This window comes from Curtobacterium sp. VKM Ac-2852 (genome assembly GCF_013205045.1).
Taxonomy (GTDB): domain Bacteria; phylum Actinomycetota; class Actinomycetes; order Actinomycetales; family Microbacteriaceae; genus Curtobacterium; species Curtobacterium flaccumfaciens.
The window spans coordinates 82,638-137,937 of sequence record NZ_JABMLI010000001.1; the positions used below are offsets into that span (position 1 = coordinate 82,638).

Sequence of the window (55,300 nt, forward strand, 5' to 3'; positions counted from 1 at the left end):
GTGCCGGTGTGCGCGCTGTGCCGGTGTGCGCGCTGTGCCGGTGTGCGCGCTGTGCCGGTGTGCGCGCTGTGCCGGTGTGCGCGCTGTGCCGGTGAGCCACTTCGGGGGACGCCGCTGCTGCGTGTCGTGACGGGGGTGCGGCGTACCGTCGCGGACATGAGTGACGCAGACCGCGACCAGCAGCAGACCCCGGACGCACCGATCCAGGGCGAGACCCTCGGCGGCCCCCGACCCGACCCCTCCACCGACGCGAGCAAGGACCCCGAGCAGTGGGTCACCGGCGACGAGCCCATGACCGGACCGCAGCGCAGCTACCTCGACACCCTGGCCCGTGAAGCCGGCGAGGAACTCCCCGCCGACCTCACCAAGGCGCAGGCGTCGGAGCACATCGACCGCCTCCAGCAGCAGACCGGCCGCGGCGCCGATTCCTGAGAAGCAGTCCGCCCTTCGGCGGACCGCTGTCTGGGCATGCTCTGGGCATGTTCTGGCGAAGCGCGGTCAGTCCCCTGTTCGAGGACGATCGATGACGCGTCACCGGCTACCTTCGTGGCCATGCGAACGACATCGACCTCCATCGGCCTGACCGCGCTCCGCATCGTCCTCGGGGTGGTGTTCATCGCCCACGGCGCCCAGAAGTTCGCCCAGGGCATCCCCAACGTGGTGCAGGGCTTCTCGGGCATGGGCGTCCCCCTCGCCGAGGTCGCAGCACCCCTCGTCGCCGGCCTCGAGCTCGTCGGCGGCGTCCTGCTCGTGCTCGGCGTCGCGACCCGCGTCGTCGGCGTGCTGCTGGCCGTCGACATGGTCGTCGCCGGGTTCCTGGCCCACGGCACCGCCGGCTTCTACTCGCAGGACGGCGGGTTCGAGTACGTGCTCGTCCTCGCGGTGGCGTCGCTCGCCGTGGCGCTGACCGGGCCCGGACGGTTCTCGCTCGATGCCCTGGTGCTCAAGTCGTCGCGCCGTCGTCGTGGCGTCGAGGAGTCCCTGCCCGCCTGAGCCGCGCGCTTCGGCTCGTCCGGTGCGAGGTTCCGTCGCCCGTGCGAGCTCACGAGGCCCGCACCGGGAACGGAACCTCGCACCGTTCACGCGGCCCCTCGCACCGTGCGAGGGGCCGCGCGGCCGTTCAGCCCGCCAGCGCGTCCATGACCTGGCGGGCGATGCGCCGTCCGGCCCGGTTCGCACCGATCGTCGATGCCTGGGGGCCGTAGCCGGCCAGGAACAACCGCGGCTCCTCGGCTGACCGGCCGTCCTCGACCACCACCCCGCCCGCCGTGGTCCGCAGGTGCAGCGGCGCGAGGTGCCGCAGGTCGGCGCGGAACCCCGTCGCCCAGATCACCGCGTCGGCGTGTACGTGGGTGCCGTCTGCCGTCACCACTCCGGTCTCGTCCATCCGCGTGAACATCGGCTCGTCACGCAGCACGCCGCGGTCGATGCCGGCGCGGATCCGTCGCGACACCGGGACCCCGGTGCCGCTGACGATGCTCGGCAGGACCTCGCCGGCGCGGGCGGCCCGGTCCTGTTCGTCGACGGCGGCCACCGCGGACTCGACGTCGAGCGACGCGGTCCCGGCCCACACCATCGCGCGGCGGGTGAACCACCGCGTCGAACGGGCGACGCCGTCGAGTTCGAGCAGGAACCCGATCGCGCTCGTCCCACCACCCACCACCACGACGTCCTGGCGGGTGAACTCGGTGGCGCTGCGGTACTCGGTCGTGTCGACCTGCCGCCCGCGGAACACGTCGCGCCCCGGGTACCACGGCACGAACGGGGTGCCCCACGTGCCGGACGCGTTCACCACGACCTCGGCACGGATGCGCGTGACGGTGCCGTCGGCGCTCCGGGTCGTGACGCACAGGCCGCCGTCCGCCGGAGCGTCGCCCGCCACGCCGTCGTCGCCGTCGATGCGCGAGACGGAGGTCACCGAGACCGGGCGCCGGACCCGCAGGTCGTAGTGCTGTTCGAACCGCCGGTAGTACTCCCCGACGACGTCCCGCGCGGGTCGTGACCGGTCGGCGTCGTCGAACTCCAGGCCCATCGCGCGCATGCCGGGCAGGTCGTGCACACGGTGCGCCGCCCCGAGCCGCAGCGCCTCCCACCGGAACTGCCACGCCCCACCGGTGCTCGGCGCGCGGTCGAGGATCACCAGGTCGCTGCCGGGAACGAGTCCGAGGCGACGCAGGTGGTATCCCACCGAGAGCCCCGCCTGCCCCGCACCGATCACCACCACGCGGGCGTGCTGGTCGACCGGGGTCTCGAGGGGTTCCGTCATCACTTCGATTCTGCTGTGCGGGCCAGCCGTCGCGCGACGTCCAGATCGAGGTACATGGTAGAGTGATCGGCAGATTTCAAACCACGAACCGTCTGGTTCCCCGAGTGATCCTCCGTCATTCGCCAGGACCGGACCAGAGCCGAACGAGGGGGTCACGCATGGGGCGCGGCCGTCAGAAGGCGAAGCACACCAAGGTCGCCCGTGAGCTGAAGTACTTCAGCCCGCAGACGAACTACGGTGCGCTCGAGCAGGAGCTCTCCGCCGGACAACACTCCGACGAGAACTACGTCGACCGTTGGGCGGACCAGTACGGTCCGGAACCAGCGGAAGACGAAGACGAGTTCGAGACCCAGGCAGACCAGAACAAGTCCGCCTGACCTCTCTCGCAGTCACGCCGCGCAGCCCTCGGGCAGCGCGGCGTTTCCGCGTGCCCGGACAGCGGGCGCGCCCAGGCACCGAGTGCGGCCAGACACCCTCGGCGCGCCCGGGGCCCCGGCCTCGAGTGGTCACGACTCACCGCGTGCATGACGCCGAGTGGTCAAGAACCGTCGGTTGCAGGCCCGCCAAACGACGGTTCGTGACCACTCACGCACGCACCACGGCGAGTCCCGGCACACCCACGCCGGCGGCAGGGGCCACCCCGCACTCGCCACACTCCCGGTGCCACGCCCGTTGCCGCGCCGGAGTCCCGGCCTCGAGTGGTCACGACTCACCGCGTGCATGACGCCGAGTGGTCACCACGGCGGGTCCCGGGACACCCCACGCCGGAGGCAGGGGCCACCCCGCACTCGCCACACTCCCGGTGCCACACTCCCGGTGCCACGCCCCGTTGCCGCGCCCGAGTCCCGGCCTCGAGTGGTCACGACCCACCGCGTGCATGACGCCGAGTGGTCAAGAACCGTCGGTTGCAGGCCCGCCAAACGACGGTTCGTGACCACTCACCGCACGCACCACGGCACGGCACGGCACCGAGCGGGTCAGCCCGCGTAGCTCCCGACGAGCCGGACCGCGCCGCCGTCGACGCCCTTGGCACCCTGCTCGAACCCGGTCAGGTCCCGCGCGGACGTGGCGATCGTGCCGACGGGCCACGTGGGCATGCCGGCGGCACCGAGCGAGGCGATGACCTCGGCAGCGGCCCCGGCCGAGACGACGGCGAACATGCCGATGCCCAGGTTCCAGGTGCCCTCGGTGTCCTCGATCGGGGTGCCGGCCATGTCGGCCAGGACCCGGAAGACCGGGAGCGGCTGCCAGGTGGAACGGTCGACCTCGACCCAGGAGCCGACGGGCAGCACACGCGCCAGGTTCGCGGCGATGCCACCACCGGTCACGTGCGAGAGCGAGTGCACCGAGCCCGGGTGCTCCTCGAGCAGCGCCAGGAGCGGTGCGGTGTACAGGCGGGTCGGCTCGAGCAGGGCTTCGCCGACGGAGACCGCGCCGCCGAACCCGACGCCGCTCAGCTCGGGCAGCTGGTCCGTGAAGCCGACGCCCCGCGACGCCAGGATGTGCCGCACGAGCGAGTAGCCGTTCGAGTGCAGGCCCGACGACTCGATCGCCAGGACCACGTCGCCGTCCTGCACCAGGTGCGCTCCGAGCTGTGCGTCGGCCTCGACGACACCCGTCGCCGCACCGGCCACGTCGTAGTCGTCCGGGCCGAGCAGCCCCGGGTGCTCGGCGGTCTCGCCGCCGACCAGGGCGGTGCCGGTCTCCGAGCAGCCGCGGGCGATGCCGGCGACGATGTCGGCGATCCGGCCGGGCACGACGCGACCGCAGGCGATGTAGTCGGTCATGAACAGCGGCTTCGCGCCGACCACGACGATGTCGTCGACGACCATGCCGACCAGGTCCTGCCCGATGGTGTCGTGCTTGTCGATGGCCTGCGCGATGGCGACCTTGGTGCCGACGCCGTCGGTCGAGGTCGCGAGCAACGGGTGTGAGAAGTCCTTCAGGAACGAGACGTCGTAGAGCCCGGCGAACCCGCCGACGCCACCGAGGACCGAGGCGTTGTGGGTGGCCGCGACCGCGGACTTCATCAGTTCGACGGCCAGGTCACCGGCAGCGGTGTCCACTCCGGCTTCGGCGTACGGGTTGGGCATGCGGAGTCCTTCGCGGTGACATGGCAGACTTGTTCGGTACCCCCCGATTCTACGGTCTGGAGCACACCCGCGAATGTGCGGCATCGTCGGCCTTGTTGCGCAGGGCCCCGCCAACCAATCCATCTACGACGCACTGCTCCTCCTGCAGCACCGCGGGCAGGACTCGACGGGCATCGCCACGGTCGAGGGTCACGTGCACCACATGCACAAGACCCGCGGCCACGTGCGTGAGGCGTTCCGGACCCGCGACATGCGTGCCCTCCTCGGCACCATGGGGCTCGGACACGTCCGCTACGCCACCAAGGGCGCCGCGACGAACGAGGAAGAGGCCCAGCCGTTCTACGTGAACGCGCCGTACGGCATCGTCCTCGTCCACAACGGCAACCTCACCAACACGCGGGAACTCACGCGTGAACTGTTCGACATCGACCGTCGCCACCTGAACACGACGAGCGACACCGAGCTCCTGGTGAACGTGCTGGCGCACGAGCTGCAGGGCCAGGTCCGCGGCGCGAACCTCGACCCGGGTCAGGTCTTCGACGCCGTCGAGCGCGTGCACGAGCGTGTCGAGGGCTCCTACGCCACGATCGCGACCATCGCCGGGCACGGGCTGCTGGCCTTCCGCGACCCGTTCGGCATCCGCCCGCTGATCCTCGGCCACAAGTTCGACGAGGCCGGGCAGCCGGAGTGGGTCGTCGCGAGCGAGTCGCTCGTGCTCGAGTCCGGCGGGTACGAGATCGTCCGCGACATCGCTCCGGGCGAGGCCGTCTTCATCGAGATGAACGGCCAGATGCACGCCCGCCAGTGCGCGAAGAACCCGCGCCTGGTGCCGTGCTCGTTCGAGTACGTCTACCTGGCACGTCCCGACTCGGTGATGAACGGCATCTCGGTCTACGACGCGCGTCTGCGCCTCGGCAACCGTCTCGCCGACACCATCGAGCAGTACGCGCCGACCGGTGACATCGACGTGGTCATGCCGATCCCGGACTCGAGCCGTCCGGCGGCCATGCAGGTCGCCCGGAAGCTCGGCATCGAGTACCGCGAGGGCTTCTACAAGAACCGCTACGTCGGCCGCACCTTCATCATGCCGGGGCAGGCGGAGCGCAAGCGTTCGGTACGCCAGAAGCTCAACGCGATGTCGTCCGAGTTCAAGGGCAAGAACATCCTGATCGTCGACGACTCGATTGTCCGTGGCACCACGAGCCGCGAGATCGTCGAGATGGCCCGGGCCGCCGGCGCGAACGAGGTCACGTTCACGAGCGCCGCTCCTCCTGTCCGGTTCCCGCACGTCTACGGCATCAACATGCCGACGCGCGCGGAGCTCATCGCGCACGACCGGAAGATCCCGGAGATCAACCGCGTGCTCGGCAGCGACCACCTGATCTACCAGGAGGTCGGGGACATGCGCGACGCCATCATCGAGGGCTCCGACGTGACCGACCTCGAGATGAGCTGCTTCACGGGCGAGTACGTCACGGGCACCGTGAGCCCGGAGTACCTGTCCTGGGTCGAGGCCAACCAGCTCAGCTAGGTCGCGTCCGAGACGCGACCAGACGACGGACTGGAGGCCCGGTGCCAGCTGGCACCGGGCCTCCAGTCCGTTGATCGGGAGCGGCTACGGCCGCTGGTCACCGTGGTCGTCGAGCTCGCCGTCGACCGTCTCGGGCGGCAGTTCGACCTCGACGCGCTCCGCCGTCAGGCGGGCCGACCGCCGGGCGTAGACCCGGTCGAACACGACGGCGACGACCGCACCGATGAAGGCGCCGATCGTGACGCCCCACAGGCTGAAGTAGCCGACCAGGCTGCCGAAGCTGGTCTGGTCCCGCTGACCACCGAGGTTCATGGTGAGGGCGACCACGACGAGGGTCGCGAGGAATCCGAGCACGGCACCGCCGACGATGAACACGCCGAACTTCGGTGCACGGCGGATGGTGACCTCGTCGGGGCTGGCGACCGCGCTGGGAGCCGGCGCCGGCGTGGGGAGCGGCTGCTCGTCGGGTTGATCGGTGTTGCTCACCCGTCCATTGTCCCCCACTGTGGGACGTCCCGCGGCCTGTGCGCGGCGACCGATCCGGGAGAGGATGGTCGCTACTGGTCGGTATCCCAAGCGGAGGAGGTGTGTCAGATGCGTGAACGAACCGCACCCGCCCGCCGACGCCGACCGACCACCCCCGCCCGCGTGGCCTGGCCCGTCGCACAGCGCGTCGAGGAGGACCGCGCCGTCGCCGTCGTCGCCGAGCACCGGTGGAGCGTGGCGCTCGTCGGTGCCCCCGGCATCGGCAAGAGCACCGCCGCGGCGCGGGTCACCGACCGCGTCGCCGGTCGCGACGGCACCGGCCGCACCGTCGTCGTGCCGATCACGGCGGTCGCCGCGAGCCGGTCGATGCCCTTCGGCGCCGTCGCCGAGCGCTTCGGCGAGCTGCCGGCGTCCATCTCGGAACTGTCCGACGACACCGGTGCCGAACAGCGCCTCCGGGCGATCGAGGACCTCGTCGACCGCGACGTCCTGCTCCGCGTCGACGACGCCGACCACCTCGACGCGATCTCCGCGCGGTACGTCGCCTGGCTGGTCCGCCGGCAGGGAGCCAGGCTCGTCCTGACCTGCCGCGACTTCACGGCACTCCCCGAGCCGCTCCGCGCGCTGTGGCAGGACGACCTGCTCGAGCGCATCGACCTGCAGCCCCTGGCCCTGCACGAGACCGCGGCGCTCGTCGCCGAGGCACTGGGCTCGCCGCTCGAGAACGCCTCGGCCGAGCGCGTCCACCGCGCCACCGCCGGCAACCCGCTGTACCTGCGCGAGGTGGTCCGCGCGGCACGGGTCTCCGGCGCCCTCGACCACACCGCGACCGGGTGGTACTGGCGCGGGCGGGTGACCGCGTCGGACAGCCTCGCCGACATGTACCGCACGGAGCTCGGGTCGCTGCCGGAGGACCTGCGCGACGTCGTCGACATCGTCGCCCTCGCCGACCCGATCCCGCTCGCGCGCCTGCTCGGCCTGGTCAGCGGCGGGGACGTCGACCGCGTCGTCGCGCTCGGCCTGGTCCGCATCGACTCGCTCGAGGACGGCGCCGCGGTCGTCCGGCCGTCACACCCGCTCGTCGGCGAGGTCATCCGGACCCTGGTGCCGGTGGCCCGGCGCACGGCACTCTTCGCGCGCGCCAACGCGTTCCGCACCGACCGGCCCGAGGGTGCACCGCCCGCCGCACGGCTGCGTGCCGCGCTGTGGTCGCTCGAGTGCGGGGTCCTGCCGTCGGTCGACCAGCTGCTCGACGCGGCGCAGGTCGCCGTGCGGCTGCAGGAGCACGAGAGCGGGATCGCCCTGGCCTCGGCAGCGCTCCGCACGACGCTCACCCCCACCGAACAGGTCGCGGCGCACTGTCTCCGCTCGCTGGCGTACTCGTACTCGGACGGCCGTGAAGCCGGCCGCGCCGACGCCGAAGCCGCCTGGGGCGCGGCGAAGCGGCACGTCGGCGACGTCACCGACGAGGCCGTCATCGAAGCGTGCGAGACCCTGGCGAACATCCGCCAGTTCCACGACGACGACGTCACGGCGGCGGTCGCCCTGACCGATGCCGCCGCGCGCCTGGTGGTGTCCGACGAGGCGGTCGAACGGCTGCGGCTGCTCCGGATGGCGCACCAGGGCTGGGGCGGGGACTTCGCCGAGGTCCGGGCCGAGATCGAGCGCAGCGGCATCGTGGACGCCCCGACGATGCCGATGTCGTTCCTCGCCGTCGCACCCTGCGCCGTGATGGCGTTGGCGACCGCCGGCCGACTGGACGACGCGTCCGCGCTCGGCCACCGCGCCCTGGCCACCGCCGTGGCGCACGTCGAGGCGGCGCCCTGGAGCGTCGGCGAGAACTCCTCCGTCCTGCACCAGGTGCAGATGTGGCGCGGCGACCTGGACGACCTGATCATCGAGGTGCCGGCGGGCCGGTCCAGCCCCTACCTGAAGTACGACTTCACGCTCGAGCTCATCGGCCAGGGCAACCTGGCGATCGCGCAGCGCCGCTGGGACGACGCCGTCGCAGCGTTCTCGGCGGCGTGCGAACGGTACGACATCGCCGACCACGGCGGGTTCGCGGCCTACCCCTGGGCACGTCTGGCCCTGGCGCACGCCTACGCAGGACGCCCGGAAGCAGCCTCGGGTGCACTCGAACGGGCCCGGACCACCCCGCAGCGGGCGATGCGGATCACCGGCGAGCAGGTCGCCGTGTCGATCGCCTGGACCGAGGCCGTGCTCGGCAACCCGGCCGGGCTGCAGCACGCCGACGAGATCATCGAACGCAGCACGGCGAACGGCTCGTGGACGCACGTGATGTACGGGTACGCCCTGCACCACGCGGTCGGCATGTCGCAGGGGCGCGACTCGACCGGCTCGCTCGAGCGGATGCGCGACGCCGCCACCCGCGTCGACGGACCACTCGCCGCCGCCGTGATCGAGTACGCCGACGCCGTTCGTGCCGACGACCGCACGCGGGTGATCGCGGCGCAGGGCGTGCTCGCGGCGCACGGGGTCTCGGTGGCCGCCGGGCGCTCGAAGCCGCCGCTGACGAAGCGCGAGTACGAGGTCGCCGAGCTCGCCGCGCAGGGGCTGAGCAACCGGCGGATCGCGGAGTCCCTCGGGCTCTCGACGCGGACGATCGACGCGCACTTGTCCCGTGTCTTCGCGAAGTGGGACCTGCACGCGCGGTCGGAGCTCAGCGAGCTGCTCTGAGCTGCTCAGCGTTCGGCATCGGCTGTCGCACACGCAAGAACGTTGCGGATTGCAGCACGACGCGCCGCCACGATTGACACGTTGTGTGGAACATCGCGTACCTTGGTGCCTGTCGCCGGGTTCGGACCCGTTCGGGTCGGGTCCGAATCCCGGCGACTTCAAGCTTAGGAACCGGGTCGATGCGGGCGCATCGGTAGGCACTACCTAATTCGCGCGGGACTTCTCCGCCGGCGCCTTCGGCGTGGGTGGGTCTGGTTCCGGTGGGTCTGGTGCCGGCGGGTCTGGTGCCCGGGGGTCAGGCGCCGGGGGCGGGCAGCCGGACTGGCAGGAACGCCGTCAGGTCCGCACGCGATCCCGAGGCGCTGACGCGCGACTGCGCGACCGCCTCGGCCCAGGTCAGCTCGCCCGACGCGAGCGCCAGCCACGTGGTCGCGTCGGTCTCGACCACGTTCGGCGGCGTGCCGCGGGTGTGCCGCGGTCCGGGCACGGCCTGGACGGCGGCGAACGGTGGCACCCGCACCTCGACGCTGTTGCCCGGCACCTCGTCCGCCAGGCACTGCAACGTCCACCGCACCGCGGTCGCGACGGCCGGTCGGGCCGTCTCCCCACGACGTACCGCGGCGAGTGCCGCGCGTCCGTCGGCGTCCTCGATCCTCCTGGGTGGCATCTCCACAGGCTAGCCCTCGCATCGCGGGCGGCGAGTCGGGCTGGGTAGGGTGATCGGGTGCGAATCCTCGTCCTCGGTTCCGGTGCCCGCGAGCACGCGATCATCACGGCCCTCCTCGCTGAGCATGCGGGCCACGTCATCACGGCAGCGCCCGGCAACGCCGGCATCGCCGCTGACGTCGAGACCGTCTCCCTCGACCCCACCAACGGTGCGCTCGTCGCCGATTACGCGATCGAGAACGACGTCGAACTCGTCGTCGTGGGCCCCGAGGCCCCGCTCATCGCCGGCGTGGCCGACCCGGTGCGCACCCGCGGCATCCCGGTGTTCGGGCCGGGCAAGGCCGCCGCGCAGCTCGAGGGCTCGAAGGCGTTCGCCAAGCGGATCATGGGCGAGGCCGGTGTGCCCACCGGGCGTCCGGTCTACGCCGGCACGGCGGACGAAGCCGTCGCCGCGATCGACGAGCTCGGCGCCCCGTACGTGGTCAAGGCCGACGGGCTCGCCGCCGGCAAGGGCGTGCTCGTGACCGACGACCGCCAGGCTGCGATCGACCACGCCACCTACTGGCTCCAGCACGGACACGTCGTGGTCGAGGAGTTCCTCGACGGCGAAGAGGTCTCGTTGTTCTTCCTGAGCGACGGGCACGACGTCCGCGCGCTCAGCCCCGCGCAGGACTACAAGCGCCTGGCCGACGGCGACCTCGGACCGAACACGGGCGGCATGGGCGCGTACTCGCCGCTGCCGTGGCTCGCCGAGCGCTGGCCGTCCGAGCAGGCCTTCGTCGACGAGGTCACCGAGCTCGTCGCGCTGCCGACCGTCCGCCGCCTCGAGCACGAGGGCACGCCGTTCGTCGGGCTCCTGTACTGCGGCCTCATCGTCACCGAGCAGGGCGTCCGCGTGATCGAGTTCAACGCGCGCTTCGGCGACCCGGAGACGCAGGTCGTGCTCCCCCGCCTCGCCACGCCGCTCAGCGAACTCCTGCTGGCCGCCGCCACCGGGCAGCTCGGTGCCGTCCCCGCACCCGTGTTCCGCGACGAGGTCGCCGTCACCGTCGTCCTGGCGAGCGAGGGTTACCCGGAGAACCCGCAGACCGGTCGACCGATCACCGGCATCGACGACGCGAACGCCCGCGACGGCGTATCGGTCGCGCACGCCGCCACCGGCGTCCTCGACGACACGCTCGTGGCCACCGGTGGCCGGGTGCTCAGCGTCGTGGCAACCGGATCGGACTTCACCCAGGCCCGTGAGCGCGCCTACGCCGGACTCGGCGACATCACGCTCGACGGCGCGCAGTTCCGCACCGACATCGCCGCGAAGGTCGCGAAGTGACCGCCCCCGCGCCGATCGCCGGCTGGCGGCACGTCTCGTCCGGCAAGGTGCGCGAGCTCTACGTGCCCGAGGGCACCGCGGACCTGGCGAGCGCCTCCGAGCTGCTGCTCGTCGCCTCGGACCGGGTCAGCGCGTACGACTTCGCGCTCGAGCCACCGATCCCGGGCAAGGGCGAGCTGCTGACCCGCCTGTCGCGGTTCTGGTTCACCCAGCTGAGTGACGTCCCGAACCACATCATCGGCCCGTCCTCCGGTGGCACCCCGGTGCCCGCCGAGGTCGAGGCACGGTCGATGCACGTCATGCCGCTCACGATGTTCCCCGTCGAGTGCGTCGTGCGCGGGTACCTGGTCGGCAGCGGCTGGGCCGAGTACCGGGAGACCGGCAGCGTGTGCGGCGTCGCGCTCCCCGCCGGGCTGTCCAACGGTGACCGCCTGCCGGAACCGATCTACACGCCGGCGTACAAGGCGGCCCAGGGCGAGCACGACGAGAACATCTCGTACGAGCAGACCGTCGACCTGGTCGGTGCCGAGACCGCCGCCACCCTGCGCGAGCTCTCGCTGCACGTCTACACCGAGGCCGCGGCCATCGCCCTCGAGCGGGACGTCGTCATCGCGGACACCAAGTTCGAGTTCGGGCAGGACGCCACCGGCCGGATCCGCATCGCCGACGAGGTCCTGACGAGCGACTCCAGCCGCTACTGGGACGCCCGCTCCGCCGACCGCACCGACTCGTTCGACAAGCAGATCGTGCGGGACTGGCTCAGCGCGCACTGGGACCGCCAGGGCACGCCGCCGGTGCTCCCGGACGAGATCGTCGAGCGCACGGCTGCGCGCTACGCCGAGCTGATCGAGCGCCTCGGCGCCTGACGCCGCGCCCGGTCCGACGCGTAGCGCGGCTTGGCGTGGCGCGGCTTGGCGTGGCCCGAACGGTCACGACACCCCGCTCAGCTCCGTCGGGCGGTCACGAACCGTCGGCTGAGGCCCCGCCAACCGACGGTTCGCGACCACTCCGCGGCCCACGCACGACACGTCACGACCACCCGCCGCGCCAGTACCCGGGGCCACCCAAACGGTCACGACACCCCGCTCAGCTCCGTCGAACGGTCACGAACCGTCGGCCAAGGCCCCGCCAACCGACAGTTCGCGACCACCCGGCGGCCCACGCACGACACGTCACGACCGCCCGCCGCGCCAGTACCCGGTGCCACCCAAACGGTCACGACACCCCGCTCACGTCCGTCGAGCGGTCACGAACCGTCGGCCCAGCCCCCGCCAACCGACAGTTCGCGACCACCCGGCGGCCCACCCACGACACGTCACGACCACTCGACCGGCGACGACCGGCCACTCAACCGCCGACGAGCCGACGAGCCGGCGACAGCTCTCGACCGGTCAGGCCCCGAGCGCCCCGTGCGCCCCGTGCGCCTCGCGCGCCACCACGACGACGGTCAGGTCGTCGCCCGGGTCGTGCTCGGCGACGCGTGCGCGCACCCGCTGCAGGAACGTCTCGACGTCCGGGGACTCCCGGTAGAGCGACCCGAGCTCGGAAAGCGACGCGAGCGTGGAGTCCCAGAGCTCGAGCGCGCCGTCGGTCACGACGATGAGCACGTCACCGGGCCGGAGCACGAGCGACCCGGCGGCGCGGGGCATCCCGGCGGGGTGCAGCCCGATCGGCAGGTCCGACGACCGTAGGATCCGCTCGGCACCGTCGTCACGGAGCTGCAGCACGAGCCCGTGGCCGGCGTCGGCGAAGTCGAGGCGCCCGGTCGACGGGGTCAGCCGGCCGTGGAACATCGTCGCGAAGGACTCGGCGCGGCTGAGCTCCGGGGCGACCTGCGCCTCGAGCTCGGCAACGGCGGTGCCCGGGTCCTGGTCGCCGCGGGCGAGCAGGCCTCCGCGGATGTTCGCGGCGAGGAGCCCGGCGGACATCCCCTTGCCCATGACGTCCGACACGGTCAGGTGGATCGAGTCCTCGCCGGAGCGGTGCCAGTCGTGGAAGTCGCCGGAGACGAGCCCGTGCGGGATCGACATCCCCGTGATCCGGTACCCGGGCACCTGCACCGCGGCCGGCTGCAGGCCGTTGAGCACGGTGCGCAGTCGGTCCTCGTCGGCTCCGGCCAGGAGCTCGCGCTCCGCCCAGATGCCGAGTTCCTGCAGCAGTTCGAGCTCGTCGGGGTCAAGGGTGCGGGGCTCGGGATCGATCAGGCAGAGGGTGCCGATCTTCAGGTCGTCGTCGCCGGCCCGGAGCCCGACACCGGCGTAGAACCGGACGTTCGGGTCACCGAGCACCATCGGCAGGTCCGCGTACCGGGCGTCCTCGCGGGCATCGGGGACCACCACGGGGCCCTGCTCGCCCAGGGTGCGTCCGCAGAACGTGTCCTGCAGCGGGATGACCGGGCCGAAGGCGGCGTCGCTCTGCTGCGACTTGATCGTCAGCGTGGTCTCGCCAGCCAGGTTGAGGAACGAGCCGGAGACCCCGAGGGCCTCGCGTGCGATCCGGGTGATCCGTTCGAACCGTTCCTCGACGCCGCCGTCGACCACGTCGAGTGCCGCGATCAGGGCCGCTCGCCGGACGGCATCGGCCCCGGTCGGCGCGGGCACGGACATCGCGGTTTCCGGCTGCATGCTCCCACGGTAACGCGCTGAACGGACAGGGCCTGTCCCCAGTCCGGAGGGCGCAGGTGGTCGGGCGAGTCGGCGTACCCTGGTCGTCGTGCTCCGAGTCGTCCCCGCGACCGTCCTCGGCGTGGCCGCGCTCCTGGCCCTCGCCGGCTGTGGCGCCCACGACTCCACCGGCCAGGTGTCGGTCACGGTGTCGTCGAACGCCGCCGACCACCCCTACGAGGTCAAGGTGTTCGCCTCGACCGGCAAGCTCTCCGAGCACCAGCGGGTGTTCCCGGGCGGAACGGCCGACTTCGCGGGTGTTCCCCTCGGCCAGGTCACGGTCCGCGCCGGCGACCTCTGCCCGCAGACGACCAAGGTGTCCAACGGCACGGTCGCGACGGTCACCCTGACCACGACCGGCTGCTGACGCCGCCCGCCACCACGACCGGCTGCTGACGCCGCCCGCCACCACGACGGACCGCTGACCCAGCCCGTCGCCCCGACGGACCGCTGACCCAGCCCGTCACCCCGGCCGGCCGCTGACCCCGCCCGTCACCCCGACGACGGACCGCCGACCCCCTCCGCGACCAGGTGCTCGACCCGTGGCTCGCCCGCGACCTCGCGCACCGACTGCAGGGTCCGCGCGTCGTCCCCGGTCTGCCGGACCTCGTGCTGGTCGACGTGCTCCTGCCACGACCCCACCCGGAACGCCTCGACCCAGGCGTCCGGCCCGGACGCCTGGTCCCGGTACAGGTTCCAGTCACGGGCACCGGTCCGCCGACGGCTCCGCCCGAGCCGTTCGGCGCGCGCCCGGAACTCGTCGACCGCGTCCGCCGGGACCGTCCAGTGCAGCAGCACGAGGGTCTCCCCCGTCGCCGCACCGTGGTCGTCCGGAACGAACACCTCGTCGCCGAACGGCATCGGCGTCACTGCGCGCTGCCGGTCGGTGAGCACCGGGAACCCGGACACGAGCAGCAGCGCGGCGCTGAGCGCGGTGACGACACCCGCTCCGGCGAGCACCCCCGTCACCCCGAGCGGCGTGGCGACGGCACCGGCGAGCGCCGCACCGATCGCGGTGCAGCCGAAGAGCACGAGCTGGTAGGCGGCGAGTCCGCGGGTCCGGACCCAGGCGGGCAGGAACGCCTGCACGGTGCCGTTCAGCGTCGTCACCACGGCGATCCAGGCCACCCCGCCGACCAGCAGCGCGACGAGCACGACCGGCAGCACGGGGACGAGCGCGACGACCGCGGTGCAGACGCCGAACACCACCGAGGCGACCCCGACCGTGCGGCCGATGCCGAGCCGCGCACGGACCGCCGGCATCAGGAACGCCCCGCCGACCGACCCGGTGCCGACGGCGGCGAGCAGCAGTCCGTACCCACCGGAGGACAGGCCGAGCGGGCCGTCGGCGACGAGCGGCAGGAGTGCCCACAGCGCGTTCGCGGGCACCATGAAGACGGCGAGCTGCACGAGCAGCCGGCGGACGACCGCCGCGTGCAGGACGTACCGCAGCCCGGCGCGGGTGGCGTCGATGAACGGCTCGGCCCGCGTCTCGGGGCGCTGGTACCCGCGCCAGGCGACGAGCACCACCAGGAAGAGCGCGAACGACAGCGCGTTGGCGGCGAACACGAACGGCACGCCGAGCTGCGCGATCACCACCCCGGCGAGCGCCGGTCCGATCGCCCGGGCGACGTTGACGCCGACGGAGCTGAGCGCCGCGGCGTCGGTGATCGCGGCGCGCGGCACGATCTCGGGCACGAGCGCCTGGTACGCGGGCAGCTGGAGCGCCGAGGCGGTACCGAGCAGGAACGTGACCGTGAGCAGGAGCGCCGGGGTCATGTCACCGGTCGCGGTGAGCACGGTCATCACGACGCCGACGACCACCTGGAACGCCTGCACGCCGATGAGCAGCCGCCGCCGGTCGACGAACTCGCCGATCACCCCGGCGGGGATCCCGACGAGCAGCACCGGCAGGCTCGACGCGGTCTGCACGAGGGCGATGACGACGGGTGCGGCGTGCTCGTCGACGAGCAGCCACTGCGCGCCGACGGTCTGCATCCAGCTACCGATGTTGCTCACGAGCACCGCGATCCACAGGGCGCGGAAGACCGGGATCGCGAGCGGCGCCAGGGCGCCGCCGCGGGGTGCGGGGGTGGTGCGTTCCGTGGTCATGTCGCCTCCTGGGGTGGAACGGGGACATCCTGGAGGCGCGGTGCGCTTCGGGCGCACGCCGCGCCTCCAGGGGGGGGGTGCGTCAGGCGGCGGCGTCGGTCGCGCTGGTGGCGGCGACGGCGCGCTCGATGACGTCGGCGACGTCCTTCGGGTGGGTCTGCATGACGAGGTGCGGGGCGGCGAGCTCGGTCACGTCGGTGATGCCGGCGCGGGAGTAGCCGAAGCGCTCGACCTCGGGGTTGATGGTGTGGTCGTCGGACGAGACGATCGCCCACGCGGGGGTGGTCTTCCAGGCGGCGGCGGAGGCCGGTTCGCCGAAGGCGGCGCCCGACAGCGGGCGCTGCGAGACCGCCAGGACCTCGGCGACGCGCGGGTCCACCCCGGCGGCGAAGACCTGCGGGAACGCATCGATCGCGACGGAGACGTCGGTGCCGTCCTCGGCGCCGGCGACCGGGTACGGCGTGTACACCAGGTTCGCGGCGAGGTCGGAGTCGGGGAACCCGCCCTGCAGCTGCCCGAGGCTCTCGCCGACCTCGAGCACGTAGCCGGAGACGTAGACGAGTCCGACCACGTTCTCGGCCTCGCCGGCGACGGTGATCACGGCGCCGCCGTACGAGTGCCCGGCGATGACGACCGGCCCGTCGACGTGCTCGGCGACGGCGCGGATCGAGGCGGCGTCCTCGGCGAGGCTGCGGTTGTAGACCGGCGGGACGAGGACCGTGTGGCCGCGGTCGAGCAGCTCCCGGGTGACGGGCGCCCAGCTGGCGGAGTCGGCGAACGCGCCGTGGACGAGGACGATGGTGGGTGCAGCCATTGCGGGTCTCCTTCGTGACGCACGTCTGGGGTGGTGCGGGGACCGGGTGTCCCGGCGTCGTCACGCTAGGGCTGCGGGCGCTGCTCCGTCGTGTCCCTGTCGTTGCCCGTCACCCCCGACGACAGCGCGCGTCGGCGGCCCCGGGAGCGACGCGGGGTGCCCTCGGACGGCCGGACCCGCCGTGCCGGGGTCCCCCTGCGGGGCGGAGGCACGGCGACGGGGGCCCCGCCGGGGCCCCCTTCTCCACTGCCCGGCCGGTTAGCGTGATCGCATGGAACACGAGGACGGCACGACGACGACGTCGGCCCAGGACTTCGTGGACGCGCTCGCCGAACCGATCGTGGTCTTCGACCGGCACCTGGACGTGGTGGCGGCGAACCGGCTCGCCGGGGCCCTGTCCGCATCGCTCACGGTGGGCACGAACCTGGCGCGGTTCACCTTCCTGAACCCCTGGGTCGAGGACTCGGTCGACGGCTGGGAGGCCGAGGCGCACCGCACCGCCGCGATGCTCCGAGACTCGCTGGACGAGCACGAGGCCGACGACCGGTTCCAGGAGCTGCTGGGCGAGCTGATGGCCAGGAGCACGACGTTCGCGACCGAGTGGGCCGGCGGCGCGGTGCGGCCGGCCCGACGCGGGGAGTCGACGTTCGAGAACCCGCTGGTGGGCAGGATCGACCTGCGGTGGGAGCAGCTGCGTCGGCTGGAGGACCCCGAGCACGTGCTCGTGGTGTGGACGGCAGCGGACGAGGAGTCCGCCGCGCGGCTCACGACGCTCCGGGGACTGCTCGACGAGGACGCGTCGACCGCCTGACCGCGAGCGCAGCGACCGCTGCGACCGCTTCGCTACCCCACAGCGGTCTCGCCCGCGACCGGCTGCCGGCGGGCGGTGCCCTGCTGCACCTGCGCGGCGAGGTACGCGACGGCCGCTGCGGCGGGGGTGCCGGGGTCGGCCCAGAACGTCACGAGCACGTGCGAGCTGCCCGGGATCGCGAGGTTCTGCCAGCGGAACTCGACCCACCCGATCGGGTCGATCCAGTGCCGCGAGACCCCGGTGCGCTGCACGGCGACGTCGTGCCGCGCCCAGATGCGGGCGAAGTCCGGGTCCTGCAGGGTCAGGGTGCCGACGATCTCCTGCAGCCGGGGGTCCTCGGGTTCGGCGTGCAGCCTGAGCGCGGCGACGACCCGGTGCGCCGTGGGGTCCCAGTCGGCCGCGTGCTGCCGGGACGCCTCGGAGAACATCTGCAGGACGAGGTTCGCGCCCGGCTCCATGTACCCGGGGCCGAGGGCGCTCGCCAGGGCATTGGACAGGATGATGTCCTGGTTGCGGTCCATCACGAACGCCGGGGTGTGCGACCACTGCGCCAGCAGCGACCGGACCGAGTCGTCGAGCCCCGGCGGCACGACCCCCTCGGGGCGGCGGCGTTCGGCGTGTGCGAGGCGGCGCAGGTAGTCGACGGCCTCGTGGTCGAGCCGCAGTGCGCGGCCGAGCGCCACGAGCACCTGGTCGGACGGCTGGTGGTCACGGCCGCGTTCGAGCCGCAGGTAGTACTCGGGGCTGATGCCCGCGAGCCGTGCGACCTCTTCACGGCGCAGGCCGTCCACTCGTCGTCCGGGCTCGCGGGTGAGGCCGACGTCCTCGGGCTGGACGAGTGCCCGACGGGCGCGGAGGTACTGCCCCAGTTCGGACCGTCGCGCATCCACGCGAGCAGGATAGCCGGAATCCGCAAAGAACGCGAGAACTACCGTTCTCCGGGTGTGCCGACCCGCGCGATGGTCTGGTGCGGCTGCTCCCCGAACCGTTCCCGGTAGTGCGCCGCGAACCGCCCCAGGTGGGTGAACCGCCACCGCCGTGCGACCTGGCTGACGAGCAGCGCGCGGGAACCGGGCCGCCCCAGCTCCAGGTGCACCCGGTCGAGCCGGACCTCGCGCAGGTACTGCATGGGGGTGACGCCGAGACGTCGGCGGAACAGGTCCTGCAGCCCGCGCTCGCTCAGGTCACAGGCCGCTGCGACGTCCGCCACCGTCAGCGTCCGGTCGGCGTGGTCGTGCACGAAGCCGATCGCCCGTCGCATCCGGTCCGCGACGTCCGATCGCGACCGGGCGAAGGTCGACAGGACGACGGTCGCGATCCGCCGGTTCAGGGCCGCACGGTCGTCGGCGGACAGGCCGGGGTCGAGGATGCGCCCGGAGGCCTCGCGCAGCAGTGCCCGCAGCGGTTCGAGTGCGGGATCGGCCGCGTCCGGCTGCCCGAACACCGAGGACTCCCCCGTGTCGCCGAGCAGCGACGGCGACAGGTGCAGCAGCGTCGTGGCGGTCGCGTCGGTCTCGAACCCGTACGCGACGGACGCCGACAGCATCATCGGCCGCTCGGCGCCGACCTCCCAGTGCTCGCCGTCGTCGGCGGTCAGGCTGGCCCGGCCGTCGGCGAGCCAGAACACGACGTGGTCGGGCCGCGGACCGATCGTCCCCGACCGCTTGCCCGGTGTCGCGATCCGGTGGATCGACAGGTCGTCGTCCCCGCCGGTCTCGTAGCCGAAACCCTCGTCGTCCGCGGTCACGGCGTCGGGACCCGGTCCCACTCGTCGCCGTACCGGGACAGCACCGACCACCGCGAGACGGGCCAGGTGGTCACGAAGGCGCGTCCCACGACGTCGTCGACCGGCACGGTGCCGTGCACGCGCGAGTCGGCGGAGTCGTAGCGGTTGTCGCCCATCACCCAGATGCGCCCCTTCGGCACGGTGATCTCGAAGTCCTTCCCGGCGACACGGTCCGACCCGCGTTCGAGCACGACGTAGGGCTCGTCCACCGCGTGCCCGTTCACCGACAGGCGGCCCTGGGCGTCGCAGCACGACACCGTGTCACCCGGCAGGCCGATGACCCGCTTGATCAGGTCGTCGCCCTGGCCCATGCCGAGCCAGCCGCCCGGGTCCTGGAACACCACGACGTCACCGCGCTGCAGCGGCACCACCCCGGGCACGAGCTCGTTGACGAGCACCCGGTCCCCGACGAGCAGCGTGTTCTGCATCGAGGCCGAGGGGATGTAGAAGGAACGGACCAGGTACGCCTTCACCAGGAAGGACGCCAACAGCGCCACGACGACGATGATGACGAGGTCGCGCAGGAACCGCAGACCGCCGCGCTTCGGCTCGCTCTCGGGCGCGGGTTCGGCGTGGGGTCCGGCGTCGGCGTGCGTGTCGCTCAATGCGTCAGCACCACCTTGACGAGGCCGATCACGAAGGCCACCGCGGCCAGCACGATGCCGCCCCACAACCCGAGGAACGTGGGCTGCTTCCCGCTGAACCGCTGCATGAACACGCCCACCAGCCCAATGCGCACGACCAGGATCACCGTCGCCGCGATCTGTGCCCACTCCGCCGGCAGCCACCCGATCCAGGCAGCCGCGTAGAGGACCGCCGGGATCATGCCCGAGGTCGCGATCGGGTTGGCATTCCGGACGATCGTCGCGACCGAGTCGCGGCGGGCAGCGCGGTCCGCAGCGGACTCCTCGCCGTCGTCGCCGAGCCCGTGCGCGACCAGGTGCGCGAGCACGTGGGCCAGGTAGGTCAGCACCGCGGTCGCCAGGACGGTCGCCACCGCGGCTCCGTGGTGGATCTGCTCCGGGTTCACCGCGATCGCGACGGCGAGCACCGTGATGTTGCCGTAGATGTACGACGACATCCGGTCGCGGACGTGCTCGAGCGGCAGGTCGCGGGGGTCCGGGCGACCGCCGCGGGGTCCCCGCCCCGGTCGGGAGGGCCGTCGTGTGCGTGGCATCCGTCCATCTTGGCCCCCGTGGTCGGCCGTCCGCCGACAGGACACCGGATGCGATGGTCACACGGGTGGCCGATTCCGGCAGACTGGGTGCCGATCGGCGCGACGGAGCGCCGGACAGGAGGCACGCATGACGTCCGCACGACCACTCGCCCTGGTGACCGGGGTGGGCCGCAGAGCCGGCATCGGCGCAGCGCTCGCCACCCGCCTGGCGACCGACGGCTGGGACCTCGCCATCTCGTGGTGGGGACCCTACGACGACCGCGTGAGCGGCGGGGCGGACCCGGACGGGGTCGAGTCGGTGGTGCAGGAGTGCGAGGCGGCGGGAGCACGGGTGACGCGCCTCCCGGTCGATCTGGAGGACCCGGAGCAGGCGGCCGCGCTCGTGGGCCGCGCCGAGACGGAAGCCGGCGCCCCCGTCACCGCCCTCGTCATGTCGCACTGCGAGTCCGTCGACTCCGACTTCCGCACCACCACGGTCGAGTCGTGGGACCGCCACTTCGCCGTGAACGCCCGCGCACCGTTCCTGCTCGTGCAGGCCTACGCGGTCGGGCTCGAGCGCGCCGGGGACGCCGCTCCGCGCGACCGACGTCGGATCGTCGCGCTGACGAGCGACCACATCGCGTACAACCTGCCGTACGGGGCGTCGAAGGGCGCGCTCGACCGGATCGTGTTCGGCGCCGCGAAGGAGCTCGGCAGCCTCGGCGTCAGCGCCAATGTGGTTAACCCAGGCCCGAACGACACCGGCTGGATGTCCGACGAGGTCAAGGGGTGGGCTGTCGAGGGCACCCCGCTCGGCCGGCTCGGACGCCCGTCGGACACCGCGGCGCTCGTCGGGTTCCTCTGCTCGGAGCAGGGTGCGTGGGTGAACGGCCAGCTGCTGAAGTCGGACGGCGGGATCTCGAACAGCGCCTGACGCGGGCGGCCGGGCAGCCGGCGCCGAGTCTCGGAGTCAGCGACACTTCTCGTGACTGCGGGCGCGAGAAGTGTCGCTCAGCCCGAGTCTCGGCCGCCCCGCGGCGGACCGCGTCAGGCGCGACCGGGCGCAGTCACCTCGATGCGGTTCGCCCACGGGTCCTCGAACGCGACCGTCCGGCCGTCGTCGGCGGTCTGCACCCCGGTGTCGTGCATGCGTGCGACGAGGGCACCGAGGTCGTCCGACCCGGGCACCTCGATCCGCACGAGTCCCAGCCCGAGCGCGAGCTGGCGGCGCCCGGCGCCACGTGAGTTCCAGGTGTTCATCGCCATGTGGTGGTGGTAGCCGCCGGCGCTGACGAACAGGGCGTCGCCGAAGCCGGCGGTGGTCTCGAAGCCGAGCTTGTCGACGTAGAAGTCCTTCGCGCTGGCGACGTCGCCGACCGACAGGTGCACGTGGCCGACCCGACCCGGTGCGTTCGGCGCGGACTCCACCGCCTCGGCCGTCAGGTGCTCTTGCAGGAACGCGTTCGGGTCGACGTACTTCGTGTCCATGTCGACCATGCCGTGCGTCCACGACCACTCCGTGCGGTCACGGTCCCAGTACAGCTCGACGCCGTTGCCCTCGGGATCGGTGAAGTAGAACGCGTTGCTCACCAGGTGGTCGGCGCTGCCGGTGAAGGCCTGCGGGAACTTCGTCGCGACCGAGTACAGCGCGGCGGCCAGGTCGGCCCTCGTGTCGAACAGGATCGCGGTGTGGAACAGGCCGGCGTCGTGCGGGCCGGCGTGCTGCATGGACGGCGCGTGCTCGAGGATCACGATCGGCACCGCCAGGCCACCGGCGCCCGGTCGCCCGAGGACGGCGACGCCGCCCTCGTTCGAGAGCAGCGAGAGCTGGACGCCGTCGCGGTAGTAGCCGATCATCCGGTCGAGGTTCGCGACGCGGAGGGTGACGGCACCCATCCCGGTGTCGGCGGCGAGGAGGTCCTGCGTGTGCATGGCACCAGTGTGCGCCCATTTAGTTGACGCGTCAACCAAATGGGTGTCGGTCGCCTGCGCCAGAGCGACAGATCCACGCCGTCCCGGTGCGAGGTACCCGCCAAAGCGACAGATCGCTGCGAACAGTTCGCGGCGATCTGTCGCTTTGGCGCACGGGGGCGCGCAGCAGACGGGGCGCGCAGGCGACGGGAGGCCCGGTGCGCGTCCGCCCCGCCGGCCGCGGTCAGCGGGAGCGGAAGTAGCGGTGCAGCGCGCGCTCGCGGATCGCGGCCGCGGCGAGCGCCCCACCGAGCAGCGCGCCCACGAGCCCGAGGGACGCGATCGCGATCGCCTCGCGCACGATCGGCAGCGCATCGTCGACGTCGAGGCCACGCACCGACACCACCGCGACGCTCGTCGCGACCACCGCCCCGACCGATGCCCAGACCAGGTGCTGCAGGACGACGCCGAGGACCTGCGCGCTCCGCGGTACCCCGACGTGCTGATCGGAGGCCAGGACGAGCCGACGCCGTGCGACCGCTGCCCCGCCGATCGTCAGCCCCACGAGGACCGCTGCGCCGAACGGGACGAGTTCTGGCTGCTGCGCCGCGGGCGTGAAGACCGCGCCCAGCGTCGGGTTGAGCTGCCCGGCGGTCGGTCGGTCTTCACCCTCGGCCCCGCTCGCCGGCAGGACGGTGCGCCGGAGCATCGAGACCGTGTCGTCGCGCTGCGGCCACACCGTCGCCCAGCAGGCGTCGAACGGCGACCCGTCGTCCACCGTCGGCGCGAGGACCGCGTACTCCAGGTCGGGGTCCCGGCCGTCGTCGGGGTAGTCGTACACACCGTCGACTCCGGTGCCCGCACCGCCCGCCGTCACGAGGCGATCGCCGGCAGCAAGACCCAGGGTCTCGTGCACCGTGGGCGAGACGATCACTCCCGCGGTGCCGTCGGCATCGGAGCCGCCGAGCAGACCACGCACCCCGGCGGTCACCTCGTAGGTCGGGATCGCCGAGCCCGGCAGTGCGGCGGGGACGACCCCGACGTCGAGGCGCCGGAACGCACCAGACGCGATGACCCCTTCGGTGCCCACGAGCGCATCGCACACGCGGCCGTCGATCCGGCCCTCGGCCCGCTGGACGGTCGTCGCCGCACCGCTCGCGACGAACACCGCAGCCGCTCGGACGTCATCGGCGACCGCAGCTGCGCGCAGGCCCACGACACCGCTGAGCAGCACCGCGAGGACGACAGCGGACGTCGCTGCCCACGAGGCTCCGGAAGCGATGTCGCGCCACGCCTCCCGCCAGACCTCGGTCACCTGCATCCGGCGAGGGCTCATCGGTACCGCCCGAGGTCGAGCACTCCGTCGCAGGCGTCACGGGTGGCGTCGTCGTGCGTGGCGACGACGACGACCGTCCCCGACGCGGCGAGCGCACCGATCCCGCGGTTCACCTCGATCGCGGTCGCCCGGTCGAGTTGCGCCGTCGGCTCGTCGACCAGCATCAGACCCGGCCCGCTGGCGATGGCGCGCGCGAGCATCAGGCGTTGCGCCTCACCACCGGACAGTTCGGCGAACCGCGCGTGCGCCCGCGAACCGAGCCCGAAGCGCTCGAGGACCTCGAGCGCCCGGACGTCTGCGGTCCGACGATCCGCGCCCTGGGCGACGAACGGCAACGCGACGTGATCGAGCACGCGGCGGCGGGCCACCCCGTACGGGTTCTGGAAGACCCAGAGCGGCCGACAGCCCGGCGGACGGACGGCGGCACCGCGCGTCGGACAGAGCATCCCGGCGAGGATCGCGAGCAGCGTCGACTTGCCGGAACCGCTCGGCCCGACGACCGCGGTCACGGTCCCTTCGGCGAAGGTGCGGTCGACGCGGTCGAACAGCACGGTGCCGTTCGACCAGACGTGCCCGACGCCCTCGAGCGTCACCGACACGAGCTGGACCGGTCCGGCGCGGCACTGATCCGGTCGAGCGTTCGTCCGCCGGGCACCCGGACGAACGACTGCCCGAGTTCCGATCCGAGCACCTCGACCCGGAGTGACCGCCCCGTCGTCGGTTGCACGCATGCCTGCGCGCCCACGAGGTCCCAGAGGGCCGTCGGTGGCACCACCTGGACGGTTCGTGGGCGACTGAGCGTCCAGGTCGCGGCCACCGTCGGTGCGCCGTCCGCCGAAGCGACCGTCGCCGCGTACTCCGGCAGGGCGGTGAGAGCAGCGAGGTCCGTCGGCGCGGAGACCACCCCGGCGGTGTCGATCGGGACGTCGGCATTCCCGATCCGCAGCACGCGCTCCCCCGGCGCCGGATCGACCGGGAGCGCCTCGATGCGCGCACCGCGGAGTTCGGCCGGGAGTTCGACGAGGACACCATCGGCGCCGACCGCTGCCCCGACGACGGCCACGCACGCCAGGACCGAGTTCTCCGCGGCTGGCACCCATGCGAACGGGTCCCGCAGCACGACGTCGTCGGGCAGGTCGTCGCGGTCGACACCTCGGTCGACCAGGAACTGCTGCGCAGCGCGGAGCGTGCCCGGGCCGAGGACGCCGTCGATGCTCAATCCGGCACCGAGGCGCGCGAGTTCCCGCTGCAACCCCGTGACGTCAGCCCCGCGGTCGCCGAGCTCGAGGTCGCGCCACAGCGGCTCGTCACTGGCGAGCGCGATCACCGGCCGCCCGTCGACCTGCGCGAAGACGTCTCCGCTCCGCACGGGTGCCCCGGTCGAGCACGTCGACGTCGTCACCGTGCCGGTCCGCGACGTCACGACCGCCCGTGGGGCACCGATGTCAAGTGCGAGCTGCACCTGTCGTTCGTCGGCATCGGTGCGCTCGGTCACCCGGACGGTGCTCGCGGGGGCCGCCGTCCGGAGTGCCGCCGGGACCTCGGCCGGCACAACGACCACGATGGCGGCGGCCGTCGCCGCCGCGACCACCATCGCCCCGAGCGCCAGGAGCGCGGCAGACGGGAAGCGCATCACTGCCGCCAGAGGCCGAGGGGGTCCAGCCGACACTGTACGGCTGCGGGATCCCACGGCGAGAAGGAGAAGTTCCCGTCGTCGTTCTGATCACGCCAGTCACGTTCGGTGTACGTGTCGTCGACGAGTTTCGCAGCACGGAGGCACGCGACGGTGATCGTTGCCTCGTCCTGCTTCTCCGGGTTCCGCCGGACCTCGTTGAACAGGTAGGTCACGTCGCTGTCGAAGTCCTTCGCGCACTTCGACTTCGAATCGTTCACGGCCGTGGCGTCTTCAGCCTTCCGCCCGGGGAGCGGCGACGCTTCGGACGTGCCGTCCTCCGCTGTCCTGTAGTCGTAGCCGAGATCTCGCATGCATGCGCTCATGCGGGCCTGCGCATCTGCGACCTCCCGCGCCGAGATCGTTCCGTCCGAGAGGATCTGCCGCTGGTACGGGCTGGTGTCGGCGGCTGATTCCGCGAACTCATCCGCCCACGGCCCAGCGTCGGAGAAGCCTGACGGATCGACGACCCGGGGGGCAGCATCTGCGGAGGCGCAGCCAGCGAGTGCCGTGGCGGCGATCACCCCGACGACCGTTGCTCCCCGAAGCCTGCTCCGGATCACCGCGTCAGGCCCGGGTCATGCCGTACTGGGCGATGTTGGTCCAGCAGGCAGCCTGGTAGGACCACTTGTTGCCACCGACCACGTTCCCCCACTTCATCGTCCCGCTCCGCATACGGTTGAAGTGCTGAGCGCGACCACACCCCGACTCGTTGAAGCCCGTGCTCTGCGTCACCTTCCGCCAGCACGTCGCAGCACTCGCCTCCGGCGCCGTCACGGTGTCGACCGCGATCCCGCCGCCCACGACACTCCCCAGCACGACCGCACCCAGTACGACGTTCTTGATCGACATCGATCTCCCCTTCGTTGCGACATCACCTTGATTTCACCGTTAACGTATTACCGGTCAGTGAGAGAACGCAACGACCGTCACCACATCCGTGCAGGATGGACCCGTGAGTGATGACATCCGGTGGGAGGTGGTCGAGGAGAGCACGCTGTCGCTCCCCGACCACGAAGCGATCGCGGCGCTGCTCGGGCAGGCCTTCCCCGACTGGTCGCACTGGTACGTGGGCGGCCGGAGCTGGTCCGGCATGCAGCCGGAACGCCGGGTGCTCGCGCACGACGCCGACGGGGTCGTCCTGGCCCACGTCGGCATCCGCCGCATGTACATCTCCGTCGGAGGCGAAGACGTGCTGGTCGGCGACACCGGCCTGGTCGCCGTCGCACCCCGCCTGCAGGGCACCGGCGTCGGCCGCGAGCTGATGACCCGCACCGCGGCGGTCCTCGAGAAACTCCGCGTCCCCTTCGGGTTCCTCGGCGCGGGCGAAGACCGCATCCCCTTCTACGCGAAGCTCGGCTGGCACGAGTTCCCCGAGGCCGTCGGCACCTTCTCGGCGTTCACCGCCGAGGGCGCGGGCGTCAGCAACACCGAGCAGGGCGGCTGGATGGCGCTGCCGGTGGCGGCGCAGCTCGAGGACTGGCCCGCTGGCCCGATCTGGCTGAACGGCCAGCAGGTCTAGACGCAACGACCGACGGACAGGAGGCCCGGTACCAGCTGGTACCGGGCCTCCTGTCCGTCAGGTCGTCCAGCGGGGCTTACGCCTCGACCGCGACCTTCTCCGGGTCCTCGTTGGAGCCCGGCGCGCTCGGCGCGACCGCGGCGCGCACGCGCGCGCCCAGGTCGGCGTCGACGTTCGTCCAGTAGGCGAACACGCGCTCGCGCAGGTCGTCGCGCGTCACCTTCGAGACGTGGCCGGCGATGTTGCCGACCAGGCGCTCACGGGCGGCGTCGTCAAGGACCTCGCGGACGAGCGTGCCGGCCTGGCCGAAGTCGTCGTCTTCCGGGTGCAGGGTCGCGGCGGAACGCTGCAGCGCACCGTCGGACTCCCAGCCCGGGGCGTCGTCGGTCGCGTTCGGGTCGGCGTGCGCACCACCGAGCGAGTTCGGCGCGTACACCGGCACCTCGGACTTCTGGAAGTCGAAGCGCATGCCGCCGTCCTTCGAGTACGAGTGGACCTCGTTCTTCGGGGCGTTCACCGGCAGCTGCGCGTGGTTCGTGCCGACGCGGTAGCGGTGTGCGTCCGCGTAGCTGAAGATGCGCGCCAGGAGCATCTTGTCCGGGCTCGCCGCGATGCCGGGCACGAAGTTCGAGGGGGCGAAGGTCGCCTGCTCGATCTGCGCGAAGTAGTTCTCCGGGTTGCGGTTGAGCTCCATCGTGCCGACCTCGATGAGCGGGTAGTCCGCGTGGGGCCACACCTTCGTCAGGTCGAACGGGTTGAAGCGGTAGGTCGCGGCGTCCTCGTAGGGCATGACCTGCACCTTGAGGGTCCAGCGCGGGAAGTCCTGACGCTCGATCGCGGCGTGCAGGTCACGGATGTGGAAGTCCGCGTCCTCACCGGCGATGCGGTCGGCGTCCTCCTGCGTCAGGGTCTTGTGGCCCTGCTCGGTGATGAAGTGGTACTTCACCCAGAAGCGCTCGCCCGAGGCGTTGATCCACTGGTACGTGTGCGAGCCGAAGCCGTCCATCTCGCGCCAGCTCGCCGGCAGGCCGCGGTCACCCATCAGCCACGTCACCTGGTGCGCCGACTCGGGCGACAGGGTCCAGAAGTCCCACTGCATGTCGTGGTCGCGCAGGTGCGAACCCGGCAGGCGCTTCTGCGAGCGGATGAAGTCGGGGAACTTGATGCCGTCGCGGATGAAGAACACCGGGGTGTTGTTGCCGACGAGGTCGTAGTTGCCCTCTTCGGTGTAGAACTTCAGCGCGAAGCCGCGGGGGTCGCGCCAGGTGTCCGGGGAGCCCTGCTCGCCAGCGACGGAGGAGAAGCGGGCCAGCATCTCGGTCTGCTTGCCCGGCTGCAGGAACGCGGCACGGGTGAAGCGGGAGACGTCCTGCGTGACGGTGAAGGTACCGAAGGCGCCGCCGCCCTTGGCGTGCACGACCCGCTCCGGGACGCGCTCGCGGTTGAACTGGGCGAGCTTCTCGACCAGGTAGTGGTCGTGGAGCGCGAGGGGGCCGTCGGCCCCGACGCCCATCGAGTGCTCGTCGCTCGAGACGGGGGCGCCGCTGTTGGTCGTGGTGGTCGGGGTGCCGGTCGGCGTGTTCTGGTCGGACACGGTTCCTCCTGGAGGTGGGACGTTGGTTCGGTCAGGGGTGCTCGGGTGGTTCGGGGTCCGGCGCGTCGTGCGGCCGGTGCGGTGGGCGATCGCCGTCAGGCGGGCGTGGGGGCGCTGGGTGCCGGCGCGCTCTCGTCGGGCGCGTCTGGGGCGTCGCGCTCTGCCGCCGCGCAGCGTTCGCAGATGCCCCAGTAGGTGACCTCGGCGGTGGTGACCGCGAAGCCGTGGGTCTCGGACGGCGTCAGGCAGGGCGAGTGGCCGACCGCACAGTCGACGTCCTCGATCGCGCCGCACAGGGTGCAGACGATGTGGTGGTGGTTGTCACCGGTGCGGCGCTCGTACCGGGCGGGGCTGCCGGCCGGTTCGATGCGGCGGACGAGCCCGACGCCGGTCAGGGCGTTCAGCACGCCGTAGACGGCCTGGTGGCTGGTGGTCGGCAGCTCCACGGCGAGCGCGGTGACGATGTCGTCCGCGGTGGCGTGCGGCATCGAGTCCGTCGCGCGGAGCACCGCGAGTCGTGGGGTCGTGACCCGGAGCCCCGAGGAACGGAGCAGATCGGCGTCGGCGTCCATGCTGAGCCTTTCTTTTGCAGGAATCAAGACAACGCGTTCACTTTACACGAGCTTCTGCTGCCGACCAGCGAGGACCCATATGCCGCTACCGGAATACGAAGTGTCACGATCCGGTCGCGATCAGCTGGGACGACCCTGGACCGACCGTTCCGCACGCTAACGTCCGGACATGTCCACGAGCCAGGGTCTGCCTGAACAGGCGAACAGCACCGCGGACGTCCGGGGGATCATCGCGAAGCGGGACCTGGTCGTCGACCTCATCCGGACGGCCTGCGTCGTCCTCGTCGTCATCGTGCACGTCACGATGGTCGGCGTCGCCGCCGATGACCAGGGGGTGCGGGTCACGAGCCCGCTGCAGGAACTCCCCTGGTACGTCGCCGCCACCTGGGTCGGGCAGGTGATGCCGCTGTTCTTCGTGGTCGGCGGGTTCGCGAGCGCCGTCGGCTGGCGCAGCACCGTCGCCCGTGGCGCGCCGAGCCCCGCCCGCGACTACGTGTCCACCCGCCTGGTGCGGCTGTTCCGGCCCGCGGTGCCGCTGTTCGTGTTCCTCGCGCTCGGGCTCGGGGTCGCCACGGCCGCTGGGACGCCGCCGGAACTCCTGGCCGAGGTCGCGTTCGGCATCGGTTCGCCGCTCTGGTTCCTGGCCGCCTACGGCATCACCCAGTGCTGCGTGCCCGTGATGATGCGCCTGCACGAGCGAGCACCGTGGGCCACCCTTGCCGTGCTGCTCGTGCTCGCCGGGGCGGTGGACGCCGTCCGTCTGGCCACCGGGGTCGCCGAGGTCGGGCTGCTGAACCTCGGGCCGGTGTGGCTCTTCGCACAGCAGCTCGGCTTCCTCTGGGCCGACGGCTGGTTCGCGCGCCGGTCGAAGGTGCTCCTGCTCGGCATCGCCGTCGCCGCGTACGCCGTGCTCGTGCCGACGACCTCGGTCGGGCTCTGGGCACCGGACATGCTGCAGGACCTCAACCCGCCGATGCTCCCGCTGGCGTTCCTGGCGATCGCGCAGGCCTGCCTGGTCCAGCTCGTGCACGCTCCGCTCACCAGGCTGATGCGCACGCGGGCCGCACTCGGGGCCGTGTTCGTCCTCGGCCGCGACGGCATGACCATCTACCTGTGGCACCTGCCGCTGTTCATCGCGCTGAACGGCGTCGCCCTGCTCGTCGGGGTGCCGTTCCCGGCGCCGGGCTCCGGCCCGTGGTGGGCGTCGCGCATCGTCGCACTCGTGGTGGTGCTCGCCGTCGCGATCGGGGTGGCCAGGGCCCTGCGCTGGTTCGACCGGCCACTCCCCCGGCTGCTGCCGTCGGCCGACCGTCCGTCGTGGCCGGTCGTCGCGTTCGCCGCGCTCTGCACGATCGGCCCGGCGTTCCTCGTGATGCAGCTGCACCTGTCGTTCGGCGTCGCGCTCGTCGGTGCCGTGGCCGTGCCGGCGGGCGTCTGGCTGCTCTCGCGGACCGTCCCGGCACGCGGGGTCGCCCGGATCTGAACCGGTTCTCACCGTCGCGGGGCCACGACGGACCCCCGCCGGACGTCGGGCGGACGGAGGATGGTTCCGGCGGCGCGGACGAGTCCGCCTGATCCCCAGGAGGCTCCCCACGCCGTCGACACCCGAGTTCTGGAGCACCTGGCGGTTCGATCCCCTGGCGGCAGTGCTCCTCGTCGTCGCCGCGGTCGCCTACGGCCGGTGGGTCGTCGGCGCGGCTCGACGGGGTGCCCGGTGGCCGTGGTGGCGCACGCTCGCCTTCGCCACGGCGCTCGTGCTGTTCGGCGTCCTGCAGTTCGGCATCGTCGGCGTCGACGACGAGCGGTTGCGCTGGGCCTTCGTCCTGCGGGCCGCCCTGCTGTTCTTCGCGGTGCCCACCTTCGCCGCGCTCGGTGCGCCCGTCGGACTGCTCCGGATCGGAGGCCCGGCTCGCCTCGCGCAGGTCGCCGACGCGGTCATGGGGTCACGTCCGGTGCGCCTGCTCGGCAACGCGATCGTCGCGCCGCTGGTCGCGCTCGCGCTGTTCGCCGTCCTGCTCACCCCGTTCTCGGCGGTGATCCGGGAGTCCCCCGCATGGGCCGCCGTCATCACCGTGGCCGTGCCGGCGCTCGGGTTCGGCCTGCTCGCACCGCTGTCCGAGGTCGGCGTGCTCGTCTCGTCGACGTTCGCCACGGCCGAGTTCCTGCTGGCGTTCGTCGAGCTCGTCGTCGACGCGGTGCCCGGCATCGTGCTGCGGATCACGAACCACGTGCTCGACGGGTCCCTCGTGCCCGTGGTCGGGCGGGCCTGGTACCCGTCGCCGCTGCAGGACCAGCACCTGGCGGGCGACCTGCTGTGGTTCATCGCCGAGGTGGCGGACATCCCCGTGCTCGTCGCCCTGTTCATCCGGTGGCAGCGGACCGACCGCCGCGAGGCCCGGGCGGTCGACGCCCTGACCGACGAACAGATGGACGAGCTGACCCGAGCGCACCTGCAGCGCCGCGGCTGAGCGTCGGGATGCCCCTCGTTCCGCTTCGTGAGCAGGAATGGTCGGGTGCCCGAAGGCGACCCGACCATTCCTGCTCACGAAGTGCGCTCGTGCCCTACTTCGACGGAGCCCCCGCGGGCTCGGCGTCGGGCTGCGTGGTCACCGAGCCGGTCTGCTGCCAGGCGACGGTCTGCTTCGGCTTCGCCAGGAACAGCGCCGCGACGATGGCCACGATGAGCACGATCGCCGGCAGGTAGAGCGACTCACCCATGGCCTTGGAGAACGGCTCGAGCAGGAAGCCCGGCAGTGCGCCGACCTGCTGCTCCGCGCCACCGGCCGTGGCCCCACCGGACGACGCCGGGAAGTTCGCGGTGATCCGGGCCTCCATCAGGGCGGCGATGCCGGCGGAACCGAGCACCGCACCGATCTGGCGCGTGGTGTTGTAGACACCCGAGCCGGCACCGGCCAGCTTCGGCGGCAGGTTGCGCGTCGCCGAGACGGACAGCGGTCCCCACATGCAGGCGTTGGCGAGGCCGAGGAGCGCGCTCGGCAGGAGCACCCAGCCCCACTCGGCACCGCTCGAAAGCAGGGCGCCGAACCAGAACAGGCCGACCGAGAAGCAGGCGAGGCCGAACGAGGCGACCCAGCGCGGGTTCCAGCGGTTCAGGTTCTTGCCGACGATCGGCGCGAGCGCGGCGGACAGCACGGCCTGCGGCACGAGGAGCAGTGCGGCCTGGGTCGGCGAGAAGCGCAGGACGTCCTGCGCCCACAGCATGATCGGCAGCGCGAACGACGCGATCGCGACACCGACGGCGGTGATGGCGACGTTGGCCAGCGTGAAGTTGCGGTCCTTGAACAGGCCGAGCGGCAGCAGCGGCTCGCCCTTCTGCACGCCCTGCCAGACGACGAAGCCGGCGAGCACCACGAGGCCGACGATGATGAGCGACCACACCGAGATCGGGCCGGCGATGACGCCCCAGTCGTAGGTCTCGCCTTCCTGGATGCCGAAGACGAGCAGGAACAGGCCCGCTGCCGACAGGAAGATGCCGAGGTAGTCGAAGCGGTGTCCGTGACGCTCGAACGACGGCACGAAGCGCTGCGCGAGCACGAACGCCACGACACCGACGGGGACGTTCACGAAGAAGATCCACTCCCAGCCGAAGCCGTCGACGAGCAGGCCGCCCACGATCGGGCCGACGAGCGAGGCGACACCGGCGACGGCGCCCCAGAGGCCCATGGCCGCGCCGCGGTTCTGCGGCGGGAAGATGCGCGTGATGACCGACATGGTCTGCGGGCTCATCATGGCGGCGCCGAGGCCCTGCACGACGCGGGCGACGATCAGCACCTCGATCGAGCCGGCCAGGCCGCACCACAGGCTGGCGAGCGTGAAGACCACGAGGCCGATCTGGTACATGACCTTCGGGCCGAAGCGGTCGCCGAGCCGGCCGGTGATGAGCAGCGGCACGGCGTAGGCGAGCAGGTAGGCGCTCGTCACCCAGATCACGGAGTTGATGTCCGCGTCGAGCTTCTGGGCGATGGTGGGGGTGGCGACCGACACGATGGTCGAGTCGACGAGGATCATGAAGAACCCGACGACGAGTGCCCAGAGGGCAGGCCACGGCTTCTTCTCGGTCGTCCGCGGAGGCGTGACGGTGGTCATCGAGTGGTTTCCTTGCTGTTCGTGGTGGTGTCTGCGGACGCGACGGAGGCGTCCCAGGAGATGTGGCCGGCGGCGATCCGGTCGGCCGTGGCGGCGAGCCACTCGATCTGCGTCGTGAGCATCGCACGCACGTACGACACGTCGAGCCAGTACCGCTCGGGCAGGTCCTTCGCACGGACGACCCCGAGGATCTCGTCCGCCTCGTCGCGCTGGGCCCGGAGTGCCACGGCCCGTGCTCGGAGGGCGGACTCGGCCTCGTCGACCGACAGGTTCTCGATCTCGGCGACGGCCAGGTGGAAGACGGGGTACTCCTCGGCCGGTTCGGCGATCAGCCGGACGAGCCCGTCGTGCAGGGCCGTCCACCCGTCGTCCGTGATGGCGTAGGTGGTGCGTTCCGGACGGTTGCCCGCCCGGTCGGTCCCGACGACCTCGGCGAGGCCGAGCTCCACCAGGCGGCCGACCTGGTGGTACAGGGTGCCGGGCCGGACCTTGACATTCCGGCCGTCCCGGCGGTGCGTCATCGTCTGGAACATCTCGTAGGGATGCGTCGGCCCCTCGGCCAGGAGCCCGAGCGCGGCGAACGCGAGTGGCGTGAGCGACGGCACACGTGCCTCCAGTCCGCTTGTTCGTTGTTGACTATTCGGCTTGGAATATACGCGTTGGAACAGACGTGAGCAAACGCACAGCAAGGGCCTGCCTGGAGGCCCGGGGCCGTCCCGGCGTGTCGCGCGCGCCCCGTAGACTGGTCGCGTCCCCCCACCCCTGAAGTGCTGGAGAGAACACGTGCCAACGATCGTCGTCGAGGTCATGCCCAAGGCCGAGATCCTCGACCCCCAGGGGAAGGCCGTGGGCAACGCCCTGGCCCGCCTCGGCAAGGCCGACCTGACCAACGTCCGCATCGGCAAGCGCTTCGAGGTGACCGTCGACGGCCCCGTCGACGACGCCAAGCTCGCCGAGGTCCGTGGCATCGCGGCCGACGTCTTCTCGAACGCGGTCATCGAGGACGTCGTGTCCGTGACCGTCGAAGGCCAGTGACCCGGATGCGCATCGGCGTCATCACGTTCCCCGGCTCGCTCGACGACCGCGACGCCCAGCGCGCCGTCCGTCTCGCCGGTGCCGACCCCGTCGCCCTGTGGCACGGCGACCACGACCTGCAGGGCGTCGACGCCATCGTGCTGCCCGGTGGGTTCTCGTACGGCGACTACCTGCGTGCCGGCGCGATCGCTGCGAAGGCCCCGATCATGGCCGAGGTCATCGACGCCGCCGGCAAGGGCATGCCCGTGCTCGGCATCTGCAACGGTTTCCAGATGCTGGCCGAGGCCCGTCTGGTCCCCGGCGCGCACACCCGCAACGCGCACCAGCAGTTCATCCGCCGTGACCAGAAGCTCCGCGTCGAGACCACCGCGACCGCCTGGACCTCCGGCTTCAGCGCCCAGCAGGAGATCACCATCCCGCTGAAGAACGCCGACGGCCGCTTCGTCGCGGACGCCGACACCATCAAGCGCATCGAGGACAACGGCCAGGTCGTGTTCCGCTACGTCGGCGTGAACCCGAACGGCTCCATCGACGACATCGCCGGCGTCTCGAACGAGCGCGGCAACGTCGTCGGCCTGATGCCGCACCCCGAGCACGCGACCGAGGCCGGCTTCGGCCCGGACACCCCCGCTGCGATGGCCTCGGGCACCGACGGCCTGACCTTCTTCACCTCCGTGATCGAGCACGCGCTCGTCAAGTGACAGGGAACAACGACACCGTGACGACACCCGTTCGCCCGAAGCCCGACACCGTGCAGGACGCGGCAGCCACCCCCGACAAGGAGCAGCCGTACGACGCGCTGGGCCTGAAGCCGGACGAGTACGCCCGCATCAAGGAGATCCTCGGCCGCCGCCCCACCTCGGGCGAGCTGGCGATGTACTCGGTGATGTGGAGCGAGCACTGCTCCTACAAGTCCTCGAAGAACTACCTCCGTCAGTTCGGCAAGAAGGTCACGCCGGAGATGACGAAGAACCTGATGGTCGGCATGGGCGAGAACGCCGGTGTCGTCGACGTCGGCAACGGCTGGGCGGTGACCTTCAAGGTCGAGTCGCACAACCACCCGTCCTACGTCGAGCCGTACCAGGGCGCGGCCACCGGTGTCGGCGGCATCGTCCGCGACATCATCTCGATGGGCGCCCGCCCCGTCGCCGTGATGGACCAGCTCCGCTTCGGTGCGATCGACCACGAGGACACCGCACGCGTCGTGCACGGCGTCGTCGGTGGCATCTCGTTCTACGGCAACTGCCTCGGCCTGCCGAACATCGGCGGCGAGACCTACTTCGACCCGGTGTACCAGGGCAACCCGCTGGTCAACGCCCTCGCGGTCGGCGTGCTCCGCCACGAGGACCTGCACCTGGCGAACGCGTCCGGTGCCGGCAACAAGGTCGTCCTGTTCGGTGCCCGCACCGGTGGCGACGGCATCGGCGGCGCGTCGATCCTGGCGTCCGACACCTTCACCGAGGGTGGCCCGACCAAGCGTCCGGCCGTGCAGGTCGGCGACCCCTTCGCCGAGAAGGTCCTGATCGAGTGCTGCCTCGAGCTGTTCCAGAAGGACCTGGTCGAGGGCATCCAGGACCTCGGCGCCGCGGGCATCTCCTGCGCCACCTCGGAGCTCGCGAGCAACGGTGACGGCGGCATGCACATCTCGCTCGACGACGTCCTGCTCCGCGACCCCACGCTCACCGCCGAAGAGATCCTGATGTCGGAGAGCCAGGAGCGCATGATGGCGGTCGTCCGCCCCGACAAGCTCGACGAGTTCCTGAGCGTCGTCGGCAAGTGGGAGGTCGAGACCAGCGTGCTGGGCGAGGTCACCGGCACCGGCCGACTCGTCATCGACTGGCAGGGCCAGGAGATCGTGAACGTCGACCCGCGCACCGTCGCCGTCGACGGCCCGGTCTACGACCGCCCGGTCGCCTACCCGACCTGGATCGACGCGCTGCAGGCCGACACCGCCGCCTCGCTCGACCGACCCGCTGACGGCCCCGCGCTGAAGGCACAGTTCCTCAGCCTGCTCGGTTCGCCGAACCTGGCGTCGAAGAACTGGGTCACGAACCAGTACGACACCTACGTGCTCGGCAACACCGCGCTGTCCTTCCCCGACGACGGCGGCATGATCCGCGTCGACGAGGAAACGGGGCTCGGTGTCGCCATCGCCACCGACGCGAACGGCCGCTACTGCCAGCTCGACCCGAAGCAGGGTGCACGCCTGGCCCTGGCCGAGGCGTACCGCAACGTCGCCGTCACCGGTGCCGTCCCCGCCGCCGTCACCGACTGCCTGAACTTCGGTTCCCCCGAGAACCCCGAGGTCATGTGGCAGTTCTCCGAGGCGGTCGAGGGGCTGGCCGACGGCTGCATGGAGCTCGGCATCCCGGTCACCGGCGGCAACGTGTCGTTCTACAACCAGACCGGCTCGACCCCCATCCACCCGACGCCCGTCGTCGGCGTGCTCGGCATCATCGACGACGTCGCCAAGCGCGTGCCGTCGGGGTGGCAGGACGACGGCCACAACATCTACCTGCTCGGCACCACGAGCCTCGAGCTCGACGGCTCCGCGTGGGCCGGCACCGTGCACGGGCACTTGGGTGGGCGTCCGCCGGCGGTCGACCTCGAGCGCGAGAAGGCCCTCGCCGAGCTGCTGTACGCGGCGTCCGGCGAGCAGTTGCTCACCAGCGCACACGACCTGGCGGACGGCGGCCTCGGCCAGTCCCTCGCCGAGTCGGTGCTCCGCTTCGGCATCGGCGCCCGCGTGGTCCTCGACGAGCTCGAGACCCGCGACGGCATCGACACCGCGACGGCCCTGTTCTCCGAGTCGACCGGTCGCGTCATCGTGACCGTCCGCCGCGAGGACGACGTGCGGTTCCAGGGCATGTGCGACGGCCGGGGCTTCCCGGTGCTGCGCATCGGCGTGACCGACGCGACGTCGAGCACGCTCGAGGTCCAGGGCGCGTTCGAGGCCACGGTCGACGAACTGCGCGGCACCCACGCCGCGACGCTGCCGGCCCGCTTCGGCGACGTGATCGTCGAGGACGTCACCGAGGGGTACGTCGGCCGCGGGCCGCTCGACTCCGACGGTGCCTTCTCGCCGCGCACCGACGCCTAGGCCCGGGTCGCGGATGCCGATCGTCACCCTGCCCTTCGCCGAGCTCGTCGACCGGTTCGGCCCCGTGCCGGACGGCATCGAGCTGGACGTCTGGGACGTCGAGACGCCGTACGGTCGCCCGGACGACGTCGCGATCACGTTCCTGCCGTTCTACTTCGAGGGGCGGCACCGCTGGCAGTTCGTGCACGACCTGCCCGAACTCCAGCTGCTGCAGCTGCCGAGCGCCGGGTACGATCACGCCGTCCCGCACGTGCCCGGTCACGCGCAGCTGGCGAACGGTCGCGGCATCCACGACGACGAGACCGCCGAGCTCGCGGTCGGTCTCGCGCTGACGTCGCTCCGTGAGATCTCGGCGTTCCAGGTCGACCGTGCCAACGGCGTCTGGGACGCCCGCGAGACCCGATCGCTCGCCGACCGCCGGGTGACCGTCGTCGGCTACGGGGCGATCGGGTCCGCGATCGCCACCCGGTTCGAGGCGTTCCGCACCGAGGTGACGGTGGTCGCCCGGACCGCTCGCGAGCAGGACGGTCGGCACGTGCACGCGTTCGGCGAGCTGCCCGAGCTCGCCCCGACGACCGACGTGCTCGTGCTCATCGCACCGCTCACCGCCGAGACCGAACGCCTGGTCGACGCGGAGCTGCTCGCGGCACTGCCGGACGGCGCCCTCCTGGTGAACGTGGCGCGCGGCAAGGTCGTCGACACGGACGCCCTGGTCGCCGAGCTGCGGTCGGAGCGGCTCTTCGCGGCCCTCGACGTCACCGACCCGGAGCCCCTGCCCGCCGGACACCCGCTCTGGACGACGCCGAACACCGTGCTGACCCCGCACGTCGGCGGCAACACCGACCTGAGCGTGCCGCGGTCGATCGAACTCATGCGCAAGCAGGTCGCCGCACTGGCCGAGGGTCGCCCGTTCGAGAACCTGATCGAGTTCTAGCCGGCTGCGGCTCCGAACACGCCGGCGTCAGAGCGGGACGACGCAGGTCGGGGTGCCGACCGGGATCTGCGCGACGGCCTCGCCGGGCATGCCCTCGGCGTCGAGCGGCAGGACGGCAACGGCGTCGGACATCTGGTTCGCCACCAGGACGAACCCGGGCACCCGCGCGAAGTGCCGCGGCCAGACTCCACCGCAGGGCACCGACCCGACGACCGCGAGCCCGCCGTCACGCGCGTCGAGCACCACGAGCAGGTCGCGCCCGCGCACCGCCACGTACGCGCGGCCGGCCTCGTCGACCTCGATGTGGCTGAGCAGCGACTCCCCCACGGCACCGTCGAACGTGGGCACGGCAGCGATCGTCACGAACGACCCGGAGTCGTCGCGGCGCAGGCGGTGCACACGCCCGTCGAGTTCGCCGGCGACGAGCAGGTCACCGTCGATCCAGGCCATGTGCCTCGGGCCGGCGCCGGGTGCCACGTGGTGCACGCGGAGCGCCTCGATCGCGGGGACCCCGTCGGCCGACACCGTGACGCGGAACTCGTGCAGGGCATCGCCGCCGAGGTCGGCGACGAGCACCGTGCCGTCCGGGGTGGCGATCGACTGGTGGGCGTGCGGGCCGTCCTGGCGGTCGTCGTCAGGACCCGTGGCGTCGGGCAGCACGGCGACCGTGACGGCCTCGGCCGGCACGGAGCGCTGGTCGGCGTCCCCGTGCAGCACCACGCCGTCGCTGGCGGTCACCGAGGCGGCGTGCGACTCGGCCGGGGCGAGGGAGATCGCCGTGACCGTACCGGAGACGTAGTTCGTGACGACGAGCGCGCCCGAGGGGTCGACCCGCACGTGACACGGGGCGTCTCCGCCGGCGGGGGCGTCCCACAGGTGCTCGAGTGCGCCGCCCTGCAGCCGGAAGGCCGACACGGCGCCGTCGTTCGTCTCGGAGACCGCGTAGACCCGGTCGGCCGAGACCGCGAGGAACGAGGGGTCGTCGAGCACCGCGACGGTCCGGGGTGCCGGAAGGGCTCCGATCGGTCCGGCGTCGACCAGCGAGATGCCCGTGGCGTTCCCGCCGCCGGTCGCCGTGTACGACCCGATGAGCAGCGACGGCAGCTCGGCGCTCATTCGTCGCGGCCCGCGATGCGCTCGTGGTGGTGGATGACCTCGGCCACGATGAAGTTGAGGAACTTCTCGGCGAAGGCGGGGTCGAGGTGGGAGTCGGCGGCGAGCGACCGGAGCCGTGCGACCTGGATCCGTTCGCGGTCCGGGTCGGCGGCCGGCATGCCCGACTCGGCCTTCAGGTGCCCCACGCGCTGCGTGTACTTGAAACGCTCCGCGAGCATGTGGATGACGGCGGCGTCGATGTTGTCGATGCTCTGCCGGATGCTCCGCAGTTCGGCGACGGCGCTCGCGTCGGCCTCGGTCGGGGTGACGTCGTCGTTCATGGTCCGAGCCTACTGGCGGACGTGCAGCGGAACCCGGCCCGCTGCTGCGAGAATGTGCACATGTCGGTCCTGCTGGTGATCTCGGGTGTCTGTGCGGTCCTCGCGGGCCTCATCCACGTGTACATCTTCTTCCTCGAATCGGTCATCTGGACCAGTCCGCAAGCGCGCCGGATCTTCGGCATCGCTTCCGAGACCGAAGCCGTGGCGACCCGTTCGCTCGCCTTCAACCAGGGCTTCTACAACCTGTTCCTGGCGATCGGGGCCATCCTCGGCGTCGTGCTCGTACTGGCCGGCAACACCGTGAGCGGCTGGACCCTCGTGGTGTTCTCGACGGCGAGCATGCTCGGTGCCGCGGTGATCCTGCTCGGCTCGGGTCGCAAGTACGTCAACTCCGCGTTCAAGCAGGGCACGCTCCCCCTGATCGCGCTGCTCTTCGCGCTGCTGGGCTCCACCATCGGCGTCTAGCCCCGCTTCCCCTCCCCCGAACTGCGAAAGCGACAGGGTGCCACCGGACATCGGCGGCACCCTGTCGCTTTCGTGGTGCTGATCAGCGGAACCGGCCAGCAGCGACGACCAGCCCTAGCCGAGCTTCTCCTCGAACTGCGCCGGCAGCTTGTCGAGCGCCCACTCGATCGCGGCTGTGGTGCCCATCGAGAACGCCGACGAGACGTCCTTGTCGTCGAAGACGATCGCGTGCCCGGCCTCGACCGACGGCACCTTCTGGAACAGCTTGTTCGACGAGGCCTCTGACGCGTCGACGTAGATCGGCAGGATCAGCGTCAGGTCGGCGTCGAGCAGGTCGAGGTTCTCGTCGGACAGGTGCACGGAGAACTCCTTGCCGGCCTGCTCGTCGATGGCCTTGGGGATCTCGAAGCCCAGGTTCCGCATGAAGGTCGAACGGCTGTCGGTGGAGGCGTACGCCCCGAAGCCCTCGGAGCTGTAGGCACCGACGACGGCGGTCTTGCCTTCGAAGTCCGGGTGCGCCTTGCGTGCGGCGGCGTAGGCGTCGTCGAGGCCGGAGAGCAGCTTCTTGCCCTCGGACTCCTTGCCGAGCGCCTTCGCGATCATGGTCGTCTGCTGCTCGGTCGAGGCGAGGTAGTTCTCGCCGCCCTTGGGGATCGCCACGGTCGGCGCGATCGCGGACAGCTTGTCGTACCGCTCCTTGTCACCCGAGGACTTCACGTCGAGGATGAGGTCGGGGTTGAGCTTGAGGATGTCCTCGTAGCTCGGCTCGAGCGTCTGGATGATCTTCGGCGACTTGTCGTACGCGCCCTTGAGCCACGGACCGACACCGTCGCCGCCGAAGGCGAGCCAGTCGCTCGCACCGACCGGCTGCACGCCGAGCTCGAGCGCGGTCTCGGCGTCGCCCCACCCGAGCGCGACGACGCGCTTCGGTGCCGACTCGATGGTGGTGGTGCCGAGGCCGGTCGTGATCGAGACCGGGAACGCGGCGTCGGACGACCCCGACGACGCCGAGTCGGTCGAGGAGCCGGAGCCGGACGCGCATCCGGCGAGGACGAGGGACGCTGCGACGACGGCGCCGGCTGCGGCGAGCACGCGTCGGAGACGCAAGGGAGAACGGTTCACGAAGGGTAGCCTAACCTAACGGGGTGCTCAGGAACACGGCTGGCTAGGCTGGGTGACCGTGGCGTTCACCGATCCAGGCCGCACGCACCTCGCGGTGCTCGGCTCCCCCATCGCGCACTCGCTCTCGCCCACGCTCCACGCAGCGGCCTACGATGCGCTCGACCTGCCCTTCACCTACGGGAGGCACGAGGTCGCGTCCGGCGAGCTCGCCGCGTTCGTCGCGGGGCTGGGTCCGGAATGGCGTGGGCTGAGTCTCACGATGCCGCTCAAGCGCGAGGTCCTGCCGCTGCTCGACCGCACCACCCCGCTCGTCGACGAGCTCGGGGTCGCCAACACGGTCGCGTTCCGCCTCGAGGGCTCCACGCTCGTCCGAGCCGGCGCGAACACCGACGTGCAGGGGCTCGTCCGCCCGGTCGAGGCGCTCGGACACCTGCCCGGCGAGGCCACGATCCTGGGCGGCGGAGCCACTGCGGCGAGCGCCCTGACCGCTGCCGTGCGGCTCGGGGCGTCGCTCGTCCGGGTGTTCGTCCGTGACACCGCGAAGACGCGCGCGCTGGTCGACCTGGCCGTCCGGCTCGGGGTCACGCTCGAGGTGCACCCCCTGACCGAGCTCGCCGGCACGCACCACGGGTTCGTCCTCTCGACGCTGCCGGGTGGTGCCGCCGACCCGCTCGAGTTCCGTCCGTCGGGTCCCGACGCCGTCCTGTTCGACGTCGCCTACGAACCGTGGCCCACCGCGGTCGCCAGCCGCTGGACCGATGCCGGGGGCCGCGTGCTGAACGGCCTCGACATGCTCACCGAGCAGGCGATCGGGCAGATCCGGTTCTTCCTGACCGGTGACGAGGACGAGCTGCTCCCCGACGAGGCCGGGGTCCGCCGGGCCATGCGCACCGCGGTCGACCTGCCCGCCGTCATCGGCAGCTAGCCGGCGCCGGCAACCCTCGATCAGCGGCGGGACCGCGCCTCGGCGTCGAGCAGCGCGACGGAGACGTCCCACAGGCGATCGGCCTGGTCCGGATCGAGTGCCCAGGGCAGCACGCCGTGCAGGCCGTCCTCGATCCGCTCCACCACCGCTGCTTCGTGGCAGTCCTCGAAGTACCGGCCCGTGACCCCGTCGAGTTCCGGTGCGGTGGCGAGCAGGACCGAGGTCGCGGCTCCCTGCTCCGGGGACTTCACGGCGTCGGCCGCGGCGATCTTCGTGGCGGCCAGGACCTCCGGGTCCCAGTGCTTCTGCAGCCCGGTCCAGATCCCGCCGGGCATGAGGGCGTTCGCGGTGATGCCGTCGGCGGCCCACCGGCGGCTGGCAGCGACGGCGAACAGCACGTTGGCGGTCTTCGACTGCCCGTACGCGAGCCCGGGCTCGTAGCGACGCCGGCGGAAGAACAGGTCGTCGAACACGACGGGCGAACCACCGTGTCCGCTCGACGACACCGAGAGGATCCGTGCCGAACCCGAGGCGGCCAAGGAATCGTGCAGCCCGAGCGCGAGGGCGAAGTGCCCGAGGTGGTTGGTCGCGAAGTGCGACTCCCACCCGGCGGGCGTGTACGACTCGGGCGCGTCCATGATGCCGGCGTTGGCGACGAGCACGTCGAGCGGCCCCGACCACGCTGCGGTGAAGGCCTCGACGGAAGCCGGACGGTCCAGGTGCAGCTCGACGACGGCCGGTGCTTCCGTCCCCGTCGTCCGGGCGATGTCGTCCGCCACCCGTCTGCCGGCATCGACGTCCCGCACCGCGAGCGTCATGCGCGCCCCGGCTCCGGCGAGTGCTCGGGAAGTCTCCACACCGATGCCGGACGCAGCACCGGTGACGATCGCCGTGCGCCCCGACAGGTCGAGGCCGTCAACGACCTCGGCGGCCGTGGTTCGCTCGCCGAAGCGGGTGAGGTCGCGTGCGGGCATGTGGGCTCCTGTCAGCTGGCGTGGTGCGCAGTCGTCAGGCGACCACGCCGTCCACGTAGAACCATCGTCCCTGCTCGCGGACGAAGTCGCTCGTCTCCTCGAGCGTGCCGCGCTCGTCGTCGGAACGCCACCACGCGCGGAACGTGACGGTGCCGTGGGAGTCGAACGGGCCTCCCGAGGTGGTCGCCAGCACGTCCAACCGGGTCCAGCGCTGGGTCGGGTCCAATTCGAGACCCGCCGGGCGGGTGCGCGGGTGCCAGGTGAGCAGCAGGTACTCCGGCAGGTTCAGCGCGAAGGCGCTGAAGCGGGAGCGCATGAGCCGTTCCGCGGTCGGCGCCACGGCCCCGGCGTGCAGGGGGCCGCAGCACTCCCCGTAGGGGTTGCCGCTCAGGCAGGGGCAGCGCGTCGTGTCGGAGACCACCGGCCGAACGCTAGTCGACGATGGACAGCGTGACGGTGATGTTGCCGCGGGTGGCGTTCGAGTACGGGCAGATCTCGTGTGCACGCTCGGCCAGGCGCTGGCGCTGCTCCTGCGGGGCGTTCGGGGCGTAGACGTCGAGCTCGACCGCGAGACCGAAGGCGCCGTTGCCGGTGCCGCCGATGCCGACCTCGGCGGAGACCTCGGCGCCGGTGGTGTCGACCTCGAGCTCCTTGCCGGCGGCGTGCAGGGCACCGAGGAAGCACGCGGCGTACCCGGCGGCGAAGAGCTGCTCGGGGTTCGTACCCTCGCCGCTGCCGCCCATCTCCTTGGGCGGGCGGGTGTCGAGGTCGAGCCGGTCGTCCTCGCTGCGGACGTGTCCGTCGCGGCCGCCTCCGGTGGCGTGGGCAGCGGCGGTGTAGACGATGTCGAGACTCATGGTCCGAGGTCACCGTGCTCGCCTGGACGAATCCTGAGCGGCAGCACCACGTCGCGGGTGCGATGGCTCGGGGCGGGGAGCGCTCGGGCGTGTCCGGGTGGGGGCTGCGGGTGCGAGCGCGTCGCTTGGTGAGCAGAAGATGTCGAGTCCCTCGCCCGCACCCGACATCTTCTGCTCACGAACGCGAGCGTCCGGGCACGGACACCGCGCGCCGGGTAGACATGACCCGTGTTCATGCTCGGGTGGCAGGTCTTCCGCCGGCACGTCACGGACGTGCTGGATCCGGCACGCGTCCGTCGCGCTGCCCGGTGGTCCGGGTTCGCGGCGGTCGTCGCGCTGGTCGGCATCGCCGTCCTGGAGGCCCGGGTCGACTGGACGGGGACCACCCCGGTCCGCAGCGTGGTCGCGATGGTGCTGCTGGCACTCGGCGTCGGACTGCTCACCTTCGCGTGCATCCCGACGTGGCAGCCGCCGGACCCCTCGACCACGATCAACGGTCGGCAGGTGCGGCCCTCGTGGCAGCTCGCCGCGCGGGGCTCCACACAGCTGTACGTGCAGCGTCGTCCGGTGCCGGTCCTGCCGGAGCACCGCGACATCGTCCGCACCGACACGGTCCTGCTGCGGCGGGGGTTGATCGGCACGCTCGCCCGGGCCGCACCGTTGCTCGGTTCGGCTCTCGTTGCCGCCCTCGGGGCGTTCGTCCTCGGGCTCGCCACCTGGTTCCACGTGCTCTGGATCGCGGTCTACGCAATCGGGCTGTCGGAGTACGTCGTCCGCCTCGGCCGCTCCGAACGCGCCCGCCTGGCCGCCGAGTCCCTCGACCCGGTCCCGGAAACGCCCGCACCCGAGACCCCCGCCCGCCCCACTTCGTGAGCAGAAGCGGTCGAGTCGCCGTGGGGCACTCGACCATTCCTGCTCACGAAGCGGAACAGGACACGCCGACGCGCACCACTGTCGGCGGCGACGGGCACACTGGGCGCATGTGTGGAAGGTTCGTCGTCTCCGACACCACTGCCGATCTGTTGCCCGAGCTGATGGGCGAGCTCGCCGCCCGGACCGAGCACGTCGACGAGGACACCGGCGAGGTGCACCCCGGCCTCGCCCCGAGCTGGAACGTCGCCCCGACCGACCCCGTGTACGCCGTCCGCCAGCGGCACGGCGAACGGGAGCTGCCGCAGATCAGCTGGGGCTTCGTGCCAAGCTGGGCGAAGGACTTCCAGAAGCAGCGCCCGAAGCCGATCAACGCCCGCATCGAGACGGTCGCGACGAGCGGCATGTTCAAGCGGGCCTTCGCCACGAACCGCTGCATCGTCCCGGCGCAGGGGTACTACGAGTGGGTGGTGCGTGAGGACGGCAAGGAACCCCACTTCGTGCACGAACCCGGCGGTGCCCTGGCGATGGCCGGCGTCGTGAGCGCCTGGCCCGACCCCACGAAGCCCGAGGGCGACCCGGACAAGTGGCGCCTGTCGCTCGCGATCATCACCCGTGACGCCCACGTCGCTCCGGGCGAGGTCCACGACCGCATGCCGGCGTTCCTGACGCCCGACGGCTACGACGACTGGCTCGGCGGCGACCTGCACGCCGACGACCTGCTGGCCCTGCTCGACCACGAGTCGCTGACGGTGGCCGCAGGCCTTGCGCAGTACGAGGTCTCCCGCACGGTGAACAGCGTGCGAAACGACGGACCGCAGCTCATCGCGCCCGTCGCGTAGGCGGTCGCGCCCCGCGCGCGGACAGGAGGCCCGGATCACCGCAGCGGGTCTGCTGCGGTGATCCGGGCCTCCAGTCCGGTGCCCTGTTACGGACGTGCGCTGCGGCGGATGCCCGGCACGACGCGGACCGTGATCCGTCGCCGGGTCACCAGGAGCACGCCCGCCAGCATGAGCGCGAGTGCCGCGAGCCCGAGACCGACCAGTCCGGTCACGCCCGTGAAGGCGAGCTCGGTCCCGTGGACGAACGCGGCGAGCCCGGTCGGGAACGTGACCGTGACGGTCGCGGTGACCGTCTGACCCGCACTGTCGGTGATCGTGTAACCGACGAAGGTGGTTCCGGTGAAGCCTGCCTGCGGGGTGAAGACGACCCGACCGTCGCGGATGGTCCACGTGCCCTGGTCGGCGACGACCACGCGGTCGGTCGGTGTGCCGGACTCGGGGTGGAGCAGGTGCAGCGTTCCCGACTCGAACGTGGCGCCGCCGGTGGCGGAGTCGTTGTGGAGCGGATCCACGACGACCCGGTGTCCGACGATCCCGGTGGCGGAGTCGTCGGTGGCGACCGCCGCGGCGACCACGGTCATGGTCGCGGTGGCGGTGGCCGTCTGCCCCGAGGCGTCCGTCACCGTGTAGGTGAAGGTGTCCGTGCCGGTGAAGCCGGCGGCCGGGGTGTAGACGTACGCACCGTTCCGCTGGATCGTCACGGTGCCGTGGGCGGGCTTCCGGGCCGGGGCGGCGGTGAGGCCGGTGCCCTGGTCGTCGGCGAGCAGCCCGTGACGGGCGTCACGGGTGACGGGCGTGCCGGACACGGTGTGCCCGGTGTCGTCCGCTGCGGCGATGCCGACCGTGATCGTGACGGTGGCGTCGACCTGCTGCTCCGTCGAGTCCTGCGCACGGTACGTGACGGTGTCGGTACCCGAGAAGCCCTTCGCCGGGGTGTAGACGAACGTGCCGTCGGCGGCGATGGAGGCCTTGCCGTGACGGGCATGACCCACCGCGACGACCGTCAGGGCGTCACCGTGGTCGTTGCCGAGCACGCCGTGGCCGGCGACCCGGACCGTCTTGCCGGCCGTGGTCGTCGCCTTGTCGTCCGTTGCGGCGGGGGCGACGTCGATGATGACGCGCGCGAACGCCGCGGTGCCGTCGGAGTCGTTGGCCGAGTAGGTGAACCAGTCACGGCCAGACCAGTTCGACGTGGGCGTGTAGACGTACGAGCCGTCCTTCTCGAGCGAGAGCTCCCCGTTGAACGGCTTCGTCTCCATGGCGGCCCAGAGCCCACGGCCGGAGTCGCCGACCAGCACGCCCTTGTCGGCGGACATGCGCATGCTGCGGTTCGTCGACATGGTGTGCCAGTGGTCGACCGCGGCGACGCCGACGAGGACCGTGACCGTCGCGGTCGAGGTCCGTCCGGCGCCGTCGGTCACCGTGTACTCGAACGTGTCCGCGCCGGAGAAGCCCTTCGCCGGGGTGTAGACGAGCGAGCCGGGCTCGGTGCCCTCGGTCACGGTGCCGTGCTCGGCGCGGCCGTGCGCGGTGACGGCGAGGCCGGCGCCGCGGTCGTTGCCGGTCAGGGTCGCGCCGTTGATCGGCAGCGCGGTGTTCGCCGCGGTGCGCAGGGCGTCGGCGATCGCGGTCGGCGTGACGGTCACGGTGACGGTCGCCGTCGCGGTGCCGCCGGTCGGGTCGGTCACCGTGTACGTGAACGTGTCCGTGCCGGAGAACCCGTCGGCGGGCGTGTACGTGACCGAGCTGGCAGCGGTCGCACCGCCGCCGGTTCCGCCGACCGTCGTGACGCCGGTGATCGTGGCGGTGCCGTGGCCGGGCTTCGACACCGCGGTGACGGCCAGCTTCGTGCCCGAGTCGTTGCCGGTGACGGCGACGTCGACCGGGGTCGCGGCGCTCGTCGTCGCGGTGTCCGCGGCGGCCTTCGGGGCGACGACGATCGTCACGGTGCCCGTGGTGGACGTGCCGGACCCGTCGGTGACCGTGTAGTCGAACCCGTCCGGGCCGGAGTAGCCGGGCTCGGGCTTGTACGTGTACGAACCGTCCTTGCCGACCGTCACGTCGCCGTGCTCGGGCTCCGTGTGGTCGGTGACGGCCAGGTCGGTGCCCTTCGCGCCGTCGAGCAGGCCGGTGCCGGCCGGCACGGTGGTGCTGGCGTCGGCCTCGGCCGAGGTCGACCCGCCGCCGGCGACCGGGGTGACGGTGACCGTCAGGGTGCCGGTGTTCGTGGCGCCCGACGGGTCCGTCACCGTGTAGGTGACGGTGTCCGTGCCGGAGAAGCCGTCCTTCGGCGTGTACGTGATCGTGCCGTCGTCGTTGCGGGTCGCGGTGCCGTTCTTCCCGTCGGTGACGGACACGACGGTCAGGCCGGTGCCGTGGTCGTTGCCCGTCAGGGCGCCGGAGGTGACCGTGGTGCTGCCACCCGCCGCGACGGTGACGGTGTCGGGCTCCGTGCCGGGGCGGACCGTGACCGTCACGGTGCCGGTGGTGGTGCGGCCGGCGGGGTCCGTCGCCGTGTAGGTGAAGGTGTCCGTGCCCGAGAAGCCGTCCTTCGGCGTGTAGGTGTACGAGCCGTTCGCCGCGAGCTCGACCGTGCCGTGTGCGGGCTGCTGGTCGACGGTCGCGGTCAGGCCGGTGCCCCGGTCGTTCGCGAGCACGCCGTCGCCCTTCGCGACGGTCAGCGTCGAGCCGGCCGTGGCGGTGGCGGTGTCGGCCGTGGCCCGGGGGCCGACGACGACCGTGACCGTGCCGGTGGTGGAGCGGCTGGCGGCGTCGGTCACCGTGTAGGTGAAGGTGTCCGTGCCCGAGAAGCCGTCGGCCGGGGTGTAGACGACGAGGCCGGTGGCGCGGTCGAGCGTGACGGTGCCGCGGGCGGCGCCGGTCTCGCCGGTGCCGGTGCCGTTGCCGTTGCCGTTGCCGTTGCCGGCGGCCCCGCCTGGGGTCACGTCGGTCACGGTCAGCCCCGTGCCCCGGTCGTTGCCGGTCAGGGTGGCGGCGTCGATCGTCAGCGTTTCGTCGGCCCGGGTCGACACCGTGTCGGCGGTCGCGACGGGTCGCACGGTGATCGTGACGGTCGCCGCACCGGTGGTGACTCCGCTGCCGTCGGTCACCGTGTAGGTGAACGAGTCGGGGCCGGACGCGCCGGCGGTGGGCGTGTACTCGACCGAGCCGTCCGCCGCGACGACGGCCGTGCCGTGGGACGGACCGGTGACGATCGTGGTCTCGAGGTCCGAGCCACGGTCGTTGGCCTGCACGTCGATCGTCACCGGAGTGCCGGAGTCGGTCGACGCGGCGTCGGCGCCGATGGTCGGGTTGACCGTGATGGTGACGGTCGCGGTGCTCGGCGAGCCGGAGCCGTCGACCGCCGTGTAGGCGAACGCGTCGGGGCCGGAGTACCCGTCGGCCGGCGTGTACGTGAACGTGCCGGTGGCCTTGTCGAGCGTCAGCGCACCGTGCGAGGGGGACGTGTTCGACGCCACGGTGAGCCCGGTTCCGGCGTCGTTGCCGAGCACGCCGGTTGCGCGGGTGCCGGCGGTGGCCGTGCCGCCCGCGGCGACCTCGACGGTGTCGTCCTGTGCCGCGGGCGCGACCTGCACGGTCACCGTGACGGTGTCGGTCCCGCCGCTGCCGTCGGTCACGGTGTAGGTGAAGGAGTCGGTGCCGGAGAACCCGGCTGCCGGGGTGTACGAGTACGAGCCGTCGGGACGCACCGTCGCCGAGCCGTGCGCGGGGGCGCTGCTGCCGGTGACCGTCAAGCCGGTGCCCAGGTCGTTCGTGAGCACGTTGCCGGTCGTCGTCGACCCGGCCGTCGCGGCGACGGCGTCGGCCGTCGCGGTGGGCAGCACGGTGAGCCGCGCGGTCGCGGTGACGGTCGCGCCGGAGCCGTCCTTCGCCGTGTACGTGAACGAGTCCGGGCCGGAGTACCCCTTGTCGGCGCCGTAGGAGAACGACCCGTCGGGGCCGATCTTCACCAGACCGTGCGACGGCTGGCCGCTGCCGGTGAGGGTCAGGTCCGACCCGCGGTCGTTCGTCAGGACGCCGTCCGCGGCGTTCACCTTGAGCACGGTGCCCGCGTGCACGCTGTACGCGTCGTCGGAGCCCTTCGGTGCGACGGTGACGGTCACGGTGCTGGTCGAGGTCTGCCCGGAGGAGTCCTTCGCCGTGTACTGGAACGTGTCCGAGCCGGAGAACCCGCCGGCCGGGGTGTACGTGTACGAGCCGTCGACGGCGACCGTGGCGGTGCCGTGCGCCGGCGTGGTGTTCGAGACGACGGACAGGCCGGTACCGCGGTCGTTCGCGAGCACGCCCGAGGCGGCCGGCACCGAGAGCGCCGTGCCGGTGGGGGTCGTGGCGGTGTCGCTGCTGGTGGAGACGTGCGTGGCCTTCAGCGTGTTCGTGAAGGTGACCAGGACGTCCGTGCCGTCCGCGGTGGTGGCCGCCGGGAACGTGAAGGTCCCCGTGGTGCCGGTTCCGCTGGCGACGACCGCGTCGCTGTTCAGGTTCACGGCCTTCCACGTGGTCGTGTAGTTCGACAGGTCGGTGGTGCCCACCGCCGTCTGGCGGGCCGTGTAGGTCTTGTTCGGGGTCGACAGGACCGCGCCCGCCTTCTGCGGCTGGGTGCCGACGGCCGTGCCGTTGGTCGTGGCCGTGTTGCCGGTCGAGACGCCGCCGCCGGTCACCGCCAGACCGAACTGGTCGGACGGACTCCACCGCTGATCGACGCTCGACTGCGCCGCCAGGGTGTTGGCGTAGTTGCAGGACGCCAGGTCGCTCGGCGAGTAGCCGTTCGCGATCGTGAACGTGCTGACCTGCGCGCCCGAACCCGGATCGATCTTGTACATGGTCGAGCCGACCGAGGCGAACAGGTAGCCGTCGGACGAGAACGCGATGCCGGGGCTGCCGCTCGTGCTCGCGTCGATCGGCAGGGTCGCGACCTTCGAGGTCGTCAGAGCCGTGGTGCCCGCGGTCGTCGGGACCGTCTCGGTGTCGACACGACGGATCTCGTTGCCGGTGACGACGAACAGCAGCCCGCGGGTGCTGAACGCCATGTCACCGTTCTTGTTGGTGAGCAGGTTGCCGATGGTGCCGACCTGGCCGATCTTCGCGCCGGTCTTCGTGTCGTACGCACCGAGGTACGCGGGGTTCGCGCCGCTCGCGTAGTAGTAGATGCCGGTCGCCGGGTTGATCGCACCACGGAGCAGCTGGTGGCTGCCGTTCGGGTCCGCGTCGGTCACGTCGGCGATCCGCGCATCGCTCACCGCGTTGTACCCGGTGATCGTGTTGCCGTTGTTGATCGACGCATACGCGGCGACACCGTTGCGGGCGACCGCGAGGGCGTTGTCGCCCGGCGCCATGCTCGTGACGTTCGTGACGGCACCGGTGGTGGCATCGATGGCGGCGAGCTGGTTCGCGGCGGTGTTGATGCCGTACAGCGTGTTCTGGTCGCAGGCCAGCGCGCCGGCTGCGGCGGCGGGGTCGGCCACGACGGCCTGGGTCAGACCGACGCCGGCGAGGAGCGCGGCGCCGAGCATGGCGACGGCGCGCAGGCCGGGACGGCTTCTGGGCACAGCGGTGCCCGGGTTCGTACGCTGCATGATCACTTTCGGGTCGAGACGATGCGGGCACCGAAACCGACCGGAGGATCAGGGAGAACGGTCGTTGGCGCCAGGTTGATCCTGGCAGTTCCTCGTGTTCGGATGGGGACAATCGGGGTCCCCAATAGGGGGGACCACTCGTTCAGGGGCCACGCCGCAGCCCAGCTCGCCACGGCACCCCGACGCGGTCCGATCACGCCCCGGGCGCACGGAAGAACCCCCGCCGGCAGGGCCGGCGGGGGTTCGAGGATCAGCGAGCGATCAGCAGCGGATCAAGCGGTCGGACGGATCACGTCCGGCAGCAGCACGTGCAGGCGCTCGGCCAGGCGTGCCTTCGCCTCGTCGAGGGAACGGAAGTCCCCGACGTACTCACCGAAGGTGTCGGCGACGAAGAAGTGGCTGCCCTGACGGTCGACGGTGCCGCCGTAGTAGCCGCCGTAGTTCGCGACCCACAGGCCCGTGTCGGCCTGGGCCCACGAGATGCGGACCGGGGCTGCCTGCACGGGAGCCACGACCTGGGCCTCGATCTCGGCGATGACCTCGATCGTCTGGGTGTCCAGGGTCACCTCGGCCTGCTGGCGGTGGGCGACGGTCGTGCTCATGGTCCTGCTCCTTCGTGCTGTGCTGGGTGCTGGGTAGTGCCGGTGGTTCCGGGTGGTGCGGGCGTCGCGGTCGACGCCGGTGGAGCTGGTGTCCGCTGTCGTCACTCGACCGGCCGGATGACCGGCGGGAGCATGACGTGCAGCTGGTCCTCGAGCTTGGTCTGCGCTTCTTCGAGGGAGGAGAACTCGCCCACGACGAGCCCGAAGGTGTCGGAGGCCACGTAGCGGTCGTCGCGCTTGTCGACGCTGCCGCCGAAGTACCCGCCGTAGCCGGCGATCCACTCGCCCTGGTCTTCCTGCACCCAGGTGACCTTGGCGCGCTTGGGACGCGTCGAGAGCGCTGCATCGGCTTCGAGGATCGCGATGGTGTCCACGGTGTCGGTGTCGAGGGTGACCTCGGCCTGCGTCGCGTTGTTCACGGTGATGCTCATGTCGCTCTCCTTCACGATCCGGGGTACATCTGCTGACACCAGAACGCTACGAGAAGTGCCGAGGGGATCGCCAGCGAGGCCCGTCGATTCACGGGTTTCGTCAATGCCATCCATCGGGCAGCCCCGGATTTCCGGGCAGGTGCGTCGCACTTCCGGGGTACAGCGTCAGGATCGGGGTACTCGTTTTCCGGATCGCCGCGATCGGGGGACGAGATGGTGCGGACACCTGCCTGGAGGCGCGACTCGCTAGCGTCGGCACGTGACCTCCGACAAGCCCCGCGTCGACGACCGCGCCCCGGCCACCTGGCGCAGCCGTCGGTTCGCGTCGGGGCTGGCGATCGCCTACGGCGTCGCCCTGGCGCTCGTCGGGTTCTGGGGCTCCCCCGTCGACGCCGCAGGAGGCCCGTGGCTCACCCGCGCGCTCGCAGCGGCGCACCGTCACGGCCTGCCGGAGCGCATCGACTACGCCGCCGTCGAGTCCCTTGCGAACGTGGTCTACTTCGTACCGCTCGGCCTGCTCGTGGTGCTGCTCGCCGGTGCGCGGTGGTGGTGGGCCGCCATCGCCGCAGGGCTCGTCGTCAGCACGTGCATCGAGACCGGCCAGGCGCTGTTCCTGCCCGCCCGCACCGCGACCATCGACGACGTCGTCGCCAACGGCGTGGGGGCGGTCCTGGGGGCTGTGGTGGGCGTACTGCTGCTCAGCCGGGCGGCTCGGCGGCGAGCGTGACTACCGTTCACGGCATGAGCACACAGACGGACCCGTTGGAGCAACACGTCGCCGTGTTCGGAGGGAGCGGCAGCGGGAAGACCGTGCTGCTGTCGTCGTTCTACGGCGGCGCTCAGGAACCGAGCTTCCGCCGAGCGAAGGGGTACGCCGTCCGGGCCGTGGACAAGGCGCAGGGCCGGAAGCTGCACCAGAACTACCTCGGCATGCGGGATTCTGCGTCAGCCCCGACGGCGAACCGCTTCGCGTCGACGGAGTACGCGTTCACGATCGAACCGACGGTTGACACCACGTCGAAGTCGAAGGCCCGGGGAAAGCCGAAGGCCGCGAAGACACTCCGGGTCGTCTGGCACGACTACCCCGGAGAGTGGTTCGAGCAGGACCCGAGCTCAGCAGAGGAGGCGGAGCGGCGGGTCGAGACGTTCCGTTCGTTGCTCAGCGCCGACGTGGCGATCCTGATGGTGGACGGACAGCGTCTGGCGGAGCACTCAGGTGAAGAGGAACGGTACCTGAAGGCGTTGCTGACGGACTTCCACACCGGGCTGTCCGAGCTCCGCGACGACGTGCTGAACAGCGGCCGACGGCTCGCTCGCTTCCCGCGCATCTGGGCGCTCGGCCTGTCGAAGGCCGACCTGCTTCCGGACGTCGACGTCGAGCGGTTCCGGGAACTCGTGCTCGGTAAGGCCGGTGAGGAGCTCGGGGAGCTCGAGACCGTCCTGAAGAGCTACGTGCAGGACCCGGACGCGCTCGACGTCGGCGAGGACTTCCTCCTGCTGTCCTCGGCGCGCTTCGAGCCGGGCAGGATCGACGTCGGCACCCGCACCGGCATCGACCTGCTCATGCCGATCACGGCCATGTTGCCGTTCGAGCGCTTCGCCAAGTGGGCCACGAACAAGCAGCGCGCAGCAGTGGCGGCCGAACAGCTCCTCAGGTTCGCTGGGCCGCTCCTGGGCTTCCTGGGGAGCAAGCGCCTGAAGCTGCCGACGCCGGTCGGTGCGCTCGTCGGCCTCATCGCCGGCGAGGCGGGCGTCCGCGGGGCGAACTACGCCGCCAAGCGCGTCGGCAAGCTGAAGAAGGCGGCGACCGCTGAGGCGGACTTCGTCACCACGGTGCTCGAGCGGTTCGCCAACGACCTCGATCGAGGTGTCGAGCAACGGATCCTTCGCCGAGGCGACGCATGATCTGGGCCACGCGTGGCCGGACGTGGGGTTTCCGATTCCTGATGCAGGACGGAAGCGGAATTGATCCGCTCCGCGCCTACGACGAGGCGTTCGACGGAGTCGGTGATGCGACCGCGGTCCTCCGACACAAGGACGGGTGCGCAGCGCTGCGGTTCGACGACCCCGAGGGTCGGCGTGACCGTGCAGGTCGGCCGATCCCCCACGAGTTCGTGCTCTTCCCGCCGCTGAGCGAGCGCATCCGTTCGATGGACGCTGCTGTGACAGAAGTCTGGCCGCTGGTTCGTGACCGGTACGCCGCCGTGTGGGACCAGCCGACCCCACCCGATTCCTGACGTCGTCCCGGGCGGACGGACCCCGAGCACGACGAAGCCCCCGGAGCAGTTGCTCCGGGGGCTTCGTTCAGTGCGTTGAGACTCAGACGGACTCGCGCTGGCGGCGGACCGAGCCGCGGACCAGCAGGAGGCCACCACCGAGGACGACTGCGCCGCCGGCGACCCAGAGGGCCAGGGCGGAGACGGTCGAACCCGTGAAGGCCAGCGTGCCGTCGGTGCCGTTGCCAGCACCAGCGGCGGGAACCGCAGCAGCGTCAGCCGGGGCGACGGTGAAGGCCGCGAAGCCGACGACGCCCGAGGTGGCACCGGTGGCCGTCAGGTTGTAGGTGCCCGAGGCGCCCTGGGGGAACGTGACCTTGACGACGAGCGAGCCGTCCGAAGCGGCCGTGTAGGTCTTCGAGACGGTGGTGGTCGGCAGCGCGCCGAGCGTGACCGCACCGGCACCGGTGACCTGGACGTTGACGGTCTCGTTGTCCTGGAAGGCACCCGGCGTGAAGCTCACGGCCGCGGTGCCACCGGCGACGGCGGTGCCGGAGACGGAGACGTCGGAGTCAGGCGTGTAGCCGGCGGCGTTGGCGACGGCCGGAGTGGCGAGCAGTGCGGCGCCAGCCAGCACCACCGCTGCGATGAGCTTCTTCATGAATGGTTCCCCTAAAGATCTGAAAATCCAGACCCTGACACCCAGAGCCCGCTGTTCGCCGGTGGTTGACCCCAGCCACAGAAATGGCGGTTGTTATGGCGAAGTTGTCTCAAT

General features: G+C 71.7%; 55 protein-coding genes. 24 read left to right on the plus strand and 31 right to left on the minus strand.

Going from position 1 to position 55,300, the window contains the following annotated elements; translation table 11 throughout:
• The first annotated feature begins 156 nt into the window (after positions 1 to 156).
• Positions 157 to 432 carry a DUF3072 domain-containing protein gene (locus HQQ79_RS00430; protein ID WP_017886246.1) on the plus strand — a complete coding sequence of 92 codons (276 nt, stop codon included), beginning with the start codon at positions 157 to 159 and terminating at the stop codon, positions 430 to 432.
• Positions 433 to 552: 120 nt separating this feature from the next.
• Positions 553 to 993: a DoxX family protein gene (locus HQQ79_RS00435; protein ID WP_173032131.1), complete on the plus strand. Its 441-nt coding sequence runs from the start codon at positions 553 to 555 to the stop codon at positions 991 to 993.
• A gap of 127 nt (positions 994 to 1,120) precedes the next feature.
• Here HQQ79_RS00435 and HQQ79_RS00440 read toward each other — a convergent pair whose 3' ends face one another.
• Positions 1,121 to 2,266: an NAD(P)-binding domain-containing protein gene (locus tag HQQ79_RS00440; RefSeq protein ID WP_173032132.1), complete on the minus strand. Its 1,146-nt coding sequence runs from the start codon at positions 2,264 to 2,266 to the stop codon at positions 1,121 to 1,123.
• A gap of 158 nt (positions 2,267 to 2,424) precedes the next feature.
• Here HQQ79_RS00440 and HQQ79_RS00445 point away from each other — a divergent pair, with 158 nt between their 5' ends.
• On the plus strand, positions 2,425 to 2,643 hold the full coding sequence (locus tag HQQ79_RS00445) for a DUF3073 domain-containing protein (RefSeq protein WP_017886249.1): 219 nt from the start codon (positions 2,425 to 2,427) through the stop codon (positions 2,641 to 2,643).
• A gap of 600 nt (positions 2,644 to 3,243) precedes the next feature.
• Here the strand turns inward: HQQ79_RS00445 and purM are convergent.
• Positions 3,244 to 4,359, minus strand: coding sequence for a phosphoribosylformylglycinamidine cyclo-ligase (purM, locus tag HQQ79_RS00450; protein WP_173032133.1), 1,116 nt, complete (start codon positions 4,357 to 4,359; stop codon positions 3,244 to 3,246).
• A 73-nt stretch (positions 4,360 to 4,432) separates the two neighbouring features.
• Between purM and purF the strand changes: the two genes are divergently transcribed.
• A complete protein-coding gene (gene purF / locus HQQ79_RS00455) occupies positions 4,433 to 5,890 on the plus strand; it encodes an amidophosphoribosyltransferase (RefSeq protein WP_027465037.1) in 1,458 nt (485 codons plus the stop codon).
• Positions 5,891 to 5,974: 84 nt separating this feature from the next.
• On the opposite strand, the gene HQQ79_RS00460 is transcribed toward purF, so the two are convergent.
• Complete coding sequence (locus tag HQQ79_RS00460) at positions 5,975 to 6,376, minus strand: hypothetical protein (protein WP_051596625.1); 402 nt, start codon at positions 6,374 to 6,376, stop codon at positions 5,975 to 5,977.
• Positions 6,377 to 6,484: 108 nt separating this feature from the next.
• Between HQQ79_RS00460 and HQQ79_RS00465 the strand changes: the two genes are divergently transcribed.
• Positions 6,485 to 9,073 (plus strand): LuxR C-terminal-related transcriptional regulator, encoded by a 2,589-nt coding sequence (locus tag HQQ79_RS00465; RefSeq protein ID WP_173032134.1) that lies wholly within the window; start codon positions 6,485 to 6,487, stop codon positions 9,071 to 9,073.
• 295 nt (positions 9,074 to 9,368) lie between these two features.
• Here the strand turns inward: HQQ79_RS00465 and HQQ79_RS00470 are convergent, their stop codons facing one another.
• Complete coding sequence (locus HQQ79_RS00470; protein WP_071248502.1) at positions 9,369 to 9,740, minus strand: sterol carrier family protein; 372 nt, start codon at positions 9,738 to 9,740, stop codon at positions 9,369 to 9,371.
• A 57-nt stretch (positions 9,741 to 9,797) separates the two neighbouring features.
• Between HQQ79_RS00470 and purD the strand changes: the two genes are divergently transcribed.
• Together purD and HQQ79_RS00480 are read left to right on the plus strand one after the other, a co-directional pair.
• A complete protein-coding gene (purD, locus tag HQQ79_RS00475; protein ID WP_173032135.1) occupies positions 9,798 to 11,066 on the plus strand; it encodes a phosphoribosylamine--glycine ligase in 1,269 nt (422 codons plus the stop codon).
• Entirely contained in the window at positions 11,063 to 11,932 is an 870-nt protein-coding gene (locus HQQ79_RS00480) for a phosphoribosylaminoimidazolesuccinocarboxamide synthase (protein WP_173032136.1), read from the plus strand. Before purD ends, HQQ79_RS00480 begins: the two co-directional genes overlap by 4 nt.
• Before the next feature lie 525 nt (positions 11,933 to 12,457).
• Here the strand turns inward: HQQ79_RS00480 and HQQ79_RS00485 are convergent.
• A complete protein-coding gene (locus tag HQQ79_RS00485) occupies positions 12,458 to 13,690 on the minus strand; it encodes a PP2C family protein-serine/threonine phosphatase (RefSeq protein WP_173032137.1) in 1,233 nt (410 codons plus the stop codon).
• Positions 13,691 to 13,778: 88 nt separating this feature from the next.
• Here HQQ79_RS00485 and HQQ79_RS00490 point away from each other — a divergent pair, with 88 nt between their 5' ends.
• Positions 13,779 to 14,096, plus strand: a complete 318-nt coding sequence (locus HQQ79_RS00490; RefSeq protein ID WP_173032138.1) for a hypothetical protein — start codon at positions 13,779 to 13,781, stop codon at positions 14,094 to 14,096.
• A 125-nt stretch (positions 14,097 to 14,221) separates the two neighbouring features.
• Here the strand turns inward: HQQ79_RS00490 and HQQ79_RS00495 are convergent, their stop codons facing one another.
• Together HQQ79_RS00495 and HQQ79_RS00500 are read right to left on the minus strand one after the other, a co-directional pair.
• Positions 14,222 to 15,841 (minus strand): MFS transporter, encoded by a 1,620-nt coding sequence (locus HQQ79_RS00495; protein ID WP_173032139.1) that lies wholly within the window; start codon positions 15,839 to 15,841, stop codon positions 14,222 to 14,224.
• An 82-nt stretch (positions 15,842 to 15,923) separates the two neighbouring features.
• The gene (locus HQQ79_RS00500; protein WP_173032140.1) at positions 15,924 to 16,655 is read right to left on the minus strand and encodes an alpha/beta fold hydrolase; all 732 of its coding nucleotides are present in this window, start codon (positions 16,653 to 16,655) and stop codon (positions 15,924 to 15,926) included.
• A 271-nt stretch (positions 16,656 to 16,926) separates the two neighbouring features.
• Between HQQ79_RS00500 and HQQ79_RS00505 the strand changes: the two genes are divergently transcribed.
• Positions 16,927 to 17,466: a hypothetical protein gene (locus HQQ79_RS00505; RefSeq protein ID WP_173032141.1), complete on the plus strand. Its 540-nt coding sequence runs from the start codon at positions 16,927 to 16,929 to the stop codon at positions 17,464 to 17,466.
• Between the two features lie 32 nt (positions 17,467 to 17,498).
• Here the strand turns inward: HQQ79_RS00505 and HQQ79_RS00510 are convergent, their stop codons facing one another.
• From HQQ79_RS00510 to HQQ79_RS00525, 4 genes are read right to left on the minus strand one after another with little or no spacing between them, the layout of a single operon-like run.
• On the minus strand, positions 17,499 to 18,356 hold the full coding sequence (locus HQQ79_RS00510; RefSeq protein ID WP_173032142.1) for a helix-turn-helix domain-containing protein: 858 nt from the start codon (positions 18,354 to 18,356) through the stop codon (positions 17,499 to 17,501).
• 38 nt (positions 18,357 to 18,394) lie between these two features.
• Positions 18,395 to 19,234 carry a helix-turn-helix transcriptional regulator gene (locus tag HQQ79_RS19050; protein WP_216852135.1) on the minus strand — a complete coding sequence of 280 codons (840 nt, stop codon included), beginning with the start codon at positions 19,232 to 19,234 and terminating at the stop codon, positions 18,395 to 18,397.
• A complete protein-coding gene (gene lepB / locus HQQ79_RS00520; protein ID WP_173032144.1) occupies positions 19,210 to 19,857 on the minus strand; it encodes a signal peptidase I in 648 nt (215 codons plus the stop codon). Before lepB ends, HQQ79_RS19050 begins: the two co-directional genes overlap by 25 nt.
• On the minus strand, positions 19,854 to 20,429 hold the full coding sequence (locus tag HQQ79_RS00525) for a hypothetical protein (RefSeq protein ID WP_173032145.1): 576 nt from the start codon (positions 20,427 to 20,429) through the stop codon (positions 19,854 to 19,856). The genes lepB and HQQ79_RS00525 overlap by 4 nt, the downstream gene beginning before the upstream one ends.
• 127 nt (positions 20,430 to 20,556) lie before the next feature.
• Here HQQ79_RS00525 and HQQ79_RS00530 point away from each other — a divergent pair, with 127 nt between their 5' ends.
• Positions 20,557 to 21,342 carry an SDR family oxidoreductase gene (locus tag HQQ79_RS00530; protein ID WP_173032146.1) on the plus strand — a complete coding sequence of 262 codons (786 nt, stop codon included), beginning with the start codon at positions 20,557 to 20,559 and terminating at the stop codon, positions 21,340 to 21,342.
• A 113-nt stretch (positions 21,343 to 21,455) separates the two neighbouring features.
• Here HQQ79_RS00530 and HQQ79_RS00535 read toward each other — a convergent pair whose 3' ends face one another.
• The 6 genes from HQQ79_RS00535 to HQQ79_RS00560 all read right to left on the minus strand — a co-directional run bounded on the left by HQQ79_RS00535 (position 21,456) and on the right by HQQ79_RS00560 (position 26,179).
• Positions 21,456 to 22,340 carry a VOC family protein gene (locus HQQ79_RS00535; protein WP_216852136.1) on the minus strand — a complete coding sequence of 295 codons (885 nt, stop codon included), beginning with the start codon at positions 22,338 to 22,340 and terminating at the stop codon, positions 21,456 to 21,458.
• Positions 22,341 to 22,563: 223 nt separating this feature from the next.
• Positions 22,564 to 23,655, minus strand: coding sequence for a hypothetical protein (locus HQQ79_RS00540; RefSeq protein ID WP_173032147.1), 1,092 nt, complete (start codon positions 23,653 to 23,655; stop codon positions 22,564 to 22,566).
• Complete coding sequence (locus HQQ79_RS00545) at positions 23,652 to 24,254, minus strand: ATP-binding cassette domain-containing protein (RefSeq protein WP_173032148.1); 603 nt, start codon at positions 24,252 to 24,254, stop codon at positions 23,652 to 23,654. Before HQQ79_RS00545 ends, HQQ79_RS00540 begins: the two co-directional genes overlap by 4 nt.
• A complete protein-coding gene (locus tag HQQ79_RS00550) occupies positions 24,245 to 25,288 on the minus strand; it encodes a peptidoglycan-binding protein (RefSeq protein ID WP_173032149.1) in 1,044 nt (347 codons plus the stop codon). The genes HQQ79_RS00545 and HQQ79_RS00550 overlap by 10 nt, the downstream gene beginning before the upstream one ends.
• A complete protein-coding gene (locus HQQ79_RS00555) occupies positions 25,288 to 25,851 on the minus strand; it encodes a hypothetical protein (protein WP_173032150.1) in 564 nt (187 codons plus the stop codon). Before HQQ79_RS00555 ends, HQQ79_RS00550 begins: the two co-directional genes overlap by 1 nt.
• 43 nt (positions 25,852 to 25,894) lie before the next feature.
• Positions 25,895 to 26,179 (minus strand): hypothetical protein, encoded by a 285-nt coding sequence (locus HQQ79_RS00560; RefSeq protein WP_173032151.1) that lies wholly within the window; start codon positions 26,177 to 26,179, stop codon positions 25,895 to 25,897.
• 103 nt (positions 26,180 to 26,282) lie between these two features.
• On the opposite strand from HQQ79_RS00560, the gene HQQ79_RS00565 reads away from it, so the two are divergent.
• Entirely contained in the window at positions 26,283 to 26,849 is a 567-nt protein-coding gene (locus tag HQQ79_RS00565) for a GNAT family N-acetyltransferase (protein WP_173032152.1), read from the plus strand.
• A gap of 76 nt (positions 26,850 to 26,925) precedes the next feature.
• Here the strand turns inward: HQQ79_RS00565 and HQQ79_RS00570 are convergent, their stop codons facing one another.
• Positions 26,926 to 28,443 (minus strand): catalase, encoded by a 1,518-nt coding sequence (locus tag HQQ79_RS00570; protein WP_173032153.1) that lies wholly within the window; start codon positions 28,441 to 28,443, stop codon positions 26,926 to 26,928.
• Positions 28,444 to 28,538: 95 nt separating this feature from the next.
• Positions 28,539 to 29,015, minus strand: coding sequence for a Fur family transcriptional regulator (locus HQQ79_RS00575; RefSeq protein WP_173032154.1), 477 nt, complete (start codon positions 29,013 to 29,015; stop codon positions 28,539 to 28,541).
• A gap of 169 nt (positions 29,016 to 29,184) precedes the next feature.
• Here HQQ79_RS00575 and HQQ79_RS00580 point away from each other — a divergent pair, with 169 nt between their 5' ends.
• Positions 29,185 to 30,498 carry an acyltransferase gene (locus tag HQQ79_RS00580; RefSeq protein ID WP_173032155.1) on the plus strand — a complete coding sequence of 438 codons (1,314 nt, stop codon included), beginning with the start codon at positions 29,185 to 29,187 and terminating at the stop codon, positions 30,496 to 30,498.
• Positions 30,499 to 30,661: 163 nt separating this feature from the next.
• Complete coding sequence (locus HQQ79_RS00585) at positions 30,662 to 31,483, plus strand: cytochrome c oxidase assembly protein (RefSeq protein WP_173032156.1); 822 nt, start codon at positions 30,662 to 30,664, stop codon at positions 31,481 to 31,483.
• 94 nt (positions 31,484 to 31,577) lie between these two features.
• On the opposite strand, the gene HQQ79_RS00590 is transcribed toward HQQ79_RS00585, so the two are convergent.
• Positions 31,578 to 33,122 carry a DHA2 family efflux MFS transporter permease subunit gene (locus HQQ79_RS00590; protein ID WP_027465025.1) on the minus strand — a complete coding sequence of 515 codons (1,545 nt, stop codon included), beginning with the start codon at positions 33,120 to 33,122 and terminating at the stop codon, positions 31,578 to 31,580.
• A complete protein-coding gene (locus HQQ79_RS18850; RefSeq protein WP_051596619.1) occupies positions 33,119 to 33,727 on the minus strand; it encodes a PadR family transcriptional regulator in 609 nt (202 codons plus the stop codon). The genes HQQ79_RS00590 and HQQ79_RS18850 overlap by 4 nt, the downstream gene beginning before the upstream one ends.
• Before the next feature lie 178 nt (positions 33,728 to 33,905).
• Here HQQ79_RS18850 and HQQ79_RS00600 point away from each other — a divergent pair, with 178 nt between their 5' ends.
• From HQQ79_RS00600 to HQQ79_RS00615, 4 genes are read left to right on the plus strand one after another with little or no spacing between them, the layout of a single operon-like run.
• A complete protein-coding gene (locus HQQ79_RS00600) occupies positions 33,906 to 34,157 on the plus strand; it encodes a phosphoribosylformylglycinamidine synthase subunit PurS (RefSeq protein WP_173032157.1) in 252 nt (83 codons plus the stop codon).
• Positions 34,158 to 34,162: 5 nt separating this feature from the next.
• Complete coding sequence (gene purQ / locus HQQ79_RS00605) at positions 34,163 to 34,858, plus strand: phosphoribosylformylglycinamidine synthase subunit PurQ (RefSeq protein WP_027465024.1); 696 nt, start codon at positions 34,163 to 34,165, stop codon at positions 34,856 to 34,858.
• A gap of 17 nt (positions 34,859 to 34,875) precedes the next feature.
• Positions 34,876 to 37,257 (plus strand): phosphoribosylformylglycinamidine synthase subunit PurL, encoded by a 2,382-nt coding sequence (gene purL, locus HQQ79_RS00610; RefSeq protein WP_231495638.1) that lies wholly within the window; start codon positions 34,876 to 34,878, stop codon positions 37,255 to 37,257.
• Between the two features lie 13 nt (positions 37,258 to 37,270).
• The gene (locus HQQ79_RS00615) at positions 37,271 to 38,191 is read left to right on the plus strand and encodes a 2-hydroxyacid dehydrogenase (protein ID WP_173032158.1); all 921 of its coding nucleotides are present in this window, start codon (positions 37,271 to 37,273) and stop codon (positions 38,189 to 38,191) included.
• Between the two features lie 27 nt (positions 38,192 to 38,218).
• Here the strand turns inward: HQQ79_RS00615 and HQQ79_RS00620 are convergent, their stop codons facing one another.
• Positions 38,219 to 39,307, minus strand: coding sequence for a beta-propeller fold lactonase family protein (locus HQQ79_RS00620; RefSeq protein WP_173032159.1), 1,089 nt, complete (start codon positions 39,305 to 39,307; stop codon positions 38,219 to 38,221).
• Complete coding sequence (locus HQQ79_RS00625) at positions 39,304 to 39,627, minus strand: chorismate mutase (RefSeq protein WP_027465022.1); 324 nt, start codon at positions 39,625 to 39,627, stop codon at positions 39,304 to 39,306. Before HQQ79_RS00625 ends, HQQ79_RS00620 begins: the two co-directional genes overlap by 4 nt.
• A gap of 60 nt (positions 39,628 to 39,687) precedes the next feature.
• Between HQQ79_RS00625 and HQQ79_RS00630 the strand changes: the two genes are divergently transcribed.
• On the plus strand, positions 39,688 to 40,092 hold the full coding sequence (locus tag HQQ79_RS00630) for a DUF1304 domain-containing protein (protein WP_051596616.1): 405 nt from the start codon (positions 39,688 to 39,690) through the stop codon (positions 40,090 to 40,092).
• A 114-nt stretch (positions 40,093 to 40,206) separates the two neighbouring features.
• Here HQQ79_RS00630 and HQQ79_RS00635 read toward each other — a convergent pair whose 3' ends face one another.
• On the minus strand, positions 40,207 to 41,214 hold the full coding sequence (locus HQQ79_RS00635) for an iron-siderophore ABC transporter substrate-binding protein (RefSeq protein WP_367948025.1): 1,008 nt from the start codon (positions 41,212 to 41,214) through the stop codon (positions 40,207 to 40,209).
• 58 nt (positions 41,215 to 41,272) lie between these two features.
• On the opposite strand from HQQ79_RS00635, the gene HQQ79_RS00640 reads away from it, so the two are divergent.
• Positions 41,273 to 42,139, plus strand: coding sequence for a shikimate dehydrogenase (locus HQQ79_RS00640; protein ID WP_173032160.1), 867 nt, complete (start codon positions 41,273 to 41,275; stop codon positions 42,137 to 42,139).
• Between the two features lie 20 nt (positions 42,140 to 42,159).
• On the opposite strand, the gene HQQ79_RS00645 is transcribed toward HQQ79_RS00640, so the two are convergent.
• The 3 genes from HQQ79_RS00645 to HQQ79_RS00655 are packed head-to-tail and all read right to left on the minus strand — an operon-like array spanning position 42,160 to position 43,970.
• Positions 42,160 to 43,113: an SDR family NAD(P)-dependent oxidoreductase gene (locus tag HQQ79_RS00645; RefSeq protein WP_173032161.1), complete on the minus strand. Its 954-nt coding sequence runs from the start codon at positions 43,111 to 43,113 to the stop codon at positions 42,160 to 42,162.
• Positions 43,114 to 43,147: 34 nt separating this feature from the next.
• Entirely contained in the window at positions 43,148 to 43,534 is a 387-nt protein-coding gene (locus tag HQQ79_RS00650) for a YchJ family protein (protein WP_173032162.1), read from the minus strand.
• A gap of 10 nt (positions 43,535 to 43,544) precedes the next feature.
• A complete protein-coding gene (locus HQQ79_RS00655) occupies positions 43,545 to 43,970 on the minus strand; it encodes an organic hydroperoxide resistance protein (protein ID WP_027465016.1) in 426 nt (141 codons plus the stop codon).
• Between the two features lie 228 nt (positions 43,971 to 44,198).
• Between HQQ79_RS00655 and HQQ79_RS00660 the strand changes: the two genes are divergently transcribed.
• Together HQQ79_RS00660 and HQQ79_RS00665 are read left to right on the plus strand one after the other, a co-directional pair.
• Positions 44,199 to 44,843: a hypothetical protein gene (locus HQQ79_RS00660; protein WP_173032163.1), complete on the plus strand. Its 645-nt coding sequence runs from the start codon at positions 44,199 to 44,201 to the stop codon at positions 44,841 to 44,843.
• 107 nt (positions 44,844 to 44,950) lie between these two features.
• Entirely contained in the window at positions 44,951 to 45,682 is a 732-nt protein-coding gene (locus HQQ79_RS00665) for an SOS response-associated peptidase (RefSeq protein WP_027465014.1), read from the plus strand.
• 86 nt (positions 45,683 to 45,768) lie between these two features.
• Here HQQ79_RS00665 and HQQ79_RS00670 read toward each other — a convergent pair whose 3' ends face one another.
• The 3 genes from HQQ79_RS00670 to HQQ79_RS00680 all read right to left on the minus strand — a co-directional run bounded on the left by HQQ79_RS00670 (position 45,769) and on the right by HQQ79_RS00680 (position 52,309).
• A complete protein-coding gene (locus HQQ79_RS00670; RefSeq protein ID WP_173032164.1) occupies positions 45,769 to 51,249 on the minus strand; it encodes an Ig-like domain-containing protein in 5,481 nt (1,826 codons plus the stop codon).
• A 299-nt stretch (positions 51,250 to 51,548) separates the two neighbouring features.
• On the minus strand, positions 51,549 to 51,878 hold the full coding sequence (locus HQQ79_RS00675) for a hypothetical protein (protein ID WP_027465012.1): 330 nt from the start codon (positions 51,876 to 51,878) through the stop codon (positions 51,549 to 51,551).
• A 101-nt stretch (positions 51,879 to 51,979) separates the two neighbouring features.
• Positions 51,980 to 52,309, minus strand: coding sequence for a hypothetical protein (locus tag HQQ79_RS00680; protein ID WP_027465011.1), 330 nt, complete (start codon positions 52,307 to 52,309; stop codon positions 51,980 to 51,982).
• 259 nt (positions 52,310 to 52,568) lie between these two features.
• Here HQQ79_RS00680 and HQQ79_RS19055 point away from each other — a divergent pair, with 259 nt between their 5' ends.
• From HQQ79_RS19055 to HQQ79_RS00695, 3 genes are read left to right on the plus strand one after another with little or no spacing between them, the layout of a single operon-like run.
• Positions 52,569 to 53,036, plus strand: coding sequence for a VanZ family protein (locus HQQ79_RS19055; protein WP_173032166.1), 468 nt, complete (start codon positions 52,569 to 52,571; stop codon positions 53,034 to 53,036).
• A 14-nt stretch (positions 53,037 to 53,050) separates the two neighbouring features.
• Complete coding sequence (locus HQQ79_RS00690; RefSeq protein WP_173032167.1) at positions 53,051 to 54,214, plus strand: ATP/GTP-binding protein; 1,164 nt, start codon at positions 53,051 to 53,053, stop codon at positions 54,212 to 54,214.
• A 41-nt stretch (positions 54,215 to 54,255) separates the two neighbouring features.
• On the plus strand, positions 54,256 to 54,546 hold the full coding sequence (locus HQQ79_RS00695) for a hypothetical protein (protein ID WP_254066043.1): 291 nt from the start codon (positions 54,256 to 54,258) through the stop codon (positions 54,544 to 54,546).
• A gap of 82 nt (positions 54,547 to 54,628) precedes the next feature.
• On the opposite strand, the gene HQQ79_RS00700 is transcribed toward HQQ79_RS00695, so the two are convergent.
• Positions 54,629 to 55,186, minus strand: coding sequence for a hypothetical protein (locus tag HQQ79_RS00700; RefSeq protein ID WP_111056811.1), 558 nt, complete (start codon positions 55,184 to 55,186; stop codon positions 54,629 to 54,631).
• Positions 55,187 to 55,300 lie beyond the last annotated feature (114 nt).

Excerpts from the sequence above, each read along its gene's own strand:
- HQQ79_RS00485 (WP_173032137.1), bottom strand. The coding sequence starts at position 13,690 with ATGCAGCCGGAAACCGCGATGTCCGTGCCCGCGCCGACCGGGGCCGAT.
- HQQ79_RS00695 (WP_254066043.1), top strand. The coding sequence starts at position 54,256 with ATGCAGGACGGAAGCGGAATTGATCCGCTCCGCGCCTACGACGAGGCG.
- HQQ79_RS00550 (WP_173032149.1), bottom strand. The coding sequence starts at position 25,288 with ATGCGCTTCCCGTCTGCCGCGCTCCTGGCGCTCGGGGCGATGGTGGTC.
- purF (WP_027465037.1), top strand. The coding sequence starts at position 4,433 with ATGTGCGGCATCGTCGGCCTTGTTGCGCAGGGCCCCGCCAACCAATCC.
- HQQ79_RS00690 (WP_173032167.1), top strand. The coding sequence starts at position 53,051 with ATGAGCACACAGACGGACCCGTTGGAGCAACACGTCGCCGTGTTCGGA.
- HQQ79_RS00540 (WP_173032147.1), bottom strand. The coding sequence starts at position 23,655 with ATGAGCCCTCGCCGGATGCAGGTGACCGAGGTCTGGCGGGAGGCGTGG.
- HQQ79_RS00560 (WP_173032151.1), bottom strand. The coding sequence starts at position 26,179 with ATGTCGATCAAGAACGTCGTACTGGGTGCGGTCGTGCTGGGGAGTGTC.
- HQQ79_RS00470 (WP_071248502.1), bottom strand. The coding sequence starts at position 9,740 with ATGCCACCCAGGAGGATCGAGGACGCCGACGGACGCGCGGCACTCGCC.
- HQQ79_RS00580 (WP_173032155.1), top strand. The coding sequence starts at position 29,185 with ATGTCCACGAGCCAGGGTCTGCCTGAACAGGCGAACAGCACCGCGGAC.
- HQQ79_RS00665 (WP_027465014.1), top strand. The coding sequence starts at position 44,951 with ATGTGTGGAAGGTTCGTCGTCTCCGACACCACTGCCGATCTGTTGCCC.
- HQQ79_RS00655 (WP_027465016.1), bottom strand. The coding sequence starts at position 43,970 with ATGAGTCTCGACATCGTCTACACCGCCGCTGCCCACGCCACCGGAGGC.
- HQQ79_RS00530 (WP_173032146.1), top strand. The coding sequence starts at position 20,557 with ATGACGTCCGCACGACCACTCGCCCTGGTGACCGGGGTGGGCCGCAGA.
- HQQ79_RS00535 (WP_216852136.1), bottom strand. The coding sequence starts at position 22,340 with ATGCACACGCAGGACCTCCTCGCCGCCGACACCGGGATGGGTGCCGTC.
- HQQ79_RS00435 (WP_173032131.1), top strand. The coding sequence starts at position 553 with ATGCGAACGACATCGACCTCCATCGGCCTGACCGCGCTCCGCATCGTC.
- HQQ79_RS00500 (WP_173032140.1), bottom strand. The coding sequence starts at position 16,655 with ATGGCTGCACCCACCATCGTCCTCGTCCACGGCGCGTTCGCCGACTCC.
- HQQ79_RS00630 (WP_051596616.1), top strand. The coding sequence starts at position 39,688 with ATGTCGGTCCTGCTGGTGATCTCGGGTGTCTGTGCGGTCCTCGCGGGC.
- HQQ79_RS00590 (WP_027465025.1), bottom strand. The coding sequence starts at position 33,122 with ATGACCACCGTCACGCCTCCGCGGACGACCGAGAAGAAGCCGTGGCCT.
- HQQ79_RS00525 (WP_173032145.1), bottom strand. The coding sequence starts at position 20,429 with ATGCCACGCACACGACGGCCCTCCCGACCGGGGCGGGGACCCCGCGGC.
- HQQ79_RS00680 (WP_027465011.1), bottom strand. The coding sequence starts at position 52,309 with ATGAGCATCACCGTGAACAACGCGACGCAGGCCGAGGTCACCCTCGAC.
- HQQ79_RS00440 (WP_173032132.1), bottom strand. The coding sequence starts at position 2,266 with ATGACGGAACCCCTCGAGACCCCGGTCGACCAGCACGCCCGCGTGGTG.
- purM (WP_173032133.1), bottom strand. The coding sequence starts at position 4,359 with ATGCCCAACCCGTACGCCGAAGCCGGAGTGGACACCGCTGCCGGTGAC.
- HQQ79_RS00575 (WP_173032154.1), bottom strand. The coding sequence starts at position 29,015 with ATGGACGCCGACGCCGATCTGCTCCGTTCCTCGGGGCTCCGGGTCACG.
- HQQ79_RS00495 (WP_173032139.1), bottom strand. The coding sequence starts at position 15,841 with ATGACCACGGAACGCACCACCCCCGCACCCCGCGGCGGCGCCCTGGCG.
- HQQ79_RS00430 (WP_017886246.1), top strand. The coding sequence starts at position 157 with ATGAGTGACGCAGACCGCGACCAGCAGCAGACCCCGGACGCACCGATC.
- HQQ79_RS00445 (WP_017886249.1), top strand. The coding sequence starts at position 2,425 with ATGGGGCGCGGCCGTCAGAAGGCGAAGCACACCAAGGTCGCCCGTGAG.
- HQQ79_RS00700 (WP_111056811.1), bottom strand. The coding sequence starts at position 55,186 with ATGAAGAAGCTCATCGCAGCGGTGGTGCTGGCTGGCGCCGCACTGCTC.
- HQQ79_RS00620 (WP_173032159.1), bottom strand. The coding sequence starts at position 39,307 with ATGAGCGCCGAGCTGCCGTCGCTGCTCATCGGGTCGTACACGGCGACC.
- HQQ79_RS00505 (WP_173032141.1), top strand. The coding sequence starts at position 16,927 with ATGGAACACGAGGACGGCACGACGACGACGTCGGCCCAGGACTTCGTG.
- HQQ79_RS00675 (WP_027465012.1), bottom strand. The coding sequence starts at position 51,878 with ATGAGCACGACCGTCGCCCACCGCCAGCAGGCCGAGGTGACCCTGGAC.
- HQQ79_RS00645 (WP_173032161.1), bottom strand. The coding sequence starts at position 43,113 with ATGCCCGCACGCGACCTCACCCGCTTCGGCGAGCGAACCACGGCCGCC.
- purQ (WP_027465024.1), top strand. The coding sequence starts at position 34,163 with ATGCGCATCGGCGTCATCACGTTCCCCGGCTCGCTCGACGACCGCGAC.
- HQQ79_RS00465 (WP_173032134.1), top strand. The coding sequence starts at position 6,485 with ATGCGTGAACGAACCGCACCCGCCCGCCGACGCCGACCGACCACCCCC.
- HQQ79_RS00625 (WP_027465022.1), bottom strand. The coding sequence starts at position 39,627 with ATGAACGACGACGTCACCCCGACCGAGGCCGACGCGAGCGCCGTCGCC.
- HQQ79_RS00615 (WP_173032158.1), top strand. The coding sequence starts at position 37,271 with ATGCCGATCGTCACCCTGCCCTTCGCCGAGCTCGTCGACCGGTTCGGC.